Source organism: Bifidobacterium imperatoris, assembly GCF_002860405.1.
Classification (GTDB): domain Bacteria; phylum Actinomycetota; class Actinomycetes; order Actinomycetales; family Bifidobacteriaceae; genus Bifidobacterium; species Bifidobacterium imperatoris.
In genome coordinates, this window is the sequence record NZ_NMWV01000010.1 from 1 (window position 1) to 57671 (window position 57671).

At 53.4% G+C, this 57671-nt stretch carries 36 protein-coding genes and 2 rRNA genes (1 of these 38 running past the window's edge); 23 read left to right on the forward strand and 15 right to left on the reverse strand.

The features are described 5' to 3' along the window. The 3 genes from Tam1G_RS03720 to Tam1G_RS03730 all read left to right on the forward strand — a co-directional run. A 23S ribosomal RNA gene (locus Tam1G_RS03720) occupies positions 1-248 on the forward strand; the annotation flags it as partial. 176 nt (positions 249-424) lie between these two features. After that, positions 425-541, forward strand: a 5S ribosomal RNA gene (gene rrf / locus Tam1G_RS03725). A gap of 157 nt (positions 542-698) precedes the next feature. Beyond that, positions 699-905, forward strand: coding sequence for a hypothetical protein (locus tag Tam1G_RS03730; protein WP_101625504.1), 207 nt, complete (start codon positions 699-701; stop codon positions 903-905). Between the two features lie 126 nt (positions 906-1031). Here Tam1G_RS03730 and Tam1G_RS03735 read toward each other — a convergent pair whose 3' ends face one another. From Tam1G_RS03735 to Tam1G_RS03745, 3 genes are all read right to left on the reverse strand, one after another. After that, positions 1032-3179 carry a PASTA domain-containing protein gene (locus Tam1G_RS03735; RefSeq protein WP_165781889.1) on the reverse strand — a complete coding sequence of 716 codons (2148 nt, stop codon included), beginning with the start codon at positions 3177-3179 and terminating at the stop codon, positions 1032-1034. 90 nt (positions 3180-3269) lie between these two features. Beyond that, positions 3270-3659 (reverse strand): hypothetical protein, encoded by a 390-nt coding sequence (locus tag Tam1G_RS03740; protein ID WP_101625506.1) that lies wholly within the window; start codon positions 3657-3659, stop codon positions 3270-3272. A gap of 2 nt (positions 3660-3661) precedes the next feature. Then, positions 3662-4528 (reverse strand): hypothetical protein, encoded by an 867-nt coding sequence (locus tag Tam1G_RS03745; RefSeq protein WP_133124969.1) that lies wholly within the window; start codon positions 4526-4528, stop codon positions 3662-3664. A 137-nt stretch (positions 4529-4665) separates the two neighbouring features. Here Tam1G_RS03745 and Tam1G_RS03750 point away from each other — a divergent pair, with 137 nt between their 5' ends. Then, the gene (locus Tam1G_RS03750; protein WP_101625508.1) at positions 4666-5964 is read left to right on the forward strand and encodes a metallophosphoesterase; all 1299 of its coding nucleotides are present in this window, start codon (positions 4666-4668) and stop codon (positions 5962-5964) included. Positions 5965-6450: 486 nt separating this feature from the next. Here the strand turns inward: Tam1G_RS03750 and Tam1G_RS03760 are convergent, their stop codons facing one another. From Tam1G_RS03760 to Tam1G_RS03790, 7 genes are read right to left on the reverse strand one after another with little or no spacing between them, the layout of a single operon-like run. Next, complete coding sequence (locus Tam1G_RS03760; RefSeq protein ID WP_101625510.1) at positions 6451-8970, reverse strand: ATP-dependent helicase; 2520 nt, start codon at positions 8968-8970, stop codon at positions 6451-6453. Beyond that, entirely contained in the window at positions 8967-15560 is a 6594-nt protein-coding gene (locus Tam1G_RS03765) for a DEAD/DEAH box helicase (protein WP_101625511.1), read from the reverse strand. Before Tam1G_RS03765 ends, Tam1G_RS03760 begins: the two co-directional genes overlap by 4 nt. Further along, on the reverse strand, positions 15557-20413 hold the full coding sequence (locus Tam1G_RS03770) for an Eco57I restriction-modification methylase domain-containing protein (RefSeq protein ID WP_165781890.1): 4857 nt from the start codon (positions 20411-20413) through the stop codon (positions 15557-15559). The genes Tam1G_RS03765 and Tam1G_RS03770 overlap by 4 nt, the downstream gene beginning before the upstream one ends. 33 nt (positions 20414-20446) lie before the next feature. Next, positions 20447-23470: a DEAD/DEAH box helicase gene (locus Tam1G_RS03775; RefSeq protein ID WP_101625512.1), complete on the reverse strand. Its 3024-nt coding sequence runs from the start codon at positions 23468-23470 to the stop codon at positions 20447-20449. Between the two features lie 43 nt (positions 23471-23513). After that, a complete protein-coding gene (locus Tam1G_RS03780) occupies positions 23514-24410 on the reverse strand; it encodes an ImmA/IrrE family metallo-endopeptidase (protein ID WP_101625513.1) in 897 nt (298 codons plus the stop codon). Positions 24411-24433: 23 nt separating this feature from the next. Next, positions 24434-25402 carry a hypothetical protein gene (locus Tam1G_RS03785; RefSeq protein ID WP_101625514.1) on the reverse strand — a complete coding sequence of 323 codons (969 nt, stop codon included), beginning with the start codon at positions 25400-25402 and terminating at the stop codon, positions 24434-24436. 6 nt (positions 25403-25408) lie between these two features. Next, entirely contained in the window at positions 25409-26413 is a 1005-nt protein-coding gene (locus Tam1G_RS03790) for a hypothetical protein (protein ID WP_101625515.1), read from the reverse strand. 582 nt (positions 26414-26995) lie between these two features. Here Tam1G_RS03790 and Tam1G_RS03795 point away from each other — a divergent pair. The 3 genes from Tam1G_RS03795 to Tam1G_RS03805 all read left to right on the forward strand — a co-directional run bounded on the left by Tam1G_RS03795 (position 26996) and on the right by Tam1G_RS03805 (position 30012). Then, positions 26996-28759, forward strand: coding sequence for a RecQ family ATP-dependent DNA helicase (locus tag Tam1G_RS03795; protein WP_165781891.1), 1764 nt, complete (start codon positions 26996-26998; stop codon positions 28757-28759). Positions 28760-28867: 108 nt separating this feature from the next. Further along, entirely contained in the window at positions 28868-29341 is a 474-nt protein-coding gene (locus Tam1G_RS11895; protein ID WP_242689637.1) for a hypothetical protein, read from the forward strand. Positions 29342-29373: 32 nt separating this feature from the next. Continuing rightward, on the forward strand, positions 29374-30012 hold the full coding sequence (locus tag Tam1G_RS03805) for a hypothetical protein (protein ID WP_101625516.1): 639 nt from the start codon (positions 29374-29376) through the stop codon (positions 30010-30012). A gap of 145 nt (positions 30013-30157) precedes the next feature. Here the strand turns inward: Tam1G_RS03805 and Tam1G_RS03810 are convergent, their stop codons facing one another. Next, positions 30158-30985 carry an aldo/keto reductase gene (locus Tam1G_RS03810; protein ID WP_101625517.1) on the reverse strand — a complete coding sequence of 276 codons (828 nt, stop codon included), beginning with the start codon at positions 30983-30985 and terminating at the stop codon, positions 30158-30160. Between the two features lie 219 nt (positions 30986-31204). Between Tam1G_RS03810 and Tam1G_RS03815 the strand changes: the two genes are divergently transcribed. The 14 genes from Tam1G_RS03815 to Tam1G_RS03880 all read left to right on the forward strand — a co-directional run bounded on the left by Tam1G_RS03815 (position 31205) and on the right by Tam1G_RS03880 (position 50277). Beyond that, complete coding sequence (locus Tam1G_RS03815) at positions 31205-32677, forward strand: xylulokinase (protein ID WP_101625518.1); 1473 nt, start codon at positions 31205-31207, stop codon at positions 32675-32677. 121 nt (positions 32678-32798) lie between these two features. Beyond that, the gene (locus Tam1G_RS03820; RefSeq protein ID WP_101625519.1) at positions 32799-33743 is read left to right on the forward strand and encodes a virulence RhuM family protein/type II toxin-antitoxin system death-on-curing family toxin; all 945 of its coding nucleotides are present in this window, start codon (positions 32799-32801) and stop codon (positions 33741-33743) included. Between the two features lie 159 nt (positions 33744-33902). Further along, positions 33903-35300 carry a histidinol dehydrogenase gene (gene hisD, locus Tam1G_RS03825; RefSeq protein ID WP_165781892.1) on the forward strand — a complete coding sequence of 466 codons (1398 nt, stop codon included), beginning with the start codon at positions 33903-33905 and terminating at the stop codon, positions 35298-35300. Further along, the gene (locus Tam1G_RS03830; protein WP_101625520.1) at positions 35297-36457 is read left to right on the forward strand and encodes a histidinol-phosphate transaminase; all 1161 of its coding nucleotides are present in this window, start codon (positions 35297-35299) and stop codon (positions 36455-36457) included. The genes hisD and Tam1G_RS03830 overlap by 4 nt, the downstream gene beginning before the upstream one ends. A 92-nt stretch (positions 36458-36549) precedes the next feature. Continuing rightward, positions 36550-37152: an imidazoleglycerol-phosphate dehydratase HisB gene (gene hisB, locus Tam1G_RS03835; RefSeq protein WP_100493782.1), complete on the forward strand. Its 603-nt coding sequence runs from the start codon at positions 36550-36552 to the stop codon at positions 37150-37152. Further along, positions 37152-37877 carry a hypothetical protein gene (locus Tam1G_RS03840; protein WP_101625521.1) on the forward strand — a complete coding sequence of 242 codons (726 nt, stop codon included), beginning with the start codon at positions 37152-37154 and terminating at the stop codon, positions 37875-37877. The genes hisB and Tam1G_RS03840 overlap by 1 nt, the downstream gene beginning before the upstream one ends. A 33-nt stretch (positions 37878-37910) precedes the next feature. Then, the gene (gene hisH, locus Tam1G_RS03845) at positions 37911-38558 is read left to right on the forward strand and encodes an imidazole glycerol phosphate synthase subunit HisH (RefSeq protein WP_101625522.1); all 648 of its coding nucleotides are present in this window, start codon (positions 37911-37913) and stop codon (positions 38556-38558) included. A gap of 52 nt (positions 38559-38610) precedes the next feature. Continuing rightward, positions 38611-39336: a bifunctional 1-(5-phosphoribosyl)-5-((5-phosphoribosylamino)methylideneamino)imidazole-4-carboxamide isomerase/phosphoribosylanthranilate isomerase PriA gene (gene priA, locus Tam1G_RS03850; RefSeq protein ID WP_101625523.1), complete on the forward strand. Its 726-nt coding sequence runs from the start codon at positions 38611-38613 to the stop codon at positions 39334-39336. 287 nt (positions 39337-39623) lie between these two features. After that, entirely contained in the window at positions 39624-40631 is a 1008-nt protein-coding gene (locus Tam1G_RS03855; protein ID WP_165781893.1) for a LacI family DNA-binding transcriptional regulator, read from the forward strand. 141 nt (positions 40632-40772) lie between these two features. After that, positions 40773-41954 carry an ABC transporter substrate-binding protein gene (locus tag Tam1G_RS03860; RefSeq protein ID WP_101625525.1) on the forward strand — a complete coding sequence of 394 codons (1182 nt, stop codon included), beginning with the start codon at positions 40773-40775 and terminating at the stop codon, positions 41952-41954. A 185-nt stretch (positions 41955-42139) separates the two neighbouring features. Then, positions 42140-43099 (forward strand): carbohydrate ABC transporter permease, encoded by a 960-nt coding sequence (locus Tam1G_RS03865; RefSeq protein ID WP_101625526.1) that lies wholly within the window; start codon positions 42140-42142, stop codon positions 43097-43099. Positions 43100-43106: 7 nt separating this feature from the next. After that, positions 43107-43922, forward strand: a complete 816-nt coding sequence (locus Tam1G_RS03870) for a carbohydrate ABC transporter permease (protein WP_101625527.1) — start codon at positions 43107-43109, stop codon at positions 43920-43922. 5 nt (positions 43923-43927) lie between these two features. After that, positions 43928-46003 (forward strand): glycoside hydrolase family 31 protein, encoded by a 2076-nt coding sequence (locus tag Tam1G_RS03875; RefSeq protein ID WP_101625528.1) that lies wholly within the window; start codon positions 43928-43930, stop codon positions 46001-46003. Between the two features lie 179 nt (positions 46004-46182). Continuing rightward, positions 46183-50277 (forward strand): LamG-like jellyroll fold domain-containing protein, encoded by a 4095-nt coding sequence (locus Tam1G_RS03880; protein ID WP_101625529.1) that lies wholly within the window; start codon positions 46183-46185, stop codon positions 50275-50277. A 96-nt stretch (positions 50278-50373) separates the two neighbouring features. Here the strand turns inward: Tam1G_RS03880 and Tam1G_RS03885 are convergent, their stop codons facing one another. Next, the gene (locus tag Tam1G_RS03885; RefSeq protein ID WP_101625558.1) at positions 50374-51813 is read right to left on the reverse strand and encodes a DUF2252 domain-containing protein; all 1440 of its coding nucleotides are present in this window, start codon (positions 51811-51813) and stop codon (positions 50374-50376) included. 76 nt (positions 51814-51889) lie between these two features. Here Tam1G_RS03885 and glnA point away from each other — a divergent pair, with 76 nt between their 5' ends. Further along, positions 51890-53227 (forward strand): type I glutamate--ammonia ligase, encoded by a 1338-nt coding sequence (glnA, locus tag Tam1G_RS03890; protein ID WP_101625530.1) that lies wholly within the window; start codon positions 51890-51892, stop codon positions 53225-53227. A gap of 59 nt (positions 53228-53286) precedes the next feature. Here glnA and Tam1G_RS03895 read toward each other — a convergent pair whose 3' ends face one another. Further along, positions 53287-54738 (reverse strand): DUF5067 domain-containing protein, encoded by a 1452-nt coding sequence (locus tag Tam1G_RS03895; RefSeq protein ID WP_101625531.1) that lies wholly within the window; start codon positions 54736-54738, stop codon positions 53287-53289. 161 nt (positions 54739-54899) lie between these two features. On the opposite strand from Tam1G_RS03895, the gene Tam1G_RS03900 reads away from it, so the two are divergent. Then, positions 54900-56162 (forward strand): MFS transporter, encoded by a 1263-nt coding sequence (locus tag Tam1G_RS03900; protein WP_101625559.1) that lies wholly within the window; start codon positions 54900-54902, stop codon positions 56160-56162. 8 nt (positions 56163-56170) lie between these two features. Here Tam1G_RS03900 and Tam1G_RS03905 read toward each other — a convergent pair whose 3' ends face one another. Together Tam1G_RS03905 and hrpA are read right to left on the reverse strand one after the other, a co-directional pair. Continuing rightward, complete coding sequence (locus Tam1G_RS03905) at positions 56171-57118, reverse strand: hemagglutinin (RefSeq protein WP_101625532.1); 948 nt, start codon at positions 57116-57118, stop codon at positions 56171-56173. A gap of 181 nt (positions 57119-57299) precedes the next feature. After that, positions 57300-57671 carry the 3' end of an ATP-dependent RNA helicase HrpA gene (gene hrpA, locus Tam1G_RS03910; RefSeq protein WP_101625533.1) on the reverse strand. The gene runs 3768 nt beyond the window's last position, so only the last 372 of its 4140 coding nucleotides appear in the window; its start codon lies off the right edge, out of view — the gene reads right to left on this strand; it ends in the stop codon at positions 57300-57302.

Sequence of the window (57671 nt, forward strand, 5' to 3'; positions counted from 1 at the left end):
GTACGAGAGGACCTGGGTGGACGAACCTCTGGTATGCCGGTTGTCGCGCCAGCGGCACGGCCGGTTGGCCACGTTCGGAAGGGATAACCGCTGAAAGCATCTAAGCGGGAAGCCTGCTCCAAGATAAGCATTCCATAGGATCCCCGGATCCTTGAACCCCCCATGAAGAACACGTGGTCGATAGGCCGGACGTGGAAGCCCCGCGAGGGGTGGAGCCGACCGGTACTAACGGGGAAAGGCGAAACCCTATGCCAACATCTTCGATTGTTGGCGACCGTGCTGCGCACAATGACACGCGGACGACAGAAAGACACTGCATCGTCGCGGAACATCGGAAAACGAACATCAGGAAGCGTCCACCATCCGGTCCCCGAACCACCACATGCCGGCCAAGACATGGTCTTGGACCGTATAACAGAAGATTTGCGGCGGTCATGGCCCAGGGGAGACGCCCGGTCCCATTCCGAACCCGGAAGCTAAGGCCTGGCACGGCGATGGTACTGCACCCGACAGGGTGTGGGAGAGTAGCACACCGCCGCATCACACGTCAAAGAAAACCCTCGGTGGAGCAACAGCCCCCGAGGGTTTCCGCATATTCCACATCGTTAAAAAGTAACGGTAGTATATTGTGACACTACAGCAGTGTCTCAATGCTTAGAGACCAAGTCTGTCAAGGACAATTGACGAGGAGGAATCCTGTGAATACTGAGCTTGATCAGGCAATTGAACAGAAACTTGAAGAACTCGAACGGATTCTACCCGCTGAGAAAGAGCCTCATTTCCCGCGCGAGGAACGGCGTTATGCGTTGGAGCAAGTAGCTTCAATAGAAAAGAGTTTGAAAGCTAAAATCGAAGCTGTACGCAAGGCTGATTCTCTGGAACTGTATCAAATTAGTATGTTCTAGTTTGTCTCAGCCTCATGACTGGGATAGGTATTGTTAGAATCTGCTGTTTCCTTTTAAAACATAAGCCGTCTTCGCCAAAGTGCGATAGTTCGCTTCTTGACGAAGACGGTATTATCATGCCGGCTTTTACTGTTGCTGGTAGAACGATTCTTGCTGGTTGTTGTTCACCAATATGTTGATACTCAAGGATGAGTTAGCTGTAAAATCGTAGCTTCCGGCGTTCCATGATTTCACATCATTGCTGAGTTTGCTCGAATCGTATCCTTTCGGATAAGCAGTAAATAAACCGCAAGGTTCCATACCGTATGCGTCGGTAATAGTGATTTGCATGCCATCCTCAATATGAGTGCTTCCTTTGGTTCCTTCCACTGCAAAGCTATTTGAGTCGCATTGCAATGCATACGATCCATCTGCATTCTGTGAGATGGATGCAAACCGGCCAGAGAATTTGGCCTCAGATTTACTGCCGTTGGGATAACCAGGTCCAGTAATGCCCAAATCGTCATCATGAAATTCACCGGTAAACGAGCCATCATTGGATACGGTCAACGTAGTAGCCCATCCGCCCGAACCAGATGAGAACAGGTAGCTTCCGGCGAACTGATTAAAGCTCTCGCTTGGTTTGGCCTCAGAAGCTGAGTCATTGGTGCTGTTGTCGTTGCCTGCATTGGTTGTATCAGTGCCGTTGATCTGATTCCAGTCAATGGGAGTCTCAACCAGATAGTAGACATTGTGCTTGTTCGGAGCTTCCTTGAACTGAACCGGCTTACTGCCGCTCGAAGGAACATATGGATCGTATCGCGGTCCGGTCGCATTGTTGTCGACTGGAATCGGTTTGTAATCCGAGTTATCTCGCTTAATCACATATGGTCGGTTCTTGTCTGGCTGGTAGCTGGATTTGTTCGTGAAATAGCCATTTGATTCCAGTGCGGAGAGATTCGCATTGACTGGCATATACACGAAGAAATCCGTGGCCTTGAATGTTTCGCCGCTTTGCTGCTGTGAACCATCCCCATTCGCGAGATGACCGTTATCACAATAGACGTAACCAGGAGTAATGGGGGAAAGATCATTACCACAATAGGCGGAACCGAGCCCCTTGTACAGTTCGAATGCTCCAGTATCACCAGAGATTAGACTGTTGTTGAGCGAGGACGCTTGTGCGATTTCAGCATCCGCCTGGTTAGTTGGCGTGCATACGCCCGGTCCCTGTATAACACCGCATAAGTTCAGACTGTCTGCTTGATTAAATTCGCCGCTCACATAGTAGGTAGTATCGCTTGCTTGCGATGCATCCTCGCTCATCGTGATGCAGTCGCCATCCTCGGTGCAGTATCGTCCGGCAAGACGGTCGGTACGGGCGATGTCCTTGAAACCGGTGTCAAACTGTCCTTTTGTGCCAGTCAATACGTCATAGCGGCCACTTGCATCGACGCCATAATACAGAGTGATATCTGTAGCATCGGTTTTGACGCCGATACCGGGATTGGCGCCCACAATTTTGCCAAAATATTGTTTGCTGCTGAATCTCGGCTCGAGCGTGACCGAATAACCTTTGCCGAACAGTTCATTTTCGGCCTGCTGCTTGTCCATTCCCGCAATTTCTACAGGAATACCATCGCCTTCGACACCGATACCAAGGTGGATGCCCTCATCGGAATCGGTGACTGGTTGACCGTCAGCTGGTGCAGAGACAGACACCTTGCCAGGATGTTCGGAAACCACCTCGTGCTCGGTGATCTTCACGCCCATCGGCTTAAGCTTTGCTTCAGCCTGCTTGGCAGTGGAGCCGACCGTGCCTTGAGGCACACCAGGACCAAGGGACTCCAGAACTGTTATTTGACTGCCTCTGGTAATGCGTTCGCCGGTTTTCGCGCCAGTCATACCGATGTAGCCGCCTTTGCGAATGGCATTATACTGTTGCTTCTTTTTGACGACGAAGCCTTTGCTGGCAAGCTGGTTTACCGCATCTTCCGCGTTGGATGCCGTGATGCTAGGCACGGTTTGCGGGCCCCACAATTCCATCTTGTAGGTGATGAAGGTAGCTGCGCATACGGCCATCGCAATCGACGCCGCGATGATAGCGATGAGCGCGGTCATCGGGAGCTTTCGTTGCATTGTGGATACACCGGTGGCTGCTGCGGGGGTGCCATCGGTGGAAGGTATATTCGATTGCTGCTGCTTGTGCGGCTGTGCGGGCGGAATGTCTACTAATGGCATTCCGCACTGCTGACAGTTTTTGGCTTCATCTGGGTTGGATGTTCCGCATCTCATGCAGGATTTCATAATTGTTTCCTTCCTTGGTCTTCCTCTTCGAATTCTTTATAGAACATATCGACTGTTATGTGAGGTCGGATAATCGGTCTATAGCCCGATTCTGCCCCAATCAAGAAAATACGATTGAAATACCGCGCGAATCTGTGCGGGAGTATTCAACTCGTCAAAGTACACATTCCGTCGCGTTGCATCGAGAATCAGATGCAGGCGCAGTGCAAAATGGCGTGGGCAGAAGAAGAACTTATACTGGCCGTCGGGATCACTCGCACTTGCGATGGTCAACCAGAATTTGGCAGTCTGGTCGCATTCTCCCAGAGGGAAGAAGCAGCCTTCATTACCGCCACCATGATCGTCGTCGTCAAAGAAGCCTCCATGAATGATGTCATCAAATGAGTCATCGAACTCCTCTTGCGTCATTGTGATGGACATGGCTGTGTTGGTAGCTATCGGTGTTGCCATCGGAGCGGTTGACTTCATATCTATCGGTTCCTTTCCTTATTGTCTCGTTGCCGTATTGGGCATGCTGGGACATCCTTCGCGGGTAGTTCACGCGGGTTGAGAAATCCTTTTTGGATTTGCTCGAGAAGATCAAGACAATTGGCTATATCAAGTTCGACATCATCCTCATTGAGCAATACGTCTGGATCGAAGTATTCGGGATAGGTGTCCATTTGCCAGTGCAACGATTTACCGTCGTATACAGAGACCTCAATTCCTGCACCATCGTTGTAATACATCCAAGAAATCGCAGCGTGGTCGGGAAGTGGCAATACTAATCCGGAATGATGCTCGATAAGCGCAACAACGCTTTCTTCGCGTCGCTCGTCATCACCGGTAAGCATATGATCACGCTTCAGATCATCTAAGCGCATCACTGAAAAGAATTGGTGAGATGAATCCCAATCCGTCGTAACTTCGTCGCCTTCCTTGTGATATCTCAGACATAAATCTGTGGTGCAATGCCAGTTCACCGGAACACGGCTGCGCAGAATGGTCTGATCGAAAGCCGTATTGTTCGGCGCTTGTAAGTGCCATTCATCATGTTGCTCATTCCACATGTGGCGACATAAGGTAAAAGCTTTTGGATAATCGTACTTGTTGAGATAATGGCGGTCGAAGTTGTCGAAGCCGGTAACTTCGAACGCCGGCATGATATTGCCGATAGCATCGAACTCGTGCTGAAGACGCTCCAGCGTTCCGGGTTGGCTGGTGTCCCCAACCCAGATGATTCCCTGTGCATGGCAATCCGGTTCGATAACTTGTTCATGACGATGGTCTGTTGGCTCGTTCTCCATAGGCTCTTTTCTCCTTTGTGATTGATTGCTGTAGCTGGTATCGGTGGCCATCGATGCCGTTACTGGTAGTAACCGGACAACTGTGCCAATAGTCGCGGCGGTACAATTTCTACATTGAGGAATCGCATGTGATGCAGCATGATAAGTAAAAAACTCGGAGGGCTATAGAGAGGAGGGGAGCAAGAATCATGCCATATGGTTGTCCATTATTCCGCCGAAACGATGTGGTCGACATCATCGAGCCGAACAATGCAGGTCAGCGGCTTTCCGGTGTTGTGCATACTGTGAATTGGCGTGATTGTTGCTACGGGGGAGTAGATGACAATGGCGACCGTTTGTGGGTCAGAGATGCGTCATATGACGTGTTTGTAGAATACGCGTCAAATCCAACCGCAGCCGGAGCGGACGAATACGATGCCGCTCGAAGAAACCTCGATTCTATCGATGATTCTGGTTCCCGACCGGGTGTCCTGTATAAGAATGTGGCTGAACGCTTTATTTGCAAACCGGGCAACACGTTGCCGGAACCTGCTGTGAGGGCGAAACAGTGGCGTAGAAATCTTGGACAGTCAGGTACCAGAGATGATCGCATTCTGTTTTGCGGAGATATCCATTGCAAGATCGACAGGTTGGGCTCGTTGATTAGCGAGGCAGCTGACCGTGTGGATGCGGGCACTATTGTGTTGCTTGGCGATTTACTCAACGAATGGAATATTGCGCCGGAGAACGAAGCTGCCGCGTTTAACAAGCTTGTTGATTGGGTGAATGATCAGCGGAGACATCGCAACGTAGTCGTATTGCTTGGCAACCATGACCTGACCTACTGGGTGCAATCAAATACACCAGATTATCGGGCCTTTAAGAGTACTTGTCCCGGATATAACGAGCCTGCTTATCCGGATGTGCATGATTTGCTTCATGCTTTACAACCTCAGATCATGTATGGATTCAATGATGCACAAGGCCATCGGGTGCTGGCCTCGCATGCCGGGCTTACTCAATCTTGGTGGAATTGGATGGCGGATGAACTGACCGCAAGCAACGGGAATGTGCCGGCTCTGCAGGATTCGAATGCCTCAACGATTGCGGATACGGTGAATACCCTTGCACAAGGTTCCGTCGGAGGAGGCATCAGACCATTCGGCATTATGGTCGGGCGTGAACGTGGCGGGAGCCGAGGAGAAGAACCTTCTCCGGTTTGGGCCGGCAAGGAGGAGTTGGGTCGAGATCCTCTCCACGGTTTTCGGCAGATTGTTGGCCATACGCCAGTTGAAACCGTGGAGTACCGACGTTGCGGTATTGGCACGGGTAAGCCAACCCCATCCGGCAAACCATCGAGATGCAGCAGGGCGGAACTGTGGTATTGCGATACCCATTCGCTGTATCGTGATGGGCGCTCCATTGGAGACGATTCGCTGCTGCTGTACGATCGCGCAAGCGGCAACGCTTGGAGCGTTACTGCTGGCATTGCAAAGCGTGCTATATAGGTTGCTGCTGGTTGCCATTGACTCATGGCGCAGCGATGGCTATGCTACAGCGATTACTAAAACCCGCTGTTTACGGTATAGCCTATATAGGCATCAATGTGCCGGCGTGCGTTTTTTGTGCTTAGCTATTGAAACTCTCGTTTACGTGCAGTGTTAGTTGAGGCTTCCTCTGCGCGAAAGTATTACCAAACAATCCGCCGCCATTGGAAACGACGACAATATTGCCGAAAGACAGATCGTGCAGTTCTTGCACGGTCAATCCAATCTCTTCACTGATGGTATTGGAAGAGATGCCCTTGCTGCGATTTATCAAAGGTGTCCATCTCAGCGCGAACTTGTTCCACGAAAAGATGATAAAAATATGAGCCTGCTGCACTCAACTGTGAGTGCGCTTGTGGTATGAGTGGCGAGTTGAATAATAACTCAGAGGCGCGGTCTGAATATTTGTGTTCAAACCGCGCCTCTCTCAAACAAAGGGATTGTTGATTAGCGACCCAACAGCAGAACTTCCTTACGGGCTCGTGTAAGCGAAACGTAAATCAAGCTGCGTTCCTGCTTATATAGTGCTTCCCGTGCATTCTCATCTGCTGCTTGGTTCAGCGCTGTTCGAGGAGGACATACGCCATCCTCAACATCGACGATAATGACATAGTCGAATTCCAAGCCCTTAACACGATGCATAGTGGCAACGCGTATGCCGGGTTCTTGACGGTCATCCTCATTCTTGTCAAGGCGATATGCGCCGTAAGGCAAATCGTCGTTGAGTGTTTCATGCCATTTTTTAACAAGGTCTCCATTGCGAGCAACCACACAGATGTTCTTCGCTGCTATAGCGTTATCTTCCGCGCTGCCGTTCTCTTCGCCACTACTGGCATTGGCTGCGGTCCCGCATTTGTTGAAAATCCATTGCTCTACGAAGTCGATTTCCTCTTGACGAGTGGCAAAGCGTTTGACTTGCGGGGCTGGGCCATTGATGAGCGAACGGCTGTCGCCTCCCTGATCGGTTGAACCGTTAAGATCATCGAATACCACAGGGGTACCGTTCTCTATGGCCTTTCCGGACACAGCTGCAAAAACGGATTCCGCTACGTTGCTTCCGCTCTCCTCGAACACACGGTCTGCGGCAGAACGAATCTCCTCGGTGGTCCGGTAATTGATAGTGAGCCTACGGGCTCTGCCGGTGATGTTGATACCGCATTTGGAAAGCACGACAGTTCGTCCATAAATGCGTTGTTGTGCATCGCCGACGATAAAAAGATCATTATCGTGCTCATCTACGAGTGCACGCAGAATACGGTAGGCAGGCACCGAGAAATCCTGACCTTCATCAACCACTATATGAGCATAACGGTGTTGTGGGTTTTGCTTGAGCAATTGCGCGACCATGTTCATGGCCATATCAATGTCGCAAGCTCGCTCATCTTTCATGAGTTGCTGGTAACGGGCGGTCGCGTTCCAGATGGCAATCTTCTGAGCACGGGATAAGCGCGTTCCACGACCGCGACGTGCAACGTGAAGGTATTCGTTGATGGAAGATACCTGCTGCGGAATGATGACTTGGCTCCACTCGTCTTTCAGGAAATTGGTGGATACCCCCCGCAGAGTATCGGTATATACATCTTGAACCGCTCTGCGCCATATTTCATCAAGACTGGTATGCCAATCATCGCCGTCATACCAAATTGCATACCCGTAGCGTTTGTCCCGTAAGTAGCGATAGACAAAGCTGTCGAGATTGATGACATCAATCATTTTCATCTCATCGGGAGTGCAGATAAGACGAAGATTAGAACTAATGTCAGTAGCTAAATTCTTGGAGTATGTGGTGAATAGCACTTTCTGATTGCTATGGTTCTTCAGCAATTGCGCAGCCAAACGCTTTGCACGATGCATGGCGACAACGGTCTTACCAGTACCGGCGCCACCAAGTAGGCGGAACGGGCCATGATAATTACGTTCTACATAGCCTCGCTGTGAAGGATGCAGGAATACTCGCCACTGCTCCAATGGGGCGTCGAGGATTCGTTTGAGATCTTCTTCGCCTTGCACCACGACGAATTCCTGCTGCGTGCCATAGGTGGACAATGCATCGCGGAACGACAATTCCGGTTGATTCGGCGATTCCGCAGATATGTCAGCATCATCTGATGCACCGGCTTTTTGCGCAAGGACGTTATTGGAGATCGCTGATGTTGGTAGCGTCTTTTCCAAGCCGAGAGATGCACTTGACTCGCTGCTTTCAGCAGCCATGCTTAATACTTCGGAACGAGATTGCCCTTCTGCGATGAGCTGAAGATAAACTCGGGCTTCCTCGGGCAATCGTCGTGACCATTCTTGGAAACGATCCCATGTGGTCTGATTCAGCATTACTGGAACATACATGTCCGGTACGCCGAGTCTGCGCATGTCGTTTTCACTTAAGGCTAGATAATCGGCTGGCAATGGACCGGCATGACGAACCGATGGTGATGTTCTCTGCACTGGTGCAGAAATAGGAGTTGGTTTAGCAAATGCATTAGGACTGCTGGATGTGCTGATGGTAGTAACTGTTTCTTGAACACGAGGTTCAGTTGTCGTATCGGGCACCGAAGGTTGGCTGGCAACGTTGGACGATGCGGCGTATGGTCCACTCGCCTTGAGACGCTCCTCTTCCGGAGCCTCGTCATACAACTGGATGGAACGCGTATAGGGATTGACCTCGACGTGCTTGGTGACGGCCCACTGATATGCAGCTTCGTGATTATCGACATGCACCAGCATATAGGTGTTGCTGGCATCATCGAACGCCACAATGGCTCGATATTTTTGATCGATGCGCGCCGAATACAGTTTGGAATCTTTTGCGTTCTTGATTGCTTCAAGATGTATACCCGGCGAACGTGGATTGCTCATAAACTTGTTGAGAAACACATTCACCTTGGTTTGCATGCGTGAAGGCAAACCAATAAACGAGGCAAAGAAACTTTTGTTAATCGCAACTGCTGGTGTTGCTTTTGAGCCGCTCATCGATCCTCCTCCTTGGCGGTATGGGTCACATTAAATGCGTCGAGAATGGCGTCCTTGTCAGTCATGGTATGCCATCCTGCATTATTGAATGCGCGGATAATGTCATCATCCGCATATTCAGGTTCAATAAATGCTGTTTTCTTGTCTTCCCAGGCGAAGGTGGAGGAACCTATGAGATTCCCCGCATCATCGCAGATGTCTTCTCCATCCATGAAGTCAGGAGCAGGAATCTGCGCGGTGGCAAGCGTCTGCGCGATGTCTTTTGCATACGCACTGAGATACTCGTCGGAAAGAATCTCTGCCCACTGCTTATCGATTGCCGGAATGCTCTCCTTTACTTCCTTAGGGGAAAGACTATTGCGCAATGGAGCGTATAGGTCAGGATCCGCTAATCCAAGAGAGGTGGCGAAAAGGAATGTGTCGTTGAACTGCATCAGGTTAACAACATGCCAGAAACTCGTCCATTCCGTCTTGAACGCTTGTCGAGACTCATCATCCAAAGTGGCTAATGGGTCATCGCCAGATGCATTGGCAGCATAGCCTTCAATGACGTCGTTGAATAGTAGATCGTTTCGGCTTTGCCGCTTCGTGTCATCGTCGAGATACACGCAGCCGAACATTTTCAGTCGTTTGGTGCCGAAGAAGTCGAACATGGCGCGCTTGGCTTGGTTTGGTGCTGCTCCGGTAAGAGCTTGCTCCAAACCAATCATGTGGTCTGCCACGATGGGGTCATTGGTCAATGTCGATTTATGAATGGTGGACGGACCAAAGAACTTGGCATGAACCGTGAAATCAGCGTCAGCTTGTTCAGGTTCTGCAAGATAGTAGTTCAGCAGACTCATAGCAGACTGATTCCCGAGCTCCAGTTTGCTTTCCTTAACACAGTCTTTGTATTGCTCCTTTCTGGGAAGCAGTGTTGTGTCAAGAGCCTTGTCGCACAGTTGAACATCATCCGGGTTCTCCAAGAACTTCGTCACATCGTCATAGGTCAATGTCCAAACACGATACCCGCAACGGCGCAAAGCTTCTCGTTTGGCGGTATCTACGGCAACGATATTGGCATGGAACTGCAAGCCATCGGTGAACACCAGAACATCAGGAACTTTGTTATCGTGGCAATGTAGCTTGAAATCAGGCTTTGATGTGATGACGGGAGCATGCTCCAGCTTGGAACTGAGCGCTTGGGGAACCACATCCCACTGGCGTTCGCCAATCTGCAGCGTGTATCCATCCTTGTCTTCAACCACATCATGTCGCAGTATGGCGCGCTGTCCACGCTCTTCAGCCTTGGCCAGTGGATTGACATGGAATCGCCGCAACGCCTCAATGAATTGAGCCTCCAGTTTGCTGTCGAGCAGCTTGTTCACTGCCACTTCAGACACTGTGGCAGTTGGAACAAGTCGCTGCTGATCTGCAAGTATCGGCGCAATCATGCTGAGCGCAGTTTTCTTGGAAATCTTTTCCAAATCACGGCTTTGCCGGTAGGAATACAAGCAGCGGTAGCAGCCATCATCGCAAGAGCAATTGGTCATGGCATCTTGCGCTCGCTGGAGCACATCAATGAATGCGTGGGAATCCGAGGACATTTGCTTTAAGTATCCAGTGCCTCCCGGTACTGTGTCGTAAATGACCAGGTATGTTTTACGCAAACCGGAGCCATCGTGCAGTGGCTCATTGCTGAGCGTTGTGGCAAGATGACTCACATTGCCGAATACGGCTGACATGCCTAACATGACGGCCGCCATGAATGAGGTCGCTTCCGAGTCATTGCCGGAGGAGTCGGCGATTCCTGGCACGAGGATACGCAACATTTCCGTGTTGATATCGCGGAAAAGGAACAGGCAGCGGTTCGTATCGGCGTTTTGCAGCACATTCGTGCGGTTAGGACAGGAGTAGGAATGGCTAATCTTGCCCTTATCATCGGCAACGCTACCGCATTTGCCGCAGACGACGAAGCCATTGCGCACGCGCTTTTCTCCGGCGATTTCGAGCTCGGTGCCGTGGGTGTCGTCTTTGCCGAAGTTAATCTCGCGGACGGTGCCGTGGGGTACGTACTCGAAGGCGAAGTCCGTGCTGCCTTGCTCGATTTTCCAAGCTATCTGAACGTCAGTGCGATCGATATCGATAAGCGAGTTTCTGACGTATAGCATGCTGGCACGGTCGTCACTACTTCCATCTACAAGGCTGTCGCTATACCGTTCTTCTGAGATAACCGTGTCAATGCGCAGCATGTCGCGTATCTGGCCAGTATCCGCCCACTGTGTGGAACCACAAGACGGGCAGCTGGCGATATTCTTAACACGGAGAGCAGGTTCTGCATGGGAACAGTTAGGGCAAAGCCTCCACGCCGTGGCGTCTTCGTCCATGTTGCCTTTGGCAAACAGGATTCGGTTGATGGTGTACTTTCTTCCTGCCGCATAGAACGTATTGCCTGGAGCTAGTTCGGTGATGGCGGATGCCGATGGCCTTTGGAAATCGGCGGATTCCGGTTCTCGAGGTTGAGTAGGCGCCGTTCCATCGTTATCTTTGCGAAGCGTATCTGCTTTGAGCACCGTATGTAGAGTGACGCCTGATTCCGGGAAGGCATAGTTGGGAAGAATGCCTTGATCGGAAAGATAGTTGAACGTATTGGTCTTGTTCAAGGTGCTGATGATTTTGTCAATGCCTTGAATTTCATTACGACATTCACGCTTCTGATCTTCATAGGCTGAATCATTCGGATGAGCATCCAAGTCGGTGATAATGCTTTCGATTTGCTGCTTCTGCCGGTTGAACTCATCGATAGTAGCGTTAGCGCTTTGGAACGTCTCAAATACACGTCGAACCAGTGAAGGTTGTTCTTTATTGAAACCGTCAGCGGCGTCATCGGTATTGGCGGGAGTGCCATACATGAATTGTTCAAGTTGCGCATGGACACTTTGTGAGGAAGTGTCATCAGACATGTTGGGAGCGTCTCTGAACAGTTTCTCGAAGTCATCGAGGAGCATGGTGGCATGCGACTTCACATAGTCGATGAAGGTGAAGGGGAATGAATCCGCGCGCTCATCGCGTATATTCGAGAGACAGTCCTTCAGCGTGGACGGAATGATATCTGCAGGTCTGATGCCGTGGTCTATCATGTCATGCACCCAATTTTCGAGTGCATAGGCAATGAGCTGGCGTTCCAAAACCGCAGTAGCTTGCAGGAAAATATGTGGGGGAGTTACGTCTCCGCTGATCATATTCAGCGGCCTTTGATAGAAGTACAGGTCATGTGGCCGTCTATTGGCCACAGCAAGTACCAGTGAGTTGCCGTCTCGGCGTCCCGCTCGTCCGGCTCGCTGAATGTATTGGGCTTGAGTGGGAGGTATTGAAGCCAGAATAACCGTGGAAAGGTCGCCGATATCGATGCCCATCTCCAAGGTTGGAGTACACGTCAGTACATTGACCTCGCCGGGCGTATGTTCAGCGCTTTTGAACTGCCGTTCGAGTTCTGTGCGCTTGTCGCCGTCGAGCAAGCTGGTATGTTCGGCTGCACGAATACGATCGGACGGCTTGGCACGGTATAGCTTGCCATAGTAGGAAAGCTCAAGTGCGGAGTGCTCGTCGTTATCAACATGAAGATGGCCAGGGCAGTGTCTGGTGGAGCATCGCGCGCCATCCCACACGTTGAGGTTTTGCTCTGCACATGGCTGGCTTTTACCGCATGTATCACAAATGAGCTGGACTACCTGTGTGCCGATATGGCATGTCCGCTCGTTGAGACCATAGACGGTTTTCGTTCCAAACTTGCCTTGCATCTCGCGGCTGGCGATAAGACCGGTCTCAGCGCATGCATTCACGGCCAACTGAAGCAGTTCGTGGCTAATGTCTCCGGTAATAGCGCTATCAGTAAGATAGCGATTTGCCAATAGTTGGTAGGCGCTGGTGGAGTACGTGTCGTATGAATCTTTGTGGGCACCTTGAGCGCTCGTAGCTAGGAAGCGCGGCAGCACGTCAAAGAATGAACCGGGCATCCACCAGATACCAGTGCTCTTTTGGTTGGACAGGAAGAATCGCTTGGCATCTTGACTCAGATACTGTTCATAGGTTTTGTCGAAGAATGCGCCGGATGAACGCAGTAAGTCAAGCAGTTCAATGATGAATCGTGCCCAGTCTTCACGGTGGATGGCGCTATCGTCAAGGTTCAGCTCATTGATTGCATACTCGCGGAAACGTTCGGCAGCGGATCCAACCCGTTGCGGGTCGAAATAGAGCGTTGCACAGCCTGACTTTGCCAAGGTGCGCCCCACCTGGGAGCGTAATCCGAATTCGAATAATGATTCCAGACGTAGTCGTCGATCAATGCAGTCGATGAGTATATGGCGTTGTGGACTTGCCGGCTTGCCTTCAAGAATGGATTCATATTCACTCATCCATGTCATGTTCGGCGCTATGAATCTTACGGCGTATTCAGCATCATCCGAATACATGCGGTGATAATACGATGCTTGATTGTCTAGATAGTCAGCCAGAGTGGCTCCACTCTTGTTGGCATGAATGATGTAGTCCATAGCGGAGTTGCGCAATGCGAATCGCCATGTCCGGCTGGTGAAGGCACTGGCGCGGAACGATGCGTCTTGCACGCTGTCTGAAAACACGATGGTCTTATGATCATCGTTGAAGGCATCGGCTGAAAGCTGTGAAAGCATGACGCTGATTTGTGGTGTTGAGCGTAGACCGATTAGAGCGAGGCTGCGATTGCTGCCACAGAATGGACAACGATAGTGATTGCGCTCTTTCCCGACGATTTCCAATGCGCTGATCAGCATTGGAATACGAGGGGTGCCGCATTCGGGACATTCCTGCTCGGCCGAGTCGAACGGACTTTCCTGCTCGGACGGATTGAAAGCTGATACCGGTGAGCTTTTCATACATTGAGCGCAGAACCATTGTGGCGATGTCGCATCGTTTCCGGAATATTTGACATTCACGTCGCATGGTCGCATTACCAGAAAGTCAGTGTCTTGCCGGAACGAGAAATATGCGGCATAGAACGCTTGCAAGTTCGAAACATCGATTTTGCCGTTTTTCCCCTCAATGCCGAGCCATCCGGTTCCTCCGCAGTCCCGGCAATTGATAACCGGTAAATGATGCTGAGATGTTGCCTCGTCCAGCTCGGAGTCCGGTGCGTAATGAGGTGTTTCGTTCACGGGCACGATGCTGGCGGTAATACGGCTCAGTTCCTTGCACCACTGTTGAACCTGCACATCGAGAAATGGCCTAGGATGCTGGATATCACCGGTTTTGGCATACGAGACCAAAGTAATGAGTGCATCTACGGCAGCTTCTTGCTGTTTGGAATTGAGCCGGTCAAATTGAGTATGACCGATGGCCAACGCTCTCAACAGGTCATCGTCGATTTGATGAGGCTTATTGCACAGATGCTGCACCAGTGAGGAGAGGAATTGGGAACACCGCAATCGTGAACTGAGATCAAGACGGAACCGTGTGTCTGATACTGCTTCTTTAGTGAGGGACTCATCATACCCCTGTAGCCAGAAGCGTGCTGCTGCAGCGATATAGGCTTCAGGCTCTACGTCCGCTTCCAAACGAATTAATGCATCCGTCTGCTGAGACGTTGGAATCGTGAAATCATAGGTGAGCGATTCTTCATCTGTATTGTCGTTGGATGCGAAAAACTCTTTGGAATTGAGACGGTCTTCAGTGATTACCGCATCAGTAGTGAACTGTGTGTTGAAAATATCCGAGGCATAATCGCAAATTGATTGGGCACCGTCTTTGGAGCCCAACGTGGCGGAAGTACCTATATAGCACATGTGCTCCGGTTCGGTATGGAGCCGGTCGGTGAGACGCCGCAGAAGACATGCGAGATCGGTGCCTTGTGCACCATCGAAGGTGTGAAGCTCGTCAACAACGAAATATTTCAGCGTGGTCTCGTCATTCTGATTCCACAGTTGGGAATCTTCAGGACGGACCAATAGATAATCAAGCATCTTGTAGTTGGTGAGCAGAATGTCAGGCGGGTTTTTCAGCAGTGCGTCATGGTCGCTGATCACCGCTTCCTCGGTCATGATCTTGCTCTCGTTTTTACCACCCAAGCTTTGCGTGCCCACATACATGCCTGCAGTCACCGTGTTCTTGAGCTCAGGACTATTGGCAATCAATGATGCGATGCGCTTGGCTTGGTCGGCGGCCAAGGCGTTCATCGGATATACGAGAATGGCTTTGATGCCTGGCTGCTGGTAACGGGTGCGCTGCTTATAGCAGTAATCAAGAATCGGGTAGAGGAAACATTCAGTTTTACCGGAACCGGTTCCGGTGGCCACAAGAGTGGATTGCCCCTGAGCAATCCGCTGGAATGCCTTCATCTGGTGAGCATACGGGCGATACTTGGGGTGCAGGCATTCGCTGAATGGAAATGGTTCAGACTCCCCGGTAACACGGAACGGCAGTTTGACTGAAATGAATGGATCGAGTGTGAGTGCGTTGTCTTCTTGAGCGAACTCAACCAGTGAACCTTTGAATGGGGCGTTAGTCATGGGGAATGTGGTATGCAGATAATCCGCAATGCCCTCACGAATGTGTCGTGCCAAAACAATCGGAATCATGATGTCACTCCTTGTGCTCCGCGATGGTGATGAGTTTCAGTGGCGAGTTGGTCGGCGTATTTGTGCTCGAAGAACGCCCATGCTGTGCGGTAGTCGGCGATGCGGTCACACAGGTCGAACGGCGCAACATACGTGATGATACGTTCGGTTGGGCCGTCAGGCTGAGTGTCATCGGTGATGGTGCGGATGAACTCGGTCCCTGCCTTCGCGTTCTTGATACGGCCGAAATCGCCGCGCTTGTAAGTCAGATCGCCGTAATTCTTCTTGGAGAACGTGATACGGCCGTTCGCGTCGTACCATGTGTCATCCTCATAGCTTTTGAGCACGGTGAACGTCAACCGGTAGATATCGATAAGCTCGTCCAATGTGAGCCCCAATGCCATCGAGGCAAGCACGTCGAGTTCGACTAGCGCCTGACGGCGTTCATAGTCGGTGCGAAGCGGAGTGTTCCAATCCCATTCGCGAGTCAGCTGTGTAAAGTGCTCCGGTTTGAGCCGCGAATCGGTTTTCGCCCAACTCATCGTGGCGTACGCATCTTCCCAGCAGGTTTCCCAGAGCTCGGCATACGGCTTGGTGACGCAGTTGAGCAGCAGACCGCGCAGAGCGATTTCAGAGGAAAGACAGGATTCCGGTACTGGGAATAGCTGCAAGGTGGAATTATGAATGTCCATTTTGCCGATAGATCGTACTAAAAAATCGTAAGGGAGAGCGGCCTCAAGGCCGCTCATGAGCGCGAGCAACGCGTAGCGCTCTGGGTGCACACCATAGCCTGCTATGGTGTTCACCCAAGCTACGCTTGGGTGAACACCAGCCGCTTGCAGCGTGCGTTCGCCCGCAAGCGGTACCATGCGTCGGCATCCAAGTCGGTACACCGCGTCGAACCGGCTGCCGTTGGCCATTTTTTGCACGCGGTCCGTGTATTCCGCATCCGAGCATGCCTGCGCGTACTTGACGCGTGGCTCATAGTCTTCGCTGATGGTGGTCAGGTCCACGAAATCGTAATCGCTGTTGACCCTGTAGTTGCGGCGCGTGGATTGTAATATCGGATTGCCTACGCCGATGAACGGACTGGAATAAATAATTGGCTCCGATGTGGTGGGGAAGTGGATGTCATCTTTGATGGTGCCGTCCTTGCGGGCATTGGTTTCATTCCACATTGGTGAATATGTGACGTATTTGTCATAATCACGCAATGTTTGCGGCACTTCGGCCATACGTTCCAATGCCGTGATGAGTGCACGGGCGTATACGCCGACCATTGGTGTGGTTTTCCATGAATCAGACGTACCATCACCCACCAGTGTGGAGAACATTTTCAATGCATGCTCGTCGACCTGGATAATGCGGTCATGGTGGCCGCGGGTGTTCCAGTTGCCGTTCTCGTCTTTAATCGTTGGGATTTCGCCTGTACCATCGGACGCATAGCATTCATCAATGGTCTTGGGCGCATACAGATTCCATATTGAGTCGAATTGCATCGGGGTTTTGTTTGATTCAGGATTTTGATACACATTGAGGCTGAACGCGGTGTGATGATCGACCCCGACGAACAGTTTTTTCTCATTGATGAACTGGAAGTGATATCGCAGTCTGCGTACCATCTGCTCGCGCAGGATACCCGCACGTGTATCGCCATACACCTCGTCCGGATGCACGAATGCGCTTACGCCGTTCTGTTCCCGCGTAAAAACAAACGCATTCGGCAGGAAGCAGCGGAACAGGTTGGTACGTTGGCCTTGGAGTAGCGGATAATTACCTACTGCACCGAAGAACGCGAGTTGACCTGCTACGCCAACATATTCGTGAAGTAGCGTCTTCCGCAGGTCTTCATTTTCCAACAATGCAGGTAGACGTTTATTCATTTCCGCTGCAGTAATTGCATGGATAGCAAACGATGGTTCTACATCGGAAACAGCATTATTAGCGTTCCATTGCACATTCACCCACGGTGGGTTTCCAATCATAAAGTCGAAGCCACCATCCTTGAACACGTCGGCGAACTCCAACTCCCAATGGAAGAAATGCTGGTCCTTGGCTATCTGCTCTACCAGTTTGATACGCTCACTGATAGGCGATGAGCCATTGCGCAATTCGTCCAGATTCACCTTATGATCGCTCACGTAGTCGCGTGGCGATTCCTCATATTCAAGCGCCTCGTCAAAGGTGAACTGATCGTGCTCGTAAATCAAATTGAAATCCGCGTCGCTCACCGAACCGGTCAGAATCATCGACATATCGGACAGATAGTCCGAGCGGCTTGGCAGCTGGTTGGCTTTCTCGATAGGCCAGAACCATAATGCACACCAGTAATCCATCGCCAGTTTCAGACGGGCATATTCGCTGGCATTGCGAGCATGCTCCGAACGATACGAAGTGGCGAGCAACTCGTCCTTCTCGCGAATATTAAGGTTTTCCGAAGCGAATGATGCGGCATCCAAAGAGCCTTGGACACTTTCCTGATCTTTGCGCTCAAACTGGTTGAATTGCTTGTCGACATCGCCATAACCGTAAATGGTGAGTTGATCACGCGTCTCTTGTTCCAGCTCACGGCGCATGGTGATTTGACCGCGCCACAGATCATCCGCAACCTTGGACAAGCGCTTCATCACATTGATTTGGCTTGAAGTATATGGTTCGGTAAACGCTTTTTTCCAAGTCTTGATGGTTTCCAGATTTGCGGTTTCAATGGCCTTTACGGTTTTGTCTCCATAAGAGCACATGCCGGGGTCTCCGGTGAGGAACCGGTACATGCGCTTGGTGCTGGAGGAGCTTTGGCTGAAACCGATGCGCTTGGCCTCTCGCTCATACCAGCGGCCGTTTTTGGTTTTTGCCTTGAGCTCGGCCTCGGTGTACCCAACGCGTCGAGCGCCGATGAGCGAATTACCGCATTGCAGCTGCGTGCCGAACCACGGTACAAACGAGCCATCGCAAATCGTGTTCAGCCAGAGTGAAACCTCTCCCAATTCCACAGCGATGGGGTTCAGATCGACACCATAGATATTGCGGTCGGCGATGAACATTTTCACCCGCTGCAGTTCCGCTTGCCGATGTTCGGCTGGAATTGCCGCAGATGGCCCTTCCTGGGCGATGCGTTCCTTTTCTCGCATGGCCAGGTATTTGGAGGCCAGCTGATTAATGGTCTCGTTCAAGAAGGTGGCGGAACCCATTGCCGGTTCGCAGATTTTCAGCTTCAGCAAATCGGTAGCCTGATGAATGTGCGGTTCAATCTCCTTCAATGCGTAACGCACCAAACATTCGGCCAAGCTATCCGGTGTATAGAAGGAGGCTGATGTCTCGCGTTCACGGCCGGCAAGTCGGTAAATAAACGTTCCCGGCTCATATACGCGAGGCTCGCCTGCGTGAGGGCCGTCTTCATAGCGGACACGCTCATCTTCGGAGTATTCATCCAGCTGTTCGGCGTTGACGAAATACCCCACATCCAGCGGGTCGAATTTGTCAGTGGCTCGCTTGACTTCATACAGCCGTTCCTTGGCGATGAAGCCACGGTAGGAGAGCAGCGCCTCATATACGGCGCCCATTTGATTGATGCCCAGTGCAGCATATGAAATACGCTGTTTGCGGGTGCGCTTGCCTCGGGAAGTCTGCTGACCAGCAGAAGTTACACTCATGAGGTCGATGATCTGCAGCATCACGGTATCGCGCAGCGAAGCATGTTCAATGAGCGGCGTGCGTTCGGGATCGAAAATGTGGGCTTTCAACGGCGGCACCAAGAACACGGCGTTGACGTTGTTGCTTTGCACACGTTTCAATTCGGCATTGCTCGCTGGGTAGCCATCGAACACCAAGTGATCGAGCTTACGCAGCGTATCCGCCAGATAGGTGGTGTTCTCCGCTTCATCCATACGGCCGCGCATTTGCTCGGCGATATCACGCAGACTCTCCAACGAATAGGCGGTGCGATACGCTTCCGATTTCATCGGAGCATAGCCCAGTTCAGGCTTAGCCTCAATGAACAGCAGAAACAGCAATCGATACATGTACCGCAAACATTGCACGGTGAGCTCGTCGGCATCAATGTCGGTCACCTTTTGGTGCTGGTTGACGGTCTGGTCGTAAATCACCTCGTTGCCAAGAATCTCTACACATTCGCGCAGTGCGGTTTTGAGACTATCGGACACCGCAACCGCTTGCCGAGAAGAGGATTCGTCAAAGGAATCCAGCACGGACTCGTCGTTTTGCGGGCACAGGCTTGCGCGATGCAGCAGCACAGCTACAGCTTCATAGACATGCTGTTGATTGCGGCTGAACAGGGTGTCGAAATCAATCAGCAGGCATTTTTTCTCGCCCCACTTGCGTCGGTCAATCAGCGCCGCCTGATGGAGTCCGAGAACCAGTACCCAGCGTGCAGGTTCGTCGAAATCGGCGAACAGCTTATTCACGCACGCTTCACAGGTCAGTTTACCGGCCGAAGAAGGGCTCTCCAAAATACCGGAATCGGCATCCGTGGAGAGCGAAGTCACCACCTGCAGTTGGGGCTTGCCATCAGCGTTGAGCATGTTGAGCCGTAGTGGAATCTCGATATTGCCGTTAGGATCATTCAATGTCACCGTTGGCGAAGCAACATCATATCCCAGCGCATCCAGCAGGCCGTCGATGAAATTGCCTACCGCCTCTTCCTGCAGCAGGTTATCTTCGCCATTAATGATGCTGGCATAGTTTGAACGTTGTGCTCGGATCAGAGCAGTTGGACGTTGATCTGCGGGCAGATTCGCCCACCGCTTGGCTGCTTCCTGAACGTTCTTGGGAAAATACTCCTGCAGGTAGAACGGCGTATAGAAATCATTAACGGATTCCAGTCCGGGGAACGTTTCATTCAACTCTTCAGTGCTCATCGCGTTACCTTGGCTTTCAATGTATGCGGATTGCTAAAACGAGTGCGAGGATTCATCGGGCGCCCCTACGAATGCAGCGGCCACCCGGAGCACGGGCTGCCCTGAGGCCGTAAGCGATTCATCAACCCATTGAATGTAGTCCTCGTAGATCTCATTGACATGCCGTTGCTGATCTTCCAATTCCGGTTTCCCGGAAAGCAACGCCATACGTTTAATCTTCCATTCGTCGATGCGCTGCAACTGCTGCATAATGTGCGGCTTGGCTTTTTGTTCTTCATATGCGTCACGAAGACGTACCAAACGCTCAGTACCCTGAGCGATGGCATTCACGAGTAGTGATTCAGCTCGTTCGACCTGCTGCGGCGATGCGGTGCTGCTCTCGGTGTTGACATATTGATATCGGGAGGAGCCTGGAAGCAATGTGCCCCGATATCCGGTGATTTTCCAAACCTCTTCCAGTGGAATCACGCCTGCATACTCGTGGTTGTGGTAGCGCACGCCGAACCATTCATCAATGACCGGAGAGACATGACGATTCGCGATGCTACCTGAAAGCAAGATTATGGTGTCATCCGATGAAAGCCGACCATTTGTCACACCAATGATCGGCGCCTCTCCTCGGCCGTACAGCATGGATGTGGATTTGAGCTGGATCCATTCCATCAGAGGATTCAATGCCCAGAGATACTGAGTGCGATTCCAATGCTCCCCACTGAGTTGCGCGGTGACGCTGTTGGTCTGCGCTTCGCAGTATTCGGCACTGGTGCACCACTGACCCATGTTGTCTCGCAGAATCGCCGTGTTGGGAACGCGGCGGCGAAGCCATGAGCGCAGCGGACTGTCCGGATTCAATGTCATGGAGAACCCCTCTGTTCCAGATAGCGGCTGCAGCGAGTCTATTTTCGCTGATTCCTTGAACCCGGGCCAGTTCAAACCTTCCCAAGCGTAAGAATAATCATCCATCAGCGTGCGATCATTGCTGACACGGTTATTGATATCTGACGTTGTCGATGCATTCACCGAATCATCGGCATCAGCTTCATCGTCTTCGAATAAGTCATCGAAGAAATCGTCCTTTAAGTCATCTTCAGAGTCTTGGGTCTGTTGGTTGGAGGAGGATTCAGGTGTGCGATGCTCGTCAATATCCGTGTTTGGCGTGGTGAGATAGAGCTCGCTGAATTCCTCCATTGACATGCCTGATTCTATGGCATGGCAGACGATGGCTTCCTCGTCTTCAATGTTGTATTGGCCCATCAAAGCTGCCGGGTCTCCGATATTGTCGTAAGCCTGCTGCTCTTTCTCGCGGAGAATCTCCAAAATGCGGGAATCGCCCTTGATTTTCTCATTGCTTGATTCGATGGTCATGAAGCGAATATCAGGAGTGTGTTGCTGCCCATAGCGGTCGATACGGCCGTTGCGCTGCTGGAATACCATCAACGACCAAGGGGTGTCGAAATGAATAAGACGATGGCTGAGGTAATGCAGATTCAAGCCCTCTGAAGCCACATCCGACGCGACGAGTACGCGGATGGGCGAAGTGGGGTCACCGAACTGTTCAACCATATGTTGCTGCTCCACGTCGCTCATGTGACCATCCATAGACACGATGGCACCTTTAGGCAGTTTAAGATCATGGGTCAGCTGATGTTCCAGATAATTCTTCGTTTCGATGCGCTCCGTGAAGATGACAATACGATCCGAAGGGTCCTTCCCAGTCCAACCGTATTGAGCGCTGAGCAGCATAGCCAGCAGGTTGGCATATCGCGAAAACTGCATTGGCGTGATGCTTTCCAGCGCCTGATGCAACTCCTGCAGTTTAGTGGCGTCGCCGGTCATATCTTCGGGGTCGGTTTTCTTGAGTTTCTTGAGGCGTTCTTCAATGGTTTTCATGCATGCGGCTGGGGAAGAGAACAGGCTTTTCTCCAGCAACGTGCAGAACAAGCCGGAGTTTGCTTTTCTGCGAGCAACATCCATACGCAGATTCAGCTTTGATAACACATCAAAAGCGTGCTCTTCAGATGGGGAAGCCGTGCAACGAACCTGGGTTACCTCGCGTTCCGGGAAGCGGCCGGAAACATCGCCGATAACATCCTTCTTAAAGCGGCGCACATACAGTTGCCGAATATCTTCCGGTGAGTAATTATCAGGGTCAGGAAGCGTAGTCGGATCAAGCATATTCATCAGTGATGCGAAACTACGCGCCTTACCATCATGAGGGGTGGCGGAAAGCATGATGAGTGTATCCGAACGCGAGGCGAGCCGTTGCGCAAGTTTTGCACGCTGAGCTTTGCGTGATCCGGTTCCTCTGTTGGCAACGTTTTGCGCTTCATCGATAACGATGATGTCCCAATACGAGGCGTCAAGAGCGGCGCCATACTGAATATCTCGCTTCAGCGTGTCAATGGAAACAATGACCTTGTCGTAGTACGAGAATGGGTTGGCATTTGCCGGAATCTCCGAGCGAATCTGTTGAATACGGGTGGAATCAAGACTGATGAGCGGTATGGTGAAGCGCTCCCACATTTCCTTTTGGAATTGTGCCATCATGCTTTTTGCCGTGACTACAAGGATGCGCCGGCCTTTATGGCGGGCGATAAGCTCAGACATGAGAATGCCGGCTTCCAAGGTCTTACCCAAACCCACGGCATCGGCAATCAGAATACGCTGCCTTGGCTGGGCCAGTGCCTGCTCCGCCGGAACAAGCTGGTAAGGCAGAGAATCCATAGCGGCCTTATTGCCGATATGGATATTGTTGTCCGTAGGCACGGTGGAGCGCAGCAGGCTCTCTACGAACAGATGTGAGCGGGCCGCATGCGCGGAAGTATCCGGAATGAATTTGGTCTTAGTTGGGTCGACCGGTTCTATGGCGTCGAGGTCATCTAAGAAAGTCGCTTGAAAATCGCGAACAAGAGGAGAGATGCCCACACAGGTTACGGCGCGGTTGCCCAATGAGTTCGTTTCGGCCTTGGTAACAAGCCACTCTTGGCCGCGTACCAGAACGCGCATGCCGGCAGAGAGTTCAATGTGCTTATCGGCGTTCACGGTTTGCGAGGTCATGAACTTTGCTCCTTGTGTGTGAATTGATGGGGGCTGTCGTCTCTTACTCAGAGAGTGGTTTTTCGACTTGCTGCAACACGATAAACCGGTAGCGCATTCCTCTTCTTCCATAGGAGGTTGTGATGCTGGCAAAGATATTGTTCCCCCTGGGGGATGCCAACATCCCAGCCATTGCCGATTTACGCGTTGCATTAAGGTCATCGATAAGCTGGCGTTCTTCAGAGAGCAGTTCGCCGTCATAATCGATTTGTCCGTTGCTGTGTGCACGAACAGTGAGTTTGTCGTTGGTCACCAGTGCCACTGTGCCTGTGAAGTCCAGAAACTCGGCAAGTCGGCGGGCTATCACTGGGCGGGACACCCGAATGAGATGTTTGTTTTGAGGGTCTTTGCTGCGTCCCTCATCATAGAGACGAGCAGCCAGATCAGCATCCACCACGCCTCCATGAGTGCATTTTTGGACATAATGCGTAGGCAATAAGGCGAATGAGGCAAACCGATTGCAAGCATCTTCCTCAAAGCGTTTGTTGAAGTTCAGCGTGCTGGTGGCAATAATGCGGTTGGCGAGGTTGTCATCCGTCCATTGCAGATAGTGTCCCAGTTCATGTAGCAAAGTGAAGTTGCGGCGCGGAGTGAAATCACCATAACGGTATTGCACCGTAATGAGGTGTTTTTCGTTTGGCCCGAGCGCTGGAATATACAGTCCGAGCAAATCAGTTCCATGGTCAATGATTGTGCTGTCGTTGTGCTGTTGAAAGTCATCCAAAAGAGCATGTTTATATGTGATGGTCACATCATTTTTCCAAGTGCGCTTGATTTTGCCTGGATCAGACAGACAATCATCTAGAAAATCGGCATGCCTTGATTGAGCAAGCGCAATCATATCCTGCGCTTGCTCAATCACTGCGTGTTGGTAATCGGCAGAATTCCTAGCATCCAACATGGGAGAGCGAGTGTTCCTTTTGTCTACTTTTCGTGCGCGTCGGCCGCTTCATCAAGTGCGATTTCAGCGGCCTTTTGCAGTGCTCCCTCGATGGCCTGCTGGCCATGACCGGAGACTCGAGCCGCTAGTTCGAATTGGGCCTTATGCGCCAATTGAACGCGCGGGTCGCCCTGATGCGTTTGCTCAAGCGCATCCGCTGCTTCTCGCCATTGTGGTTGCTCAGCCATGATGAGATAGTCGTCGCCGATAACAGTTTGCGCCTGCGGTTGAGAGGGGAATCCGGCTGCTGCCATTTGCTGCCGTTGTTCTTCGGTCAATTGCAGCGTTCCGCGACTTATAGCAATGCGTTGAGCGGGGGATAGACGAAGCTCGGTTTGCAATGCTTGCGTGTATGCGGCCAGATTCTTGTCCGTTCCGTATTCCACTTGTGCGTCGCCATGCAGCTTTGGCAGATTAAAACAATCGGCATGCCATTGAACCAGTACGGCAAGGGCATCTTCTCGTGTTTCCCATTGCACATTATCAGGGATTATGTGAGTGGTGCCTCGCCTGATGCCGCTGCGGCTTCCCGCACCACGAAGATTATTGTCTACGATGGCGCGAGTGACGCTTGCGCTGAATTCCTTCAATGGCTTGTACAGGCATCGCACGGGAATAACCGTAGCGAGCTTCGGCCAAGCCAACATCGGCTTCTCCAGCGGGGTATCGCTGATTACCAGGGAGTCGCTGGTCTCCGCACGCATATCGGTAGATAGCGGAATCACTGTTGCCATACGTGGATCATCGTTTACCTGGGCGATAAGCACGTAAAGGCTGTTGTCGTGATAGTCAGCCAACCACAGCTGACCACGCTGCACGCCTTCCGCAAGTTGCTGATTAATACGCTTCGGAGAATCAAGGTCATCGTCGCTTAGGGAAATGATGCGAGGAGTTACATCTTCCAGCCCGCTGTACATGCCGAGCATCTCGGTGAATGATGGTGTGGCGTTCATAATGTTTCAGGCTTTCTGCTCATAAGGATTGATGCCATACGTAAGCAGTTCATCCGCTATTGCCGGATGCTGCTTGAAATAACGGCGGATTTTCTTTGGGTCTCCGTTGAGTGAGGCCTTTTTGATTTGTTTGACAAGTTCAAGTATTCGGGCTTGCCGGTCCATGTCTTCCTCATCTGAAGAATCCCTGTCCAGACTAGAGAAGACCTGATCCTCCACCGAAGCAGCGGGTGCTGCTATATCAATAATGCCGCCGTCGTCAGTGGTAAGGCTTTGCGTACTGGCCTGTTGCATTACCGATAGTCGATGCTGGGCAAGGGTGAACAGCGACGAGAGCGCCAGCGTACCTTTTGCCGCTTTCAAAACACCCTCGAACATGTTTTCCAACTGGCCGGTTTTGCCGTAGTTGGGCGTACGCTGCCGATCCTCGTCCTGCAAAGCTTTCACATCGATATCGATAGGGTAACGGTACGTTACCGATTCCAGTGTGCGCTCAGGAACTGTTGACGGCGTTGTCGGTCCGCCGACAAGCCCCCAACTATTTCGTTTGCCTTTGAGCTTCTTGTTTGTGCTGCTCGCGGTGACCATATCGTTGGAATCGAAGTTGTTGGTGAACCGCGCGTCTCGGGCAAGACGTTTGCGGATTGCATCTCGGGCCTTGCCTTCGTCGGTCTGGCTATACAGGTTATGGAACCAGCCATCAACGGACGTCTTAATGTAAGCTTCGAATACTTGATCCGATTTGCCTTGTTTGCCTCGTAGTGCGCGTTCGATGACTTCCTTACGCTCTATCCAAAACTGGTTAACGCAACCATCTGCGGAGTCTGGAGCTGTGAGTGGCAACGTGGGCTTAAATTGCTTATAGTGCAGATGCACTTGCTTATTAATAAACTGCAAAGCACGTGGGCCCAAGTGAAGCTTTGGGCTGATAACTGCGCCGTAGTCGCATTCGTTAAAGTATTCCTCATAGTACAGCCGTGTGGTTGTCTTTGCTGAATCACTTTTTCTCATGCCGCTCCTTCGCATAGATAAAGCTTCTAACGAGTGTACCTGTGTACTGGCATTATCTGTGGCACGGCTCGTCAGCAATTGCCCCGTATGTGATTGATGACACTGGCAATACGCAGGTGTCCTCATATGTAGCGGGGTTTCACGCTGGCTTTCGGATAAGCGGCAGCATAGTCAACAGTATTGGCTGTTAGGGAATCACCGAACGTTGTTGCATCCGCGATGCTGTCCACTAGCTGAGGGGCATCAGGATTGTCGCCGCACAGGTAATAACATAAGCCATCTTCTAGTGTCCGATGAAATAGACATTGTATGGGTTGTCGTGGTGAGTGCGTTTGTTCATGATCATGTCCTTTCTTGTCTCATGGCGTTTTCTGATCCGAGGAGTTGAGTCGGCCGTGGACTGGTCTGTGGTTTCTTACACCCTTATTAACCGGACAACTTTCATTTTCATTGGAATTTGAGGCGTGTTGCACACTATGGGCAGTTGTCCGGTTAAGACAAACGAAGCTATTGGAGAATACTGATTCGTGGAATCAGTATGTTGTATTTAAGGAAGTCATAATGAACTTGGAAAGGGATGGCATGGTAACGGATGCCGACAGCGACAGCGATTTCGCCCTGGCCGCGTTGCGCAAGTTCTTCAAGTTCGACGCATTCCGTCCAGGCCAGCGCGAGGTGGTCGAGGCGGCCGTGGCCGGCAGGGACGTGATGACGGTGATGCCCACGGGCGGCGGCAAGAGCGTCTGCTACCAGCTGCCGGCCGCGAGGATCGGCACGTTCACGCTGGTCGTCACCCCGTTGAGGGCGCTCATGCGCGACCAGGTGCAGCATCTGGATGCCGCGGGCATCCCGGCCGCGCTCATCGACAGCGGTCTGAGCGAGGGGGAGCGGGCCGGCGTGTACGCGCGTGCGTTGGCCGGCGTGCTGCGAATCCTCTACGTGGCCCCGGAGAGGCTCAACGCGCCCGACTTCCGCGATTTCATCCACCGCATGCGCGTGGACGTGCTCGCCGTGGACGAGGCGCACTGCATGCTCCAATGGGGCGGTGACTTCCGTCCCTCCTATCTCAACATCGGCGGTTTCGCCGCGTCGCTCACCCCGCGGCCCGTGATCATGGCGTTGACGGCCACCGCGAGCCGGGAGCAGGCCGACGAGATCTGCCGCATGCTGGGCATGAGGGATCCGCTGCGCTACACGGGCGATGCGGATCGTCCCAACCTCACGCTGCACGTCGTGCACGTTAGGCCGCGCGAACGTAGGCGGATGATTATCCGCTGGGCGTGCACCCACCAGGGCAGCGGCATCATCTACAAGGAGAGCCGCAAGGGCGTGGAGGAGCTCGCCGGCATGCTGCGCGAGGAGGGCGTCGACGCGGAGGCGTTCCACGCGGAGATGCGCGACGAGGACAAGCGGCGCATCCAGGACGGGTTCCTCAACGGTTCGCCGCGCGTGATCTGCGCCACCAGCGCGTTCGGCATGGGCGTCGACAAGCCCGACGTGCGCTGGGTGCTCAACGACGGCCCATGCAAAAGCCTCGAGGCCTACTGGCAGGAGGCAGGCCGCGCCGGCCGAGACGGCGGCGAGTCCGACTGCGTGCTCTACTGGAGCGAAGGCGACTGGAAATGGCTGCGCGATGTCACCGACCAGGCGATGGCCAATGCCGAGGCCTCGGGGGATTCCGAACGCATAGGGGCCGCGAGGAAGAACCTTGAACGGCTCGACGCGATGAGCGAGTACTGCGAGGAGACCGGCTGCCTGCGCCGCCTCATCCTCAAACCGTTCGACTCTGAAGGCGTGAGGCGCGGCGACTGCGGCAAATGCTCCAACTGCCTGCACCTCAGGAGCGACTACATGGGGAACCGGAACAGTGGGAAAGGCCACCACCGCGCGGGCGGAAGACGTGACGCGTGGAGCGAACCGACGAACAAGGAGTGGCGGACGGAGGCCGCCGAACGCTACAGGAAGGCGCAGGCCGAACGTCGCGCCAACGTCGGAATCGCATCCCCGTCGACGGGCCGAATGGCCTCGGCCGGAGGCGCGCCGCATGACATAGGGGACAAGACCCGCATCGTCTGCGCCTACATCGACGCCGTGGGGAGGAAACTCGGCTACTACGTGGGCGCCGACCTGCTCGCCGACGCGCTTAAAGGCGTCGACAGCCGGCGCGTTCGCAGGCACGGTCTCGACCAGATCGAAGGCTACGGCGCCCTGCCCGACATGGACAGGCCCGCGTTCATCGACCTGTTCCAACGGATGGAGGCCCTCCAGGCCACCCGGTTCGCCGATCACAACGAGGTACGCCCCGGCGCGCTCTTCGACATGTACCTCAAGGAGAAGAACAGCTGAAATTTGAGGCGTGTCTCGGGTTTTGATGCACTTGTCCGGTTAATAGGGGTGTCAGGCGATAAGCCAGCTGCACAGGGCGGCTGGCCGCTAAACAGCAAGGAGATTGCCATGAAGAACAAGCCGATCAAGGCCACCGTACGTTTCGTTGATCCGGAGGAGGCTGACAAGAACGATCGTCTGGAAGACTACACTGTTCCGATTCCGGAAGGTCTCACCGAGGAATTCCGTCCCTCCAAGCCGGTGACTCCTCGTCAGATGATTGATTGGGAAACCAAGAACAAGGAACCGTACCCGGGTTATGCCGAGGAACTGTTCAACTGGGAGAACGCATGGGAAGAGGTGAACCGTGCCCAGCTGAAGGCTGATGGCGGCTACCTGCATATCGCGGATCCGGTGCACTTCGATGACGACCCTGAGGCCGCTGCCGGCAGCGTGAAGAATGTGGATGGGGAAGAAGTGCCTGTTTATGGCAACGACCATGTCTTTGGCGAGCACAAGGACACTTTCGAAAACGTGTTCGGCGGCAATGACCAGTTCGGAGCTGCCGACCCGTTCAGCGGTAATGACGGTGTTGATGATTAGCGCTACCGTACCGAGTCGTAGAGAGGAGGCTTATGAGCAACGATGCTTTACCGTTGGTGCTCATTGACTTTGATGGGGTTATCAATCAGTTTCCGGATGAGAAGGTGCGTCGTCGCCAGAATTCCACGGCTTGGATGAAGCCGGATGATCCGCGTATCCAAGTGTATGATCCCGCAAACTGGTTTATCCCAGACTCGAGCGATACCGTATGGGCCGGCCATTATCACGGCAATATTCGGATTCATTGGGCCGCGCAGCTGGTTGACCGTCTCAAAGCGCTCAATGCTGAAATCATCTGGTTGAGCACTTGGCAGCCATACATCCCTGCGCTTGATATTGCGCTTGACGTGGATTGGCCGACCCTGCATTGGTATAACCCAATCACCCGAGAGGGCAGGTATACCGGCAAAAGAAGTTCGGTAATCAGTCACCTGAAAACTGCGCGTCCGATTATCTGGATTGATGACGAGGAAACCACGTATGACGCGGGCCTCGCCATTCAATCCAGCAATCCTACGGCACCTGTGCTGGGTGTTGGCCCGGATTCCCGCATTGGCATCAGCCGACCGCAAATGGTAATGATTGAACAATTCGTTGCGAATCCGCCACAGGAACCTTCAGTCCAGTTTGAAGTCGCTGGCGAACGGCATAGTGAACACTGGGGTTTCTGAAGTGTGCAGATTTCACAGCGCGGCGCAGCATAACGCGGCACAACGCAGCGCTGCACTGAGAGGAAAGAACACGGACTTGGAATAATATCGGCGCGGGGCACATGCCCAGTTGATGTACTCCGCGCCGAACCGTATTAGAACCGTATTAGAAATCGAAATTATCCGGGTCAGCACCGTTGCGGTGACCGGTGTTGAGCGCGGTGACTGCCGCCATGTCATCAGCAGTGAGGTTGAAGTCGAACACGTCGAAGTTCTGCTTGATGCGCTCGGCGTGCGTGGACTTCGGCAGTACGATGATGCCACGCTGAATATGCCAGCGAATCACCACCTGAGCTGCGGACTTACCATACTTGGCGCCAATCTCAGCGAGCACCGGCTCGGCCAGCAGATTGCCGCCAGTACCACCCAGCGGGCTCCATGCCTCAGTATGAATGCCCTTGCCGGCAAGGAAGTCGATCAGTTCCTGATTGGTGAACTGCGGGGAGGATTCGATCTGATCCACCGCAGGAACCACATCGCTGTTCTTCAGCAGCTCCTCAATATGATGCTGCTGGAAGTTGCTCACACCAATCGCCTTCGCGCGGCCGGACGCATAAATCGTCTGCAGATCATCCCAAGCCTGCTGCCAGCCGTCCGCCGGCCAATGAATCAAATACAAATCCACATAATCGAGCCCCAAACGGTCGAGGCTCTCTTGGAAAGCATCTAGGCCACGGTGTGCGCGAATATCGTCATTCCAGAGCTTCGTGGTCACGAAGAAATCCTCGCGCGGCACGCCGGCACGGCGAATGCCTTCGCCCACGGAAGCCTCGTTGCGGTAGATCATCGCCGTATCAATGTGGCGGTAGCCGTTCTCCAGAGCCGTCTGTACGGCGTTGATGGTGGTTTCGCCGTCAGGAGTCTGGAATACACCCAAACCAACCTGAGGAATAACCGTGCCATTGTTGAGCGTAATCGTCGATTGAATCGCCATAATGCCTCGCTTAACTTAATGTCAGTACGTTCCTGAGCTATTCTACGAAGCAGAACAGCTGAACACAGCAATATCGGCAGATAGCTAATGAGATGGTCACGATGCATCGTTGTGTGATTGCCGTTGTGACTACCCCTCAGTCCGCCTTCCGCGGGCAGCTCCCCTGACAGGGGGAGCCGAGAAGTGCCATGCGCTGGCGTGGGGTGAAAGGAGCGTTTTATGTGGTACACGGCGGCATTCGATTCAGGAACCACGGCGCTGAAAGGCGCGCTGGTGGCTGAAGACGGGCGGATTGTGGCCAGTGCGAGCAGTGATCTTACGCTGATTATCAATGGTGATTTCCGAGAGCAGGACCCTGATGAATGGTGGCGGGCGTTCTGCAAGGTATCACAAACAATGCTTGCTCAAGCGCAAGAGCACGAACCTGGATGTACTGCTGCACAAATTGCTGGCATTATCTTCAGCGGTCAGATGCAGGACGTGATTGCGCTGGATGCCGAACTCAAGCCGGTATGTACTGCAATCCTGTATTCGGATGGTCGTGCGGATGCCGAAGCCGAACAGCTCCGCAATGATTACCGAGGTGGCGCAGCGCGATTCCTTGAAACCGTGGGCAATCGTTTGGAAGGCTGCCTGCCGCTGCCGAAACTCATGTGGCTGCGCAATCATGAGCCGGCAACATTTGAACGCGTGCGTCATGTGCTGATCAGCTCCAAGGATTACCTCATCGCACAGCTGACAGGCACGTGCATTGGCGATGTAGCAGCATGCTCGACGGCCGGTGCGATGAACATTCGCGAAGGGCAGTGGGATGTGGAACTGTGCGAGGCTGCGGGTATCGATATCGCACTGTTGCCTGAGCTACACAAGCCACAGGATCGCATCGGCACTGTGACTGCGGCAGCTGCGGCGCTTACTGGATTTGCCGCCGGCACTGCGGTGTACGCAGGCATCGGCGACGCCGGTGCCACCACATTCGCCAGCGGTGTCGCCAAGCCTGGCCAATACAACATCAACATTGGCACATCCGGCTGGATTGCTACCGTGTCTCCTGAGCCGTTTGTCAACAAGCCAGGTGCCGCTAACCTGGCATTCGGCGTGGAACCCGGATTCGTGAACGCAGTGCCATTCCTTAATGCCGGTGACGTGCACAAGTGGGTGACCGGCGTATTCGCGCATGGTGATTATGCCGAATCCCATGAGTTGATTGCAGCGTCGGCACCCGGAGCCAATGACGTACTATGCCTGCCGTACTTGGTGGGGGAGCGGTTCCCGGTAATGAATCCGACCATTCGTGGCGCATACGTTGGCATCACGCCGGACACCACGCAAGCGGATATGGCTCGGGCGGCACTGGAGGGTGTGGCGTTCTCGATACGGCAAGGCATGGAAAGCTTTGATGCTGCGCCGGTGACGATATCGCTCATCGGTGGTGGCGCTCGCGAAAGCACATGGTGCCAGATTCTCGCCGATGCACTGAACCATCCGATTGACGTATATGCCAACGCCGATATCCTGCCGGCAGTGGCGCTCGCATCATTGGTGTTTAATCAGCCTGACCTTGCTTCAAACATTGCCGAAACCACAACCTACGTGCCAAACCCATCAGCCGTGCACATCTATGACGAGTGCTATCCGCGGTTTCTCAAGCTATATCCAGCGGTTGCTTCGTTAAATGGCCAAGTTCAGTGAAGTCCGTCAAGCCTGTAGCGAATTCGTGTGCGAATGACCATATATATACCGTATGCTGCATAAATAGAGTGGGTGTTCAATGGTGAGCTTTCCACAAAGATTTGACTGAACGGGGATACTAATGGTTAAAGATATTGAACTATACAGAGCCGAAGATGGTTCAGTTCAACTAGAAGTCAGTGTGCATGGTGACACGGTGTGGCTGACGCTCGATCAGATGGCGGAACTTTTCGACCGTAATAAATCCACGATATCAAGGCACATCAAAAACGTATTCAGTGAAAGAGAGCTGGAACGTTCGGCAGTTGTTGCAAAAAATGCAACAACTGCCGCAGATGGTAAGAAATACATGGTCGAATACTACAATCTTGATGTCATCATATCTATTGGATATCGAGTGAAGTCGCAACGTGGTGTGCAATTTCGCCGCTGGGCTACGAATGTGCTGAGACAATACCTTATAGACGGTTATGCAGCCAATGAACAGAGACTGCAACAGTTGGAGAAAGTCGTTACCGTCCTTGCACGCAGTAATGATCAGCTTGCCGCAGGCATTGCGGATGTTGTTTCGAGCTACTTACCGGGATTAGACATACTTCGTGATTATGATGCGAATGAACTCTCGCCAAATCCAATAGTAAAACCAGTATGGACGATTACAGCTACAGCTGCGCGAACTATGGCGGCGCGATTACGCAAGGAATATCCAGACGATACATTGCTCGGCCAAGAACGTGGTGACGCGCTTGAGCGCATCATCGGAGCGATATATCAGAGTTTCGCTGGACAGGATTTATATCCTACCGTTGAGGAAAAAGCTGCGCATCTGCTGTATTTCGTAGTAAAAGACCATCCATTTGCTGATGGCAATAAGCGCATGGCGGCTGCGATGTTCGTGAGTTTTCTAGAAGGTAATGCTGATGCTTTTGCCCAAATTGGCAAACCGATCATTACCAATAATGATCTTGCCGCCATCACGTTACTGATTGCTGTGAGCGACCCTAGCGAAAAGGATTTGATGATTGATTTAGTCGAGCGCATGCTGTCGCCTCAGAACAGAAGGTGATTAACTGACTGTAATAATGCGGATTTTGAAGCGAGTGCTGGCATAAATCCACTGAATAAGCAGGGTGCTGACTGACGAAACTGCGTGATATCTCACGATACGGGTGAAAGTGAACGTTTCCGGGCACTTCGTGGCTTTACATTGCTACGATGAGGCGTTATGAGCGAGAACATCATGCGAATCATCGACCTTCGTGGTCAGAAACTGTCCCGTGCCGAACTGCTGGCCGCGATGCCGCGCGCCGCAATGGGCACTTCCGAAGCCACCGATCTGGTGCGCCCGATTCTTGAGGACGTAAAGGAACGCGGTGCAGCAGCCTTGCGCGACTTTGAGGAAAAGTTCGACCATGTGCGCCCCAAGAACCTGCGCGTGCCGGCTGAGGCAATCAAGGATGCGCTCACCACGCTCGACCCTGAAGTTCGCGCCGCCATCGAGGAATCCGTGCGCCGTGCTCGTGCCGTGGCCAAGAACCAGGTGCCGCAGGACTTCCACACTGATCTGGCCCCCGGCGCTCGCGTTGCCGAACGTTGGATTCCGATTCAGCGCGTCGGTCTGTATGTGCCTGGCGGCAAGGCTGTCTACCCGTCTTCCGTGATTATGAACGCCGTACCGGCTCAGGCCGCAGGCGTCGAATCCTTGGCTATTGCCACCCCGCCTGCTCGCGATAACGCGGAAGGCTTGCCGAACAAGACCATCCTCGCTACCTGCGCCATCCTTGGTGTTGACGAAGTGTACGCAGTCGGCGGCGCACAGGCCATCGCCATGTTCGCCTATGGTGCCAAGGGCTCCGAGCCGCAGGATGGCGACGTGCTGTGCGATCCTGTTGACAAGATCACCGGCCCGGGCAATATCTTCGTGGCCACCGCCAAGTCTCTGGTCTCCGCATTCGTGGGCATCGATGCCGTGGCCGGCCCGACTGAAATCGGTATCATCGCCGATAAGGATGCCAACCCGAGCTTGCTCGCCGCCGATCTGATCGGTCAGGCCGAGCATGATGAGCTTGCCGGCTCCGTGCTGTTCACCGATTCCCCTGAGCTGGCTGAGAAGGTGCAGGAGAACCTCAACTACCGTGTGCCGAAGACCGAGCACGCCGAACGTGTGCACACGTCTTTGTCCGGCACTCAGTCCGCCATTGTGTTGACTGATGGCCTTGACCAGTCCATTGACGCCGCCAACGCATACGCCGCCGAGCACTTGGAAATCCAGACCAAGGATGCGGACGCCGTGGTCAAGCGCATCAAGAATGCTGGCGCTATCTTCCGTGGCCCGTACTCCCCGGTGCCGCTGGGCGACTATATGTCCGGCTCCAACCACGTGCTGCCCACGGGCGGCACCGCTCGCTTTGCCGCAGGCCTCGGCGTGCACACCTTCATGAAGCCTGTCGAAGTCATCGAATACGACGAGGAGGGTTTGAAGGCTCTGGCCGCACGCATCAATGCGTTCGCCGTGTCCGAAGACCTGCCGGCGCACGGTGAGTGTGTGCTTTCCCGCTTCGTGGAAGACCCGTACAACAAGGCAACCCTGCGCGAGCAGGAAAAGGAAGCTGGTCTGCTGTGAGCACTATCCCATCGAACCTGCCGCTGCGCAACGACCTGATTGGTGAAGAGCCGTATGGTGCTCCGCAGCTTGACGTGCCGGTCTGCCTGAACGTCAACGAAAACCCGTACGCTCCGGATCCGGCCGTATGCGACACCATTGCCAAGCGTGTGCGTGAAATCGCCCCTACCCTGAACCGTTACCCGGATCGCGAGCATATCGAACTGCGCAAGGCATTCAGCGACTATCTGGCCCGCGAATCCGGCACTCGACTGGATGTGGACGAGCTTTGGGGCGCGAACGGCTCCAACGAGATCATGCTCCAACTGTTCCAGGCATTCGGCGGGCCTGGTCGCACGGCTCTGGGCGCTGACCCCACGTATTCCATGTACCCGGAATACGCGCGCGACACCTTCACCGGCTGGAAGCTTGCTCACCGCAACCCGGACTTCACGCTGAACGTAGAGAAGGTCATCGAAGCCATCAATGAGGTCAAGCCCTCGATGGTGCTCCTGACCAGCCCGAACAATCCGACCGGCACTCCGTTGCCGATGGAAGACATCGAACGCATCCTTGCCGCATGCGAAACCGCCGAAGTGGCGGGCGCTGGTGAAGGTGTGCATCCGATTCTCGTCATCGACGAAGCCTATGTGGAGTTCCGCAAGCCCGGCACTCCGAGCGCTGTCAGCCTTATCAAGGACCACCCGAACTTGGCTGTCAGCCGCACGATGAGCAAGGCATTCGCCTTCGCCGGCGCACGTGTTGGTTATCTCGCCGCGAACAAGGGCATCATCGATTGTGTGCGCATCGTGCGCATGCCGTATCACCTGTCCGCTGTGACCCAAGCTGCCGCACTGGCTGCTTTCGAGCACACTGATGAACAGCTGAGCCGTGTGGAACACTTGCGTGAAACCCGCGAAGCCACCGCCGCATGGTTGAAGCAGCAGACCTACAAGGGCCAGCCGCTCGAAGTAGCCGAATCTGGTTCCAACTTCCTGCTCTTCGGCGGTCACTTCGACAAGCGCGATGACATTTTCGACGAACTCCTGAAGCGTGGAGTCCTTATCCGCGTGGTCGGCCCGGACGGGTGGCTGCGCGTGTGCATGGGCACCGACGAGGAAATGGAAACCTTCCGCAATGCCCTCGCTGAAGTGCTACGCATCGTGGAAGCAGACTAAGTCAATATTCGTTTCGGTAAGGGCGGCAGGGCACCGGTAACATTCCGGACCCTGCCGCGTCCGTTCCGTTCGCACAATAATCAGGAGACATGATGGCAAGAACCGCACACATTGTTCGCGAAACCAGCGAATCGCACATCGACCTTGAACTGAACCTCGACGGCACCGGCCAGACCGACATCGACACTTCAGTGCCGTTCTACAATCACATGATGAATGCGCTCGGCAAGCATTCGCTGATTGATTTGAAGATTCATGCGCACGGCGACACCGATATCGACGTGCACCACACCGTGGAAGACACCGCCATCGTGTTCGGCGAAGCATTGAAGCAGGCGTTGGGAGACAAGCGCGGCATCCGCCGCTTCGCTGATGCCACCGTGCCGCTGGACGAAGCCTTGGCCAAGGCTGTAGTCGATATTTCCGGCCGCCCATACTGCGTGTGCTCCGGCGAGCCCGAAGGCTTCGAATACTGCATGATGGGCGGCCACTTCACTGGCTCGCTGGTTCGCCATGTGATGGAATCCATCGCACTGCATGCCGGCATCTGCCTGCACATGCAGGTGCTCGCCGGCCGCGACCCGCACCACATCGCCGAAGCCGAATTCAAGGCACTGGCCCGTGCGCTGCGTTTCGCCATTGAACCCGATCCGCGCATCGAAGGCCTGATTCCGAGCACCAAGGGAGCCCTGTGATGGCTGACAATACCGACGATAAGAACCCGGATAACGAATCGCATTTCTCGGACGAAGAACTGGAAGCGGCCCTCGCTGGATTCGAAAAGGAATTCGCCGACGAGGATGCGAACAAGGCTGATGCCGCCGATGCTTCTGCCGACACTGATTCCGTTGATGATGCTGATGTGGCCAATGTAGCCGATGCAGTCAATGAGGCAATGGCCGACGTAATCGACCCCTCAGTCGGATTCGACAACGAACTTGCCGGATTGCTCGGCAATAAAGCCAAGATTGCGTTGATTGTCACCCGTATCGCTGCCGCCGACCTGCTGGCTGCATTCTGTCAGCTTTCTGACATTTCAGCCGAATGTATCGGTTCCAATCAAGGTGCTGTTGCGGTCCTGAAGAACCTTGACGGCGACGGCCCGGAGGCTGCAGCCAAGGATTTGACTACTGTTGTTTCCGGTATGGCTGTAGTACTTGCAGTGAATCGTGCAGATAAGCTCGAAGCTACCATGTACATGCAGGGCGAAGCCGGTCAGACGTTTGCTCCACCGGTGCTGTTCAATTCCACACCACGATTCGTGGAGGATTTGATGCTCGGCATCGTGACGTTGGTGCAGCTCAAGAGCCAGGGATTCGAAGTCGTGAACTCGGCGGAGCTTGACCATGATCAAGCAATGGAAATCATTGCCAAGCACACCAAGCAGGGGCGAGCAGGTCGCGGCTCGCGCATCGAATAATCATACGGAAATCACAAGGTAGGGGAGAAGCTTATGACCACGGCAGTTGTGTTTGACTACGGTTTTGGCAATGTTCGCTCTATGGTGCGTGCATTGGCAAACCTTGGTGTGGATACCACGCTGACTTCCGATTACCGTCAAGCGCTTGAAGCGGACGGTCTCGTGGTACCGGGCGTGGGCGCGTTCGCGGCATGTATGGAAGGCTTGAAGCAAGTGGACGGCGATCGCGTTATATACGATCGTATTCGCGCAGGCCGCCCGGTGCTTGGCGTATGCGTAGGCGAACAGATCATGTTCGAGCATGGCACCGAGCATGGGGAACAGGCCGAAGGCGTTGGTCTGATTGGCGGTTCCGTGGACCCGTTGGATGCCGACGTGGTGCCGCACATGGGCTGGGACACCGTCGAGGCCGCAGAAGGTTCTGTGCTACTCAAGGGTGTGGAACATGAGCGCTTCTACTTCGTGCACTCCTATGCGGCTATGGGTGTGAGCCCGGCTGACACCTCACGTTTCTCCATTGACCTGAGCGGTGAGCCTGAACGTGTGAGCTGGTGCCAGTACGATCGTTCTCGATTCGTGGCCGCCTATGAGCATGGTCCACTGTTCGCCACCCAGTTCCATCCGGAGAAGTCCGGCGAAGCCGGTGCCCAGCTGCTGAAGAACTGGATTGCCACGCTGTAAACACTTGGTTGCAACAACCTGCTGCTAGGTATTCAAGAAAGGTGTATTGAATATGTCATTGACTCTGCTCCCCGCCGTTGATGTGCGCGACGGCAAGGCCGTGCGCCTGCGCCAAGGTGAATCCGGTTCCGAAACCGATTACGGTTCTCCGTTTGAAGCCGCTCGCACTTGGGTTGAGGCCGGTGCTGAATGGATTCACCTGGTTGATTTGGACGCTGCTTTCGGCACAGGCAATAACCGTGACCAGTTGCGTCAGATTGTTCACGAGCTTGGCGACAAGGTGAACATCGAACTCTCCGGTGGTGTGCGCGATGATGATTCGCTGGACGCTGCTCTGGAGGCCGGTGCCGCTCGTGTGAACATCGGCACTGCAGCTTTGGAGAACCCGGATTGGACTGTTTCGGTTATCAAGAAGTATGGCGATCGCGTGGCCGTTGGTCTCGATGTGCGCGGCCATACTCTTGCTGCTCGCGGTTGGACCCGTGAGGGTGGTGACCTGTTCGAAACCATGAAGTTCTTGGACTCCGTGGGCTGCTCCCGTTATGTGGTGACCGATGTGGCCAAGGACGGTATGATGTCTGGCCCGAACATCGAATTGCTGCGTGAAGTGGCCGAACGTACCAACGCCAAGGTGACCGCATCCGGTGGCATTTCCAAGCTGGACGATTTGCGTGCCATCAAGACCTTGGCTGATTTGGGCGTGGACGCCGCAATCCTCGGCAAGTCCCTGTACGCACGCGCCTTCACCCTCCAGGAAGCACTGGAAGTCGCGAAGTAAGCCACAGGAATACTCGTGTTATCTAGGGCGTTTCATCCGAAACGCCCTTTTTCATTGGCGGATGATGAAGTTGGTTCGGCTCGCCAATCCGATGCGTCCAAAATTCGGGGCGATGAGGATGTTCCCCGGAATGATGGATGTGTAAGTGCGCTGACAGGATGCTAACTGTTTAAGGAACGTTGGTCTGTGTGCTTCGGATAGTTATATGTGTGTATTGACGCGGTTCAAATAGGTACTATTGAAACAGGTCGTCAATAACTAATAATGAGGAGGACTCTATGGTGACGATGCAGGATGTGGCTAAGAGAGCGGGGGTCTCAAAAGCCACGGTATCGTACGTGCTGTCTAATAGTCCTCTCATCACTGAAAAAACCGCTGCAAAAGTGCGCAAAGCGATGGACGAGTTGGGATATTCGGTTAATCATATGGCTCGATCGCTTTCCACCTCTCGCACGGATACGATTTGTATCGTTTCTCCGGCGTTGCAGGGCAATAGTTTTTCCCTTTCCATGTGCGCTTATTTGTATGCGCTTTCGGCTGCAGCTCATAATATGGGCTATGATTCGTTGCTGCTGACCAATGATTCGCCGCAAGCGTTGGCCAAGGCTATTGATGCACGGAAATTCGACGGGGCGATACTGCTCGAAGTTCGTGACAATGATCCTAGGGTCAAAGTGCTGCAACAAACGAAATTCCCTGGGGTTTTACTGGGCAAGCCCAGAGAACTTGGCGGCCTTGACTACGTGGATTCCAATTTTGAAGGTGCCGCAAGTCAGCTGGTAGACATATTGGCTGATGCCGGCCATCGCGAGGTACTGTTGGTTGGATGGCCGCGGCATACATATGATTCCGGTTTGAACTTCGCGCTGAGATTCCGCGATACTGCCATGATTCGTGCGCGTGAGCGTGGCATGGACCTGCATATGGTGTATTCGGATAATGAAGTGCTTGGATCGGACTTGGCAGTAAAACAAGCATTGCTGGCTTTCCCGGATGCCACGGCGATGATTATTCACAATGATGCTGCACTAGTATCCGCCCAACAGGTGTTCAAGGACCTTGAAGTTGAGGTGCCGGATGATATTTCTGTGGTGACGCTTGCTCCTGATCAGATGGCGACAGGAATGAGAATGCCGTTTACTTCTATGAGCATCAGCCTCAATGAGGTGGCGAAAAGTGCCGTGGAGGTGCTGGATAGGCGTATTCGAGGACATGCTGAAGGAGAGCAGTGCGTTCTTGTAGATGCGCAACGTATTGATGCCGGTTCGGTCGACACGCCGGAAAGCAATGACTAACACGTTTTAGTTTGATGATTTGACTTTCTTGATTATGGTTCTTATACTGTGATTTAACCGGTTCAACAAAGCGCCGCTGCTTTACGACCATTCATTGAACCGGTTAAAAGCTTGCTGGTGCAACCTCTGAAAGGACAGACAATGAAGTTGAGCAAGATTCGTGCCGCTGTGGCACTGACGGCGGTGGCCGCGATGACTGTAGGAGTTGCGGCATGTGGAAGTTCCTCCGCATCTGGATCCTCGGAAAACGACAAAACCATCAATTTCTGGGATCCGTATCCACAGCACAAGGCCGGGTCGGATTGGGACAAGCTCGTGCAATCCTGCGCTCCTGACGGTTACACGCTGAAGCGCCAAGGGGTGGCCACTGCTGACCTGATCAACAACCTCACCACTGCAGTCAAGGCGGACAATGCACCTGATGTGGCAATCATCGATAATCCCTCCATGCCATCCGCCGTGGATGCCGGTCTCATTACCGACGTCAAGGATGCTGGAGTGAATACAGACGGCTTCGATGAAAACATCGAAGGCCCAGGCGTGGTGGACGGCACCCAGTATGGCGTGGCCTTTGGCACTAACGCTTTGGGACTGTACTACAACCCGCAGGTGCTGGAAAAGGCCGGTGTGGATATCTCATCCATCAAGGATTGGGATTCCCTGAACGAGGCAATCAAGAAGGTCGTGGACTCCGGCGCCAAGGGCATTACCTTCTCCGGTATCACTGGTGAGGAAGGGGTCTTCCAATTCGAGCCGTGGTTCTGGGGTGCGAACGGCGACCTGAGCAAGCCGGAATCCCAAGCCGCCAAGGATGCGCAGGATCTGCTTGCCGGATGGGTGAAGAATGGTTGGGCTCCAAAGTCCGTTGCCACCGACAACCAGTCCGCTTCCTGGGATTTGTTCCTGACCGGCGAATATGGTTTCGCCGAGAATGGTTCCTGGCAGGCCGCAGCCGCACAGGAAAAGGGCTTCAAGTCCATTCCGATTCCAGCCAAGGATGGGGGTGTGTCCAACGTGCCGACCGGCGGTGAATTCGCGACACTGCCATTCCACAAGAAGGCCAATGCGGACAAGACCAAGGCCGCGGCGAATGTTATCAACTGCCTGACCAGCGACGATAACCTTGTCAAGACTAATGAGACTTTGGGCTATCTGGCTGCCAAGAAGGACGTGCGCGCCAAGCAGGTTGCAGAAAACCCGCTGTGGGAGCCGTGGGTCGATTCTGTGGAAAAGGCCGAAGGCCGCACCACGAAGGTCGGTCTCAAGTACGAGGACATCTCCGCTACGCTTTCCAAGAACCTGCAGGCTGCGCTGAACTCCTGATAGGCGCGAAATGCATTAAACGCGGCGTCAAACCGTATTCCTATTCGTTTTCTTCCTTCCTCCTCCTATAAGCATGGGAGCCAGAAGCATATTGTGCAGCACAAGCTGCTGGCTCCCATGCTTTTCCTTTGCTTTTTTCTTGACACTGACATACGTCACTCGCTCTATTTCGAGGTGATTCCTTTATGACAACCGCAGTGCAGCAGGCGGCAGGCACTCAGCCGCGCAAGCGGATGAAAACATCCACTTTGGCCGCCATCGGGTTCGCAGCCCCGCTTATCGTCTATCTACTCATTTTTTATATCGCGCCACTGGTGCAAAACATCTCCATGAGCCTGCATCGATACACGCGCAGAACATTCGTCACCGGAGAAGCTCCCTGGTCCGGTTTGGACATCTACAAGGAAGTAGTAGGGTCTCATGAGTTCTGGGTCACGTTCGGACAGACCATGGTGTTCGTCATCATTTCCATCTTCTTCCAATACTGGATTGGCCTGGCGCTCGCTGTGTTCTTCAATCAAAACTTCAAACTCTCAGGTTTACTCCGCGGTGCATTTTTGGTGCCGTGGCTGTTGCCGCCAATGGTATCCGGTACCACATGGCAGTGGATGATGGATGCTGACAACGGCGTAATCAACAAATTCCTTGGGATGTTCGGTGTCGATCCCATTTGGTGGTTGCAAGCTGATCATTCGTTGTGGGCGGTAATCATCGCTAACATTTGGCTGGGCATTCCATTTAATCTGGTGATTCTCTACTCCGGCTTGCAGAACATCAACGTTGACCTGTACGAGGCTGCTTCGCTGGATGGCTGCAATGCTTGGCAGAAATTCTGGAAAATCACGTTCCCGCTTTTGAAGCCGGTCACCATGATCACGCTTTTGCTCGGCTTCGTCTATACGCTCAAAACCGTGGACATCATCTGGATCATGACCAAGGGTTCCGGAACCTCGCAAACCTTGGCTACATGGTCGTATGCAATGGCGTTCGGCAAGGGCTATTCATCCACTATCAAATATTCAGAAGCTTCGGTGGTCGGCACGATTCTGATTCTTATCGCTCTGGTATTCGCCTTTATCTATTTGTGGGCGCAGCGCGGTGAAGATTCAGCCAAGAAGACCAAGAAGTCCACGAAGAGGAAGTGACATTATCATGCAACATCGTTCTACGTGGTGGAAGACCCTTATCGGCATTATTCTTACCCTGATCATGCTGTTCCCGGTGTACTGGATGATCAATATATCTTTCACCCAGCGTCGCTCCATACGTTCCGGCGACCTATGGCCGAAAGACTTCACGCTTGACAACTTTGCAGCCGTGTTCCGCGATCAGATGCCATATCTGGGCACCTCATTATTAATTGCTCTGTGCTGCGTGGCGCTTACACTGCTGATTTCCCTGCCGGCAGCATACGCCATTGCCATTCTTCGGCTCGCCGGTGAGAAAACCGTCAACTTCATTCTTGTGGTGGCGCAGATGATTCCCGCCGTGGTAATGGCACTTGGGTTTTACCAGATTTATTCCCAGATTGGCTTGCTCGATACGATTCCCGGCCTGATTCTGGCCGACAGCACTGTAGCCGTGCCATTCGCCGTGATGTTGCTTTCCAGCTTCATGGCTGGTATGCCTCGCTCGCTGATTGAAGCCGCGGAAATCGATGGCGCATCCAAGTGGACCGTATTCACGAAGATTGTGGTGCCGTTGAGCCGCAACTCGATCGTCACCACATCGCTGTTCGCGTTCCTCTGGGCATGGAGCGACTTCATGTTCGCTTCCACCCTTGACTCCGGTGGCGGCAAACTTCGTCCGATCACCATGGGCATTTACGACTACATCGGTGCGCAAAATCAGGAATGGGGTCCGTTGATGGCTTCCGCTGTGGTGGCTTCCGTGCCGACCGCACTTCTGCTCATAGTTGCTCAGAAATATGTCGCCGCAGGTGTTACTGCCGGTGCAATCAAGGACTGATTATCATGACTCAATTTTCCGTTATTAATAATGGCCATTCATTGGCTTGGACCGGTGACGGCGAATACCTGCGTATCGATCCGTGGGGCAAGAATTCCTTGCGTGTCCGCGCTGCGAAAATGCATGAGCCGCTTGACTTGGACTTCGCTCTTGAACAGCCTTCGGCTGGTTCTGGTGAATATGCAACCGTTACGATTGATGCCGAAGATGACACAGCTCAATTCGTGAATGGCGAGATTACCGTCAAAGCTGAAGCCCGGCATTGGCGGTATGGCTCTTCCGGATATGAAGAGTTCCGTTGCGTGCTCAGTTTCTGGAAAACCTCAGATGGTTCGTTGCTATTCAAGGAATTGCCGGAAGGTGGTTCACTGAACCTGCAAGCACGTCATTATGAACCAATTCCAGGTGGAGACCATGCCATCACGGTATTGTTCGTGGCTCCGGAGGATGAACACCTCTATGGCATGGGCGAATACCAACAACATGTGATGGATTTGAAAGGATCGACGTTCGAACTCGCGCATCGCAATTCGCAGGCTTCCGTGCCGTTCGTGGTATCTTCCGCCGGATACGGCTTCCTGTGGAACAATCCGGCAGTGGGTGAAGCGACGTTTGCGAAGAACCGCACGGTATGGAAAGCGGAATCATCCAAACAGATTGATTATTGGGTTACCGTCGGTGTCACTCCGGCCGATATTGAACGCAACTACGCGAACGCCACTGGCCATGCGCCGGTGATGCCCGAATGGGGACTGGGATTCTGGCAATGCAAACTGCGGTATTGGAATCAGGAACAGTTACTGAATGTCGCACGTGGCTTCAAGCAACGCGGCATCCCGCTGGATTTGATCGTTATCGATTTCTTCCACTGGCCGTATATGGGCGACTATCGTTTTGAACAAGAATTCTGGCCCAATCCCAAAGCCATGTGCGAGGAACTGCATCAGATGGGTGTCAAACTCATGGTGTCCGTATGGCCGCAGGTGTCCATTAACTCCGAAAACTATGTGGAGATGAAATCCCGGAATCTGCTCGTCAAAGCGGAACGCGGCGAAGACCTTGGCATGATGTTTGAAGAGCCGAGTCAATACTATGATGCGACCAATCCCGCCGCACGCGCCTATGTGTGGGAGAAATGCAAGAAGAACTACGCCGACTGCGGTGTGGACGCCTTCTGGCTGGACGAAGCTGAACCTGAATATGGCTCGTACAATTTTGACAACTACCGCTATTACACCGGTCCAAACGTGCAGGTGGGCAATACCTATCCACGCGATTACAACCGAGGCTTCTATGAAGGCCAAATGGCCTATGGCCGTGAAGGACAGATCGTCAACCTGACGCGATGCGCATGGGCTGGCTCGCAGAAATACGGTGCGTTGGTTTGGTCTGGAGATGTAGGCTCGACATTCGATGATTTGAAGCATCAAATCACCTGCGCTATCCACATGGGCATGGCTGGTATCCCGTGGTTCACCACCGATATGGGGGGCTTCCACGACGGCGATATCAACTCCGATTACTTCCGCGAGGTCTTCCTGCGCTGGGCTCAGTTCTCCTGCTTCTCGCCGGTGATGCGCAATCACGGTGATCGCTCTGCATTGCAGCCAGACGGCACCATGAAGGAAACTATCACCCGAGCGGATGGCACGCATCGTTCGCCGTCCGGTGCGGATAACGAGCCGTGGAGCATGGGGAAGAACGTCGAGAAGATTCTCGTCAAGTTCATACGCCTGCGTGAACTGTTGCGTCCTTACACTCGTGAACTGTTTGACGCAGCGCATACGGACGGTCAGCCGCTGGTACGCGGCCTGTTCTACGAGTTTCCTGCGGACGCTGCGGCTGCAGACGTGGCCGACGAATACATGTTCGGACCGGACCTGCTGGTGGCTCCTGTTGTGGAATATGGTGCTCGCAAACGCAGCGTCTATCTGCCAGGAGATGCGGACGTGACCTGGACTGACCTGCACAGCGGCGAACAGTACGCTGGCGGTAGCACGGCTACGGTTTCGGCTCCGCTCGATGTTGTTCCCGTGTTTGCTCGCGACGGGCAGGACCACGGTTTGGCCGGAGCTTTGTAAAGCGGCGTTGCAGACCGATATTGCGACATTGCCTCAACACATATGTGCCGCTTCATGCTCTCTATTCGTTTTTGTTTCATTGTCTCAGCAGAGCATGAAGCGGCTCCAAACATAACTGAAGAACAACTGAATATTGGAAAAATGAAGATGGATTAAAGACCCCTTATCAAAGGAGAATTATGGGGTATTGGAAGAAGGCAGTAGGCTCGGGCCTTGCGGTGGCGACATTGTTCGCCGGATTGATTGTGCCGATGACGGCACAGGCCGAGGAGTCGCAACCCAATGAATCAGCGCCATCGCAAACCGCGCAGGCAAAAGCTGCAAAAACAACAACCGATGCGAAGGTGCCTGAACCAGTCGTCGATTACACCTTCGATGATGTGAAGGCAGGCGCTGCCACAGTGGCCAACAGTGGTTCGGGCGCAGCGGACTATAACGGTTCCGTTGTCAATGCAGATGAATTGAAGGCTGGAACACGCGGCGGTAAAGCTACCTTGCAGCTTCCGGCTGCGGCAAAAGGTGCGGATCAGGCCAAGCAGCCATATATCAAGATTCCCAACGGTATTTACAAGAATGCCAAGGGTGTTACCGTCTCCACTTGGATCAATTGGGATGGCAATGCCAACGACAATGCGCCGTGGACGTTCATCATCGGCGGTGACAAGCTGTCCAACAACAATCGTGGTGTGTTCTTCAGCCCCACTGAAAGCGGCAAATTGACCGTTGTGGCCAATGATGGCGGCGAATACAAGGCCAACCATACTGCAGCATTGACTGCCAACGTGTGGACGCATATGACCATCACCGAAGACGGTAACACGTTGGCCGTATACCTCAACGGTCAGAAGGTGGATGAGCAAGCCTCAACCATTGATTTCATGAAGCTGCACAATGATGCAAGCACGTATTCCGGCCTGATTGGTCGCACGCAGTGGACCGAACAATTCGCCTCATACTTCGGTGGACAACTTGATGATTTCCAAGTGTGGAACAGCGCGCTCAACGCTGATCAAGTTGCTGCAGCGTATGACGAAGTAGCTCCGAAAGTGACCAGGCTCGACCAGAGCGAGTGGAATATCGAAACCATGTCGGGTACTACACCGGCTTTGCCTGCAACCGTGGGGGCTAAGTCCGATGATGGGACATACTCCGCGACTATCACGTGGAATGCCATTGACCCCAAGTCCTATGAACGCGGCGGTAAGTTCGACGTGAAGGGAACAGCCGCAGGCAAGGAAGTCGTGGCTCATGTGACCGTGATTGGTACCGGCGACGCCACCGCCGATCTGTCCAAGTCGACCGGCGCGTTCATGGGAGGTGCCGCTGGCACCTTGTACGGCGTCTATGACGAGAACCTGCCGAGCAACAATCTGGTGGATGGTATCAATCTGCGTACCGTGTCAACCAAGGCGCAGGATGGTCCGCAGCACCCTGGCGCCGATGCGCTCGAGGTGGCCAAGAACGTCACCGACTCGTCCAACGGCAAGACCTTCATCTACATGACCGATATCTGGCGTGGATTCCCGTACCAGTGGCGTAGCGATTCCGAAGCCACGGACCCCGCGTATAAAGCGGCGGTTGGGGACACGTCCACGTATGCCGATGACAAATACGATGATGAATCCTGCAAGGCGGTAATCGACAACTACACCACCAAGCTGGTGGCGGAAGCCAAGCAGGTTGCCACGTTGGACGTCAAGTATCAGAAGAACATTGTGTTTGCCCCGTACAACGAGCCGAATGGCAATATGTTTACTGGTGAATACAAGCCGAGTTGGAATCTGAATTTGCCAGATACGTCATGCAATAAAAAGAGCATGCTCGATGACCCGACGATGTTCTACTATGCTTGGGATACCGCATATGCCGCATTGCGAAAGAACGCTCCCAATGCTCTCATCGGAGGCCCAAACTTCAGTGAGCTGTTCCCCGACAATATGAAGGCATTCCTCGAACATGCTGCCCAAAGCGACACCATGCCGGATTACAACATGTGGCATGAATTGAGTGAACCATCTCTCATCAATGCGAATGTTCCCAAATACCGCAAGTTGGAGGCGGAAGCGTTTGCCGGTACCAAATATGAAGGTAAGCAACTGCCGATTAATCTTTCCGAATACGCGTACAACTACCACACTTCCGTTCCGGGGCAGATGATCCAATGGGTATCTGCCTTGGAACAGCAGAAAGTGGATGGTGATATCGCCTACTGGAATATGGATGGTAATTTATCCGATTCAGCCGTGGAATCCAACCGCGGCAACGGCCAGTGGTGGTTACTCAAGGAATACTCAGAAATGACCGGCGACACGGTGGAACTTCATGTACCATCATCGGATAGCTACACATTGCAGGGTGTAGCGACTCTTGATACATCCAAGAAGCAAGCCAAAGCCATCATCGGTGGCACGAATGGAGCCGGTACTTTCACTTTTGCTCATGTGCCATCTGATGTCTTTGGCGATACCGCATTGGTGACAGTCAAGAAAATCGGATGGTCAGGCACCATCGGAGATAACGCTGGACCTGATGTCATTGCGCAGTTCACGACGAAGATTTCATCGGATGGTTCCGTGGCAGTGGACTTTGGGACTGATGCACTGCAAAAGATGAATGCCGATGATGCATATGTGATTACCTTAGAGCCAGGTACCAATGCATCTGTGACGGCTCAGTCTCGAGTCACATGGAAGAAGACATACGAGGCTGAAAACGCCGAGGCTGGTGGACAAGCACAGGTATATCCTGCGGGCTCGTTCGGTAAGCCTTCTGCTGTAAGCGCGTTCTTTGCCTCTGGGCAGGATGCTTCCGGCAATTCGATTCCAGGCGGAGCAGTTGCAAACTTCTATGCAGGCAGTACATCGACATTGACCTTCAACATTGATGCGCCTGAGACTGGCACGTACGATTTGTCGGTGTTCAATGGTGCTTACAACGGGACCGATTACAATCCATCCGGACCTGCAAGCTTCTTTGTGACCGTCAATGGTGGCTTTGAACAAGAGCTGCACAGTCGTCTGGTGTACAAGTGGTGGGTCTGGGACCACACTGATACGACGGTGAAGTTGAACAAGGGGAGCAATACGATTGTGTTGTCCTCCACCAGCCTTGATGGCAAGTCCATGAATGGCACCATGGCGTTCGACAAGATCGATCTGTCGCTGCCGAGCGAGACTGCGGGCACCCGCGTCTACGAAGCCGAGGATTCCCGCCTAACCTCCGGCGCTACGGTCGACTATTCTGGCAAGTCCGGTGTGGCCCAGCTCGGTGCTGATCAGTCGGCTACCTTCTGGGTGTACGCCAAGAACGCCGGCACCCATGCCATCACCGTGAATGCTTTCGGCAAGTACCAGGTGTCGGTCAACGGCAATGATGTCGGCAAGCAGACAAAGTTCGACGCCACGCTCGAGGGCGGCATCAACAAGATCGTCGTCACCGGAGGCGATGTCGATTCCATCACCGTGGCCGGGAATGACGACAAGGCCTTGCAGTCGACCACTTATCAGGCCGAGGATGCCAAGATCGCCGGCAGCGCCAAGGCCGAGGATCTTTCTCTGGCCGATGGCGGCAAGGCCGTGACCGGCATTGGCGGCAAGGAGGAAGGCAATGGCAACACCCTGACCTTCGACAAGGTGAAGGTGGATGCCGACGGCACGTATGCGCTGACGTTCCGCTACTCCAACGAGGAGCAGATCGCCGCTACGCACTACAACCCGGATGTCATCGCTCGCAACATGTACATCAAGGTCAATGGCAAGTTGGTCAAGACCATGACCCTGCCATGCACATTCAACAAGAACAACTTCTTCGAGGCGACCACGTATGTACCGCTCAAGGCAGGGGAGAACTCAATTGAACTCTCCGGCTATGAGCGACTGTCCTTCGGAGACGTTCAGGCCGACGGTTCCCTGAAGAAGGTGTCGTTGAACGATCGTTGGGCCGCGTATGGCATTCCGAATGTGCGCTCGCAGTATGCTCCGAACATCGACTATATGAAGGTGGCCAAGGCCGCAAGCGTTAAGGTCGAGGAACCCGACAATTCTGGTGACAATGGTCAGCAGAAGCCGGGTGACAATGAGCAGAACTCGGGTACTGATCAAGGGCAGAATCAGAACGGCAACCAGCAGAAGCCTGAAGGCAACAAGGGTCAAGGCAATAAGCTTGATAAGCCACTGTCGAACACTGGTTCCGCTGTTGGCATTGTGGCCGGTGTTGGTCTGTTGCTCGTGGTTGCAGCTGGTGTGATGCTGATGGTTCGGCGTCGTAAGGAATAATCAACCGTAGTCGCAAGACTTGCACTGCGTCTGATTATGTGAGTATGCGCTGATGCTCGCCGATAACGTTCGGTGAACATCAGCGCATACGTTTATTTACTTAGCACACGGCAGATCGCCGGACTTGATGAGCTTCTTGAATACGGCGTAATCCTCATCGTTCTGCTCGGCATAACTGACGGCGAACGAGGCGATGGCCTGATCGAATTCGTCGGTGCCACCCATGTAATTGGCAATGGCAATGGAGTCACCGGTGCGGGCATGCGCATGAGCCAACGACCATGCGCACATGCGCGACAAATCACTCAAACCGGAAGCGTTGAGATTATCGATATCAATCGAACCCTTGCCATTCCACAGTTGACGTACATAATAATCGCGTTTGCGACCATCCTCAGCCATGAAGCTGGACCAGCCCAGAAGCACATCGGCGGTGCTCTGAATCAGCTTCTGCCCCTGCACCACGCGCTCGCCATGCGTAGCATAACGAGAAGCGCCACAATAGTGCTCAAGTACGGAATAGGTGGCTTCTTTCATCTGCAGCATCATCGGGTCATCGATATCGCGGGCAATCCATACAGACGTCCATGCACGCTGGCCAACCGAACCGACGCCGACCACTTTGCGGGCGGAATCCTGATAACGCAAATGGTCGAACACCATGCGTCGATCGTCATACAAAGAATGACGATAGCTTTCCAGCAACGTATCGAGACGAGCCTGCAACGCTTCAGGATCGGCATAATCAGTGAGCTCGTTGATCGGCACTAATTCCGGAGGATCGGACTTGAAGCGCAGTTTGCCGCCTTCATAGCGGCACAGTTTCGCGGCGGCGGCATCGTTATCCTTCAGCAGGGCCTTCATCGCAGCCTGACGCAAGACAGGATTACGCTTGGAGCCACTGGTTTCAAAACGATCCAACGTCTCCTCAACATCCAAATGCTCATACCAGGCATCCAGATAATCCATTTCGGAGAACCATTTCATGCGCTCGCGGTAGGTACGCACACATTGCAATACCGCAGCACGGCGATCCTTGGTTTTGAGCTTATTGGCACGTCCGCAAATCTCCACAGAAACAGCCAAACGCTTCAAATCCCATTCCCACGGGCCAATGGCGGTCTCATCGAAATCATTGATATCGAACACCAGTCGAGCGGAAGGGGAGCGGAAGATACCGAAGTTGCCAATATGCGCATCGCCCACGCACTGCACCGGAATACCTGTCACCGGAGTAGATGCCAAGTCATTAGTCATAATGAGTACGGTGCCACGGTAGAAGGTGAACGGGCTGACACTCATACGCTTATAACGCAGCGGAATCAACTCCGGCACACGGATTGCGGACTGCTCCTCCAAAAGACTGATGGCTTCACGTCGTCCCTCGCGAACCTGCCAGATGGCATGCGATTCAAGCGGTGCCTTGCTGCGAGCCTTAATACCGGCACGAGAACGATCTCGTGGGTTGACGGCCTGCTGCCAGCTGGTCACATCAATGGGCGGATTGGCGGATGGTGTCAGATGGTCTTCGCTCATGGTCATCTACTCTAGCGCTGAACGTATATGGGATGTTAACGCGACTCGTAACACGGGTATGGAACTATAGGCCGTTATGGATAAACAGCAGGAGTTTGCACTGCGCACGGTCGAGGAACGCGACGTGCGCTTTATTCGTCTTTGGTTTACGGATGTGCTGGGAACACTGAAATCCGTGGCCATTGCTCCGGCCGAACTGGAAGCCGCATTTGAAGAGGGACTCGGCTTCGATGGTTCCGCTATCGAGGGCATGACTCGAATTTCCGAAGACGATATGATCGTTCAACCCGATCCATCCACCTTCCAGATCCTGCCGTGGCGTGGCGGCCCTCAGGGCACCGCGCGCATGTTCTGCGACATTCTGACTCCAGACGGTGAGCCGTCGCTCGGTGATCCGCGCCATGTGTTGAAGCGCGCGCTCGCCAAAGCCAAGGACAAGGGCTTCACGTTCTACGTGCACCCGGAAATTGAGTTCTATCTGTTCGAAAGCCAGGACGATTGGTCCAAGGCCCCGACCCCGATCGACGAGGGCGGCTATTTCGATCATGTGCCGCGCAGCCCAGGCATGGACTTCCGCCGCGCCACCGTGAACATGCTTGAGCAGATGGGCATTTCGGTGGAGTACTCGCATCATGAGGCTGGCCCTGGCCAGAACGAGATCGATCTGCGTTACGCCGATGCATTGACCACGGCGGATAACATCATGACCTTCCGTACGGTGGTCAAGGAGATTTCCCTGGAGCGTGGCATCCACGCCAGCTTCATGCCGAAACCTCTGGCCGATGCACCGGGCTCGGGCATGCACACGCATCTGAGCCTGTTCGAAGGTGACTCCAACGCGTTCTACGAGGCCGGCCAGGAATTCAACATGTCCTTGACCGCCCGACAGTTCGCGGCTGGCATTCTCTATCATGCTGCGGAAATCTGCGCCGTGACCGATCAGTATGTCAACTCGTACAAGCGTCTGTGGGGCGGCAACGAGGCGCCGAGCTACATTTGCTGGGGCCACAACAATCGTTCCGCACTGCTGCGTATCCCGCAATACAAGCCGGGCAAGGGCAACTCCGCGCGCATGGAGTTCCGTGCGCTCGATCCGGTGGCCAACCCGTATCTGGCTTACTCGGTGCTGCTGGCTGCAGGTCTCGACGGTATCGATAAGCAGATGCAGCTGGGCGAACCCACCAGCGATGACGTTTGGGAGCTCACCGATGGTGAACGTCAGGCTATGGGTATCCAGCCGTTGCCTCGCTCGCTTGATGAAGCCCTGAAGATTATGGAGAAATCCGACTTCGTGGCAGGCGTACTCGGCGAACACGCGTTCGGCTACTTCCTGGACAACAAGCATCAGGAATGGGAGGAGTACAACCAGCAGGTGACTCCGTTCGAATTGAAGAAGTACCTGCCGAAGCTGTAACCGCTAATTGACGCTCATGCTAAAGGTCCTTGAATCTCAAGATTCAAGGACCTTTTTGATTACTCCAGTTGGAATGTTTTGCTTTCGGGTTTGCCGTTGTCATAGGGCGTGAATGTCACGGTAATGGGAGATGTCTCGTCCCGTAGCTCCACCGCGTATTGGACGGTGGCTTTCACCCCTGGTTGGCTGTTAAGTATATGGCCGTTATCCACGAACCCCTCAGGATTTGTGAGATAGTACGCGTTATCCAGCTTCACTCCATTTTGTGTAACGGATACGTCCCCAAAATAACTCAGCGAAGCATTGTTGCCTGTGTCATTGATCCAGTCGATTGAAACAATGGCTGACGGATTATCCATTGCGTCTGCGGGGCCTCGTTGTGCGCCGGCGAGTGCATAGGAGAATTGGTCATATTCCGTTTTGCCGAGAGTCTTCATGTTTTTGCGGTCGCTCTCGGTTGCTTGTGGCACAGGAGCTAAGGTGCTGGTGTTCACCTGCGTCCAAGGACCATCACCAACGTCGCCGTTTGGTGTGAATGCGGACACAATCATAGGGCTTTCTCGGTACCAGGTGGATCGATCGCTTTGCACGTATATTGGTGAGGATTTATCGCGCAATGTAAATGCCAGTGTTGTATTGAATTCACTGCCTGGCTTGACTTCGGTTTGCGCGGATTCATAGCTGTACCCAGACACTTCAGTGCTTTTGGAGAAGGTGATTTCTCCGAGTTGCAAACCGTTCTGATATACCTCAGGATGAGTCAGTGTATCGAAGGTCAAGGCTTTTTTGCTGGTATTCGTCCAATTGAATGTCACGATAACCGTAGGCTGCCCAGTGAAATCATTTGGGCCGGATTTGGCGGAAGCAATGGTGAGCACGCCTTGGGGTTTACCTGAAACGTCAAGTACATCACTGGTTTTCTCAACGGTTTGATACGAACCGTCATCCGTGCTGTTGCTGCTATCGGTACCGTTGGCGTAATCATCATCGCTTGTATTGCCGGAGTTCTTGCCGGTGGCGGTGTGAGCACTGGAACTTGATGAATGCACAATGGAGCCAAGCCAATTATTGGCAGTGTTGAGAATTGGATCGGCGAGTCCCCAAAGCACGGCGAACACAATAATCATCCAGAAGAATGCGTGATGCTTCTTGCGTGGCTTGGCGACATTCTGCCGAGCGACTACTGGATTAGGGCGACGATTGCTGCCATGCCCGGAAGGGCTGGGATGTTGGGTTTGTGTATTGCGTTGCCTGTTTTGCTGACGATGGGATTGTGCGCGTTGCTGTGACGGCTTCTGCTGCCGCCCAGAAGTCTGTGAAGACTGTGCTTTTGCTGGCTTGCGGGAAGTGGCGGCCCATTCTTTGGCTCGTTGCTCTGCCGCTTCGTGCATCTGATGCTTGGTCTCTACGATTTCGGACAGATAATCAGCACGTTGTGACGGATCGATATAGGAGGGCAGCCCATCATCGAATGGGGAAACATAGTCATCATCGTGATTGAGTAGTCCCATAGCATCCCCCTCGGTGCATCTCCAACTGTGTTCACCATTTTACGGTCAGCATTGCTGAAAACAAGGCATAAGGGTGGCTGACTTCCGCGTGTCTGATAAGCGAAGTTGTAGGGATAGACCAATACCATCAACTCGGACATAGAAATGCGGGGGAGATGGTAATGGCTGAAAAGACTCACACGGAACAGCTTCAGCACAATGACAATCAAACTGACAATCCGGCTGAGAAAAAGGCTGGAGACCGTTTCTTCACCTTGCCGGTGAACATTCTGATTTTCGCCAGCTTTATGCTGGGTATGAGCGAGTTCGTGGTGGTCGGTATTCTCCCGGATATTGCCTCTGGGCTGAAGGTTTCCGAGGTTACCGTGGGCAATCTGGTGGCTATTTTTGCTTTCGTCTATGCGCCATGCACGCCACTGGGCTCCGCCATTTCCGGCCGATTCCCGCGTTTTGCAACGTATCTGACTTTGATGGGTGTGTTCCTGGCCGGCAATATTTTGTGCGCATTTGCTCCGAATTATCCGGTGCTGTTGATTGCACGACTGCTGATTGCTTCGGTTTCCGGAACTTTGGTGGCTATTTCGATGACGTTCGCTCCGGATGTGACCACGGACAAGTACCGTACGAAATTCATTGCCTGGGTGTTCTCCGGCTTCTCCATTGCGTCGGTGGTCGGCGTGCCGGTGGGCACTTGGGTGGCGAACACGTTTGGTTGGCGTGTGACGTTCTACTTGATTTCAGTGCTGACGGTTGTGCTACTGGTATTGATGTTTGTGGTTCTGCCTCGCAACAGCCATATTGTTAAGGTTGGATTCCTCTCCCAGTTCCGTCTGTTCTTCGACCGTCGTATTCATCTGGGCGTACTTACCGTGGTGTGTGGTGCCGCATCCAGCTACGTGTTCTACACCTATCTGACGCCGATTCTGCGCGATGAGGTAAAGATGCCTGAACAATACATCAGTCTGGGTCTTGTGGTGTATGGTGTGGCCTGCCTGTGGAGCAACCTGTATGCCGGCAAACTCGCCGAACATGGCAGGGGAGTGGAGCCGCTCTACCATCTGCGTTGGGTGTTCCTCGCTCATGCCGCACTATTGGCCTCGCTGGCTTTGGCTCATGTAGTGTCGATTTACGGTGCGATGGTGCTTATCGTGCTCGGCATGTTCATGTACCTGTTCAATGCTTCTTCTCAGGTGCTGTATATGGATGTGGCCGCGCAATCCCATCCGGGTTCTATGAATTTGGCCGCATCGCTCAATTCCATGTCATTCAACATCGGCATCGCTATCGGTTCCGCGGTTGGTGGCGTTGCCAATGATTTCCTGGGATTGACTTGGCTTGGCCCGGTGGGTGCGATTTTTGCGCTGCTGGCTATGGTGATGTCGATGATGCTTGGCCCTTATGTAGGCAAGCATATCGAACGCTGAATCAACTATTAGCTGCGTGGGGAGCCGAACCAGCCTTCATAGATGATGGAGAAGTTGCGGTTGCCGTAGCTGGAGCAGGAGTTGCCTTCGCCCACGCCGGCAGCCAGTGCGGCTTCATTCGGCTGGTATGGCGTATAGATGTACAGCAAAGCGGTTGCCTTGTTCTTGATGTAGACGTTCGTACCGCCGCATGATGTGTCAGGATGATACTGCACATAGTTGAGCGCGTTCGCATGGTAGCCGTAACGATCCTCGTGCGCAGTGTAATACTGGTAGCGTTTGGCGGCGCCATACACCTGTTTGAAGAAGCCGGCATATTCCGGGTCACAGTTCGCATCATCCGGGCAGCTTAATCCCATTGCTGCCTTGTATTGGAAATCGGTGATTTCAGTGGCGGTAACCAGATGCTGTTCTTTTTGCAGCACGGTGAGCAATACTTTTTGACTGATGCCGCATGCTTTGGCTGATTTGGTAATGATGGCCGCCGCAGTCTCGCCTTTGGCGCCCTTATAGGCATCGCAATACTCGTCTGCAGGCTGATTCGTGGTGTCGAACGTTTTTGTTTTCAGACATTCGCTGCCGGAACAATTCGCTCCCTGCTCGTCAAGAAAAGCCTGCACTTCGGATTCGCTCATCGCATTGCCATTGAAGAACTGGCCATCCGAGATAATATCGCCCGGATCAAAATCATATTCCTGCGTAAGCTGCAGCTGGCGAGTTTCAGCCTCCTTGACCTCAAGACGCCACTCAACGAAGCGCAAAGTACCCATAGCGAGCGCCATTGCGCAAACCACGGCAATGATGGTGAACACAACAGTCTTGATTTTCTTGCCAAGACTTGCATGCTTCCACCATTGCTTGAAGCTCAATGGCTTACGGCTCGCGGTTTTCTTTCCGCGAGCCTTGCCCTTGGTCTGTGTGCGCTTTGACTTGTTTGATTGTTTCGCCTGTGTCATCGCCCGCCATTGTAATAGCCAACATTAAGAGCCCATTACGCTCGCGGTGAATCCGTATTGGCTAAGTAGCAAATGGTGCGTAGCTGATGGGTTTGGCATGTGTATCTCGACCGTAAGCTTGGCCGAACGGCCTTGAGTGTGTCGAGATACACATGCCAAACCCATCAGCGTCAGTCAGTAATCACGCCAGAACTTTTTTGATGCGGTTTAGGGATGCGGGACCGTGGGTGCCGAGCTCCTGGGCCCATAGACTCACATAGAACTCTTCGAGCATCCACCGAGCCTGCTCGGCCTGTTTCATCAGTGTTTCATGCTTGGGTCCTGCCGGTTCCGCCTTGGCATGAGCCAAGGCCTTGTTCACCAACTGCTTGGCTTCATCGGCCTGCCATGCCCATTTGACGTCACGGTTCTTATCGCTTTTCGCCTTGGTAAGGCGCATCACATCGGCCTTGAGATATCGTGGCAGCGACTTCAAGGCTTCCGGCGGAGTGCGGCCAATGAATCCTGGGTATACGAGCGTGGCGATATGGTCGCGAATGGATTGCAGCACGGA

What these genes read in the sequence shown, in the direction of transcription:
- Tam1G_RS03735 (WP_165781889.1), bottom strand. Translation starts at nt 3,179, where the DNA reads ATGAGATGCGGAACATCCAACCCAGATGAAGCCAAAAACTGTCAGCAG.
- Tam1G_RS03740 (WP_101625506.1), bottom strand. Translation starts at nt 3,659, where the DNA reads ATGAAGTCAACCGCTCCGATGGCAACACCGATAGCTACCAACACAGCC.
- Tam1G_RS03745 (WP_133124969.1), bottom strand. Translation starts at nt 4,528, where the DNA reads ATGGCCACCGATACCAGCTACAGCAATCAATCACAAAGGAGAAAAGAG.
- Tam1G_RS03750 (WP_101625508.1), top strand. Translation starts at nt 4,666, where the DNA reads ATGCCATATGGTTGTCCATTATTCCGCCGAAACGATGTGGTCGACATC.
- Tam1G_RS03760 (WP_101625510.1), bottom strand. Translation starts at nt 8,970, where the DNA reads ATGAGCGGCTCAAAAGCAACACCAGCAGTTGCGATTAACAAAAGTTTC.
- Tam1G_RS03765 (WP_101625511.1), bottom strand. Translation starts at nt 15,560, where the DNA reads ATGATTCCGATTGTTTTGGCACGACACATTCGTGAGGGCATTGCGGAT.
- Tam1G_RS03770 (WP_165781890.1), bottom strand. Translation starts at nt 20,413, where the DNA reads ATGAGCACTGAAGAGTTGAATGAAACGTTCCCCGGACTGGAATCCGTT.
- Tam1G_RS03775 (WP_101625512.1), bottom strand. Translation starts at nt 23,470, where the DNA reads ATGACCTCGCAAACCGTGAACGCCGATAAGCACATTGAACTCTCTGCC.
- Tam1G_RS03780 (WP_101625513.1), bottom strand. Translation starts at nt 24,410, where the DNA reads ATGTTGGATGCTAGGAATTCTGCCGATTACCAACACGCAGTGATTGAG.
- Tam1G_RS03785 (WP_101625514.1), bottom strand. Translation starts at nt 25,402, where the DNA reads ATGAACGCCACACCATCATTCACCGAGATGCTCGGCATGTACAGCGGG.
- Tam1G_RS03790 (WP_101625515.1), bottom strand. Translation starts at nt 26,413, where the DNA reads ATGAGAAAAAGTGATTCAGCAAAGACAACCACACGGCTGTACTATGAG.
- Tam1G_RS03795 (WP_165781891.1), top strand. Translation starts at nt 26,996, where the DNA reads ATGGTAACGGATGCCGACAGCGACAGCGATTTCGCCCTGGCCGCGTTG.
- Tam1G_RS11895 (WP_242689637.1), top strand. Translation starts at nt 28,868, where the DNA reads ATGAAGAACAAGCCGATCAAGGCCACCGTACGTTTCGTTGATCCGGAG.
- Tam1G_RS03805 (WP_101625516.1), top strand. Translation starts at nt 29,374, where the DNA reads ATGAGCAACGATGCTTTACCGTTGGTGCTCATTGACTTTGATGGGGTT.
- Tam1G_RS03810 (WP_101625517.1), bottom strand. Translation starts at nt 30,985, where the DNA reads ATGGCGATTCAATCGACGATTACGCTCAACAATGGCACGGTTATTCCT.
- Tam1G_RS03815 (WP_101625518.1), top strand. Translation starts at nt 31,205, where the DNA reads ATGTGGTACACGGCGGCATTCGATTCAGGAACCACGGCGCTGAAAGGC.
- Tam1G_RS03820 (WP_101625519.1), top strand. Translation starts at nt 32,799, where the DNA reads ATGGTTAAAGATATTGAACTATACAGAGCCGAAGATGGTTCAGTTCAA.
- hisD (WP_165781892.1), top strand. Translation starts at nt 33,903, where the DNA reads ATGAGCGAGAACATCATGCGAATCATCGACCTTCGTGGTCAGAAACTG.
- hisB (WP_100493782.1), top strand. Translation starts at nt 36,550, where the DNA reads ATGGCAAGAACCGCACACATTGTTCGCGAAACCAGCGAATCGCACATC.
- Tam1G_RS03840 (WP_101625521.1), top strand. Translation starts at nt 37,152, where the DNA reads ATGGCTGACAATACCGACGATAAGAACCCGGATAACGAATCGCATTTC.
- hisH (WP_101625522.1), top strand. Translation starts at nt 37,911, where the DNA reads ATGACCACGGCAGTTGTGTTTGACTACGGTTTTGGCAATGTTCGCTCT.
- priA (WP_101625523.1), top strand. Translation starts at nt 38,611, where the DNA reads ATGTCATTGACTCTGCTCCCCGCCGTTGATGTGCGCGACGGCAAGGCC.
- Tam1G_RS03855 (WP_165781893.1), top strand. Translation starts at nt 39,624, where the DNA reads ATGCAGGATGTGGCTAAGAGAGCGGGGGTCTCAAAAGCCACGGTATCG.
- Tam1G_RS03860 (WP_101625525.1), top strand. Translation starts at nt 40,773, where the DNA reads ATGAAGTTGAGCAAGATTCGTGCCGCTGTGGCACTGACGGCGGTGGCC.
- Tam1G_RS03865 (WP_101625526.1), top strand. Translation starts at nt 42,140, where the DNA reads ATGACAACCGCAGTGCAGCAGGCGGCAGGCACTCAGCCGCGCAAGCGG.
- Tam1G_RS03870 (WP_101625527.1), top strand. Translation starts at nt 43,107, where the DNA reads ATGCAACATCGTTCTACGTGGTGGAAGACCCTTATCGGCATTATTCTT.
- Tam1G_RS03875 (WP_101625528.1), top strand. Translation starts at nt 43,928, where the DNA reads ATGACTCAATTTTCCGTTATTAATAATGGCCATTCATTGGCTTGGACC.
- Tam1G_RS03880 (WP_101625529.1), top strand. Translation starts at nt 46,183, where the DNA reads ATGGGGTATTGGAAGAAGGCAGTAGGCTCGGGCCTTGCGGTGGCGACA.
- Tam1G_RS03885 (WP_101625558.1), bottom strand. Translation starts at nt 51,813, where the DNA reads ATGAGCGAAGACCATCTGACACCATCCGCCAATCCGCCCATTGATGTG.
- glnA (WP_101625530.1), top strand. Translation starts at nt 51,890, where the DNA reads ATGGATAAACAGCAGGAGTTTGCACTGCGCACGGTCGAGGAACGCGAC.
- Tam1G_RS03895 (WP_101625531.1), bottom strand. Translation starts at nt 54,738, where the DNA reads ATGGGACTACTCAATCACGATGATGACTATGTTTCCCCATTCGATGAT.
- Tam1G_RS03900 (WP_101625559.1), top strand. Translation starts at nt 54,900, where the DNA reads ATGGCTGAAAAGACTCACACGGAACAGCTTCAGCACAATGACAATCAA.
- Tam1G_RS03905 (WP_101625532.1), bottom strand. Translation starts at nt 57,118, where the DNA reads ATGACACAGGCGAAACAATCAAACAAGTCAAAGCGCACACAGACCAAG.